Annotated in this window: 48 protein-coding genes (2 of these 48 cut by a window edge); 25 read left to right on the top strand and 23 right to left on the bottom strand. The window is 68.4% G+C overall.

The features are described from left to right. Positions 1–209: the 5' end (the start) of a glutamate--cysteine ligase gene (locus tag KY661_RS15985; RefSeq protein ID WP_225411013.1), read on the bottom strand. 1,132 nt of this gene lie to the left of the window's left edge; only the first 209 of its 1,341 coding nucleotides appear in the window; its start codon is at positions 207–209; its stop codon lies beyond the left edge, outside the window. 59 nt (positions 210–268) lie between these two features. Here KY661_RS15985 and KY661_RS15990 point away from each other — a divergent pair, with 59 nt between their 5' ends. The 3 genes from KY661_RS15990 (at position 269) to KY661_RS16000 (ending at position 5,613) form a co-directional block, all read left to right on the top strand. Then, a complete protein-coding gene (locus tag KY661_RS15990) occupies positions 269–1,072 on the top strand; it encodes an EI24 domain-containing protein (RefSeq protein ID WP_225411014.1) in 804 nt (267 codons plus the stop codon). Between the two features lie 242 nt (positions 1,073–1,314). Next, on the top strand, positions 1,315–4,524 hold the full coding sequence (locus tag KY661_RS15995; protein ID WP_225411015.1) for an MXAN_5808 family serine peptidase: 3,210 nt from the start codon (positions 1,315–1,317) through the stop codon (positions 4,522–4,524). Positions 4,525–4,683: 159 nt separating this feature from the next. Next, complete coding sequence (locus tag KY661_RS16000; protein ID WP_225411016.1) at positions 4,684–5,613, top strand: hypothetical protein; 930 nt, start codon at positions 4,684–4,686, stop codon at positions 5,611–5,613. On the opposite strand, the gene KY661_RS16005 is transcribed toward KY661_RS16000, so the two are convergent. Continuing rightward, positions 5,610–6,335, bottom strand: coding sequence for a glycerophosphodiester phosphodiesterase (locus tag KY661_RS16005; RefSeq protein WP_225411017.1), 726 nt, complete (start codon positions 6,333–6,335; stop codon positions 5,610–5,612). The genes KY661_RS16000 and KY661_RS16005 overlap by 4 nt on opposite strands. A 112-nt stretch (positions 6,336–6,447) precedes the next feature. Here KY661_RS16005 and KY661_RS16010 point away from each other — a divergent pair, with 112 nt between their 5' ends. Then, complete coding sequence (locus tag KY661_RS16010) at positions 6,448–6,663, top strand: twin-arginine translocase TatA/TatE family subunit (protein ID WP_225411018.1); 216 nt, start codon at positions 6,448–6,450, stop codon at positions 6,661–6,663. On the opposite strand, the gene KY661_RS16015 is transcribed toward KY661_RS16010, so the two are convergent. Beyond that, complete coding sequence (locus tag KY661_RS16015; protein WP_225411019.1) at positions 6,660–7,430, bottom strand: hypothetical protein; 771 nt, start codon at positions 7,428–7,430, stop codon at positions 6,660–6,662. The two genes, KY661_RS16010 and KY661_RS16015, sit on opposite strands and share 4 nt — an antisense overlap. Before the next feature lie 13 nt (positions 7,431–7,443). After that, the gene (locus KY661_RS16020; protein WP_225411020.1) at positions 7,444–10,035 is read right to left on the bottom strand and encodes a zinc-ribbon domain-containing protein; all 2,592 of its coding nucleotides are present in this window, start codon (positions 10,033–10,035) and stop codon (positions 7,444–7,446) included. Between the two features lie 151 nt (positions 10,036–10,186). Here KY661_RS16020 and KY661_RS16025 point away from each other — a divergent pair, with 151 nt between their 5' ends. Further along, positions 10,187–10,879 (top strand): polyhydroxyalkanoate synthesis regulator DNA-binding domain-containing protein, encoded by a 693-nt coding sequence (locus tag KY661_RS16025; RefSeq protein WP_225411021.1) that lies wholly within the window; start codon positions 10,187–10,189, stop codon positions 10,877–10,879. A gap of 6 nt (positions 10,880–10,885) precedes the next feature. Here the strand turns inward: KY661_RS16025 and KY661_RS16030 are convergent, their stop codons facing one another. Beyond that, the gene (locus tag KY661_RS16030) at positions 10,886–11,692 is read right to left on the bottom strand and encodes a ParA family protein (protein WP_225411022.1); all 807 of its coding nucleotides are present in this window, start codon (positions 11,690–11,692) and stop codon (positions 10,886–10,888) included. A 46-nt stretch (positions 11,693–11,738) separates the two neighbouring features. Beyond that, positions 11,739–12,038, bottom strand: coding sequence for a hypothetical protein (locus KY661_RS16035; protein ID WP_225411023.1), 300 nt, complete (start codon positions 12,036–12,038; stop codon positions 11,739–11,741). 162 nt (positions 12,039–12,200) lie between these two features. On the opposite strand from KY661_RS16035, the gene KY661_RS16040 reads away from it, so the two are divergent. From KY661_RS16040 to KY661_RS16055, 4 genes are all read left to right on the top strand, one after another. After that, the gene (locus KY661_RS16040; protein WP_225411024.1) at positions 12,201–13,115 is read left to right on the top strand and encodes an ArsA family ATPase; all 915 of its coding nucleotides are present in this window, start codon (positions 12,201–12,203) and stop codon (positions 13,113–13,115) included. Further along, positions 13,112–14,230, top strand: coding sequence for an ArsA family ATPase (locus tag KY661_RS16045; protein ID WP_225411025.1), 1,119 nt, complete (start codon positions 13,112–13,114; stop codon positions 14,228–14,230). The genes KY661_RS16040 and KY661_RS16045 overlap by 4 nt, the downstream gene beginning before the upstream one ends. A 180-nt stretch (positions 14,231–14,410) precedes the next feature. Then, complete coding sequence (locus tag KY661_RS16050; RefSeq protein ID WP_225411026.1) at positions 14,411–15,562, top strand: tetratricopeptide repeat protein; 1,152 nt, start codon at positions 14,411–14,413, stop codon at positions 15,560–15,562. 58 nt (positions 15,563–15,620) lie between these two features. Continuing rightward, positions 15,621–16,814: a M48 family metalloprotease gene (locus tag KY661_RS16055; protein WP_225411027.1), complete on the top strand. Its 1,194-nt coding sequence runs from the start codon at positions 15,621–15,623 to the stop codon at positions 16,812–16,814. Positions 16,815–16,872: 58 nt separating this feature from the next. On the opposite strand, the gene KY661_RS16060 is transcribed toward KY661_RS16055, so the two are convergent. Further along, on the bottom strand, positions 16,873–17,394 hold the full coding sequence (locus KY661_RS16060; protein WP_225411028.1) for a tetratricopeptide repeat protein: 522 nt from the start codon (positions 17,392–17,394) through the stop codon (positions 16,873–16,875). 6 nt (positions 17,395–17,400) lie between these two features. Then, positions 17,401–18,486, bottom strand: coding sequence for a hypothetical protein (locus KY661_RS16065; RefSeq protein ID WP_225411029.1), 1,086 nt, complete (start codon positions 18,484–18,486; stop codon positions 17,401–17,403). 205 nt (positions 18,487–18,691) lie between these two features. Here KY661_RS16065 and ruvX point away from each other — a divergent pair, with 205 nt between their 5' ends. Both ruvX and KY661_RS16075 read left to right on the top strand, forming a co-directional pair. After that, positions 18,692–19,144, top strand: a complete 453-nt coding sequence (gene ruvX, locus KY661_RS16070) for a Holliday junction resolvase RuvX (RefSeq protein ID WP_075007654.1) — start codon at positions 18,692–18,694, stop codon at positions 19,142–19,144. Beyond that, entirely contained in the window at positions 19,145–20,095 is a 951-nt protein-coding gene (locus KY661_RS16075) for a WD40 repeat domain-containing protein (RefSeq protein ID WP_225411030.1), read from the top strand. It abuts the gene before it with no gap. 4 nt (positions 20,096–20,099) lie between these two features. Here KY661_RS16075 and KY661_RS16080 read toward each other — a convergent pair whose 3' ends face one another. Further along, positions 20,100–21,677 carry an ArnT family glycosyltransferase gene (locus KY661_RS16080; RefSeq protein WP_225411031.1) on the bottom strand — a complete coding sequence of 526 codons (1,578 nt, stop codon included), beginning with the start codon at positions 21,675–21,677 and terminating at the stop codon, positions 20,100–20,102. 476 nt (positions 21,678–22,153) lie between these two features. Between KY661_RS16080 and KY661_RS16085 the strand changes: the two genes are divergently transcribed. The 5 genes from KY661_RS16085 to KY661_RS16105 all read left to right on the top strand — a co-directional run bounded on the left by KY661_RS16085 (position 22,154) and on the right by KY661_RS16105 (position 28,760). Continuing rightward, positions 22,154–24,217 carry a PrkA family serine protein kinase gene (locus tag KY661_RS16085; RefSeq protein ID WP_075007651.1) on the top strand — a complete coding sequence of 688 codons (2,064 nt, stop codon included), beginning with the start codon at positions 22,154–22,156 and terminating at the stop codon, positions 24,215–24,217. A 2-nt stretch (positions 24,218–24,219) separates the two neighbouring features. Then, entirely contained in the window at positions 24,220–25,329 is a 1,110-nt protein-coding gene (locus tag KY661_RS16090) for a DUF444 family protein (RefSeq protein ID WP_225411032.1), read from the top strand. 39 nt (positions 25,330–25,368) lie between these two features. After that, entirely contained in the window at positions 25,369–26,862 is a 1,494-nt protein-coding gene (locus KY661_RS16095; protein ID WP_075007649.1) for a SpoVR family protein, read from the top strand. A gap of 40 nt (positions 26,863–26,902) precedes the next feature. Then, on the top strand, positions 26,903–27,475 hold the full coding sequence (locus KY661_RS16100; RefSeq protein ID WP_225411033.1) for a hypothetical protein: 573 nt from the start codon (positions 26,903–26,905) through the stop codon (positions 27,473–27,475). A gap of 94 nt (positions 27,476–27,569) precedes the next feature. Continuing rightward, positions 27,570–28,760 (top strand): peptidoglycan DD-metalloendopeptidase family protein, encoded by a 1,191-nt coding sequence (locus KY661_RS16105; protein WP_225411034.1) that lies wholly within the window; start codon positions 27,570–27,572, stop codon positions 28,758–28,760. 7 nt (positions 28,761–28,767) lie between these two features. Here KY661_RS16105 and KY661_RS16110 read toward each other — a convergent pair whose 3' ends face one another. Beyond that, entirely contained in the window at positions 28,768–29,355 is a 588-nt protein-coding gene (locus KY661_RS16110; RefSeq protein WP_225411035.1) for a DUF2378 family protein, read from the bottom strand. 174 nt (positions 29,356–29,529) lie between these two features. Between KY661_RS16110 and KY661_RS16115 the strand changes: the two genes are divergently transcribed. Next, the gene (locus tag KY661_RS16115) at positions 29,530–32,031 is read left to right on the top strand and encodes a glycogen/starch/alpha-glucan phosphorylase (RefSeq protein WP_225411036.1); all 2,502 of its coding nucleotides are present in this window, start codon (positions 29,530–29,532) and stop codon (positions 32,029–32,031) included. A 55-nt stretch (positions 32,032–32,086) separates the two neighbouring features. On the opposite strand, the gene KY661_RS16120 is transcribed toward KY661_RS16115, so the two are convergent. After that, the gene (locus KY661_RS16120) at positions 32,087–34,030 is read right to left on the bottom strand and encodes a M3 family metallopeptidase (protein ID WP_225411037.1); all 1,944 of its coding nucleotides are present in this window, start codon (positions 34,028–34,030) and stop codon (positions 32,087–32,089) included. Between the two features lie 190 nt (positions 34,031–34,220). On the opposite strand from KY661_RS16120, the gene KY661_RS16125 reads away from it, so the two are divergent. Then, a complete protein-coding gene (locus KY661_RS16125) occupies positions 34,221–34,706 on the top strand; it encodes a VOC family protein (RefSeq protein ID WP_225411038.1) in 486 nt (161 codons plus the stop codon). A 1-nt stretch (position 34,707) separates the two neighbouring features. On the opposite strand, the gene KY661_RS16130 is transcribed toward KY661_RS16125, so the two are convergent. Together KY661_RS16130 and KY661_RS16135 are read right to left on the bottom strand one after the other, a co-directional pair. Further along, on the bottom strand, positions 34,708–35,232 hold the full coding sequence (locus KY661_RS16130; protein WP_225411039.1) for an RICIN domain-containing protein: 525 nt from the start codon (positions 35,230–35,232) through the stop codon (positions 34,708–34,710). Positions 35,233–35,303: 71 nt separating this feature from the next. Continuing rightward, complete coding sequence (locus tag KY661_RS16135; RefSeq protein WP_225411040.1) at positions 35,304–35,462, bottom strand: hypothetical protein; 159 nt, start codon at positions 35,460–35,462, stop codon at positions 35,304–35,306. Positions 35,463–35,682: 220 nt separating this feature from the next. On the opposite strand from KY661_RS16135, the gene KY661_RS16140 reads away from it, so the two are divergent. Next, entirely contained in the window at positions 35,683–37,713 is a 2,031-nt protein-coding gene (locus tag KY661_RS16140; protein ID WP_225411041.1) for a carotenoid oxygenase family protein, read from the top strand. Positions 37,714–37,738: 25 nt separating this feature from the next. On the opposite strand, the gene KY661_RS16145 is transcribed toward KY661_RS16140, so the two are convergent. The 3 genes from KY661_RS16145 to KY661_RS16155 form a co-directional block, all read right to left on the bottom strand. Beyond that, positions 37,739–38,803: a type III polyketide synthase gene (locus KY661_RS16145; protein WP_225411042.1), complete on the bottom strand. Its 1,065-nt coding sequence runs from the start codon at positions 38,801–38,803 to the stop codon at positions 37,739–37,741. 160 nt (positions 38,804–38,963) lie between these two features. After that, positions 38,964–40,607 (bottom strand): vanadium-dependent haloperoxidase, encoded by a 1,644-nt coding sequence (locus KY661_RS16150; protein ID WP_225411043.1) that lies wholly within the window; start codon positions 40,605–40,607, stop codon positions 38,964–38,966. Positions 40,608–40,855: 248 nt separating this feature from the next. Beyond that, positions 40,856–41,056 (bottom strand): hypothetical protein, encoded by a 201-nt coding sequence (locus tag KY661_RS16155; RefSeq protein WP_225411044.1) that lies wholly within the window; start codon positions 41,054–41,056, stop codon positions 40,856–40,858. A gap of 129 nt (positions 41,057–41,185) precedes the next feature. Here KY661_RS16155 and KY661_RS16160 point away from each other — a divergent pair, with 129 nt between their 5' ends. Then, complete coding sequence (locus KY661_RS16160; RefSeq protein WP_225411045.1) at positions 41,186–41,944, top strand: SDR family NAD(P)-dependent oxidoreductase; 759 nt, start codon at positions 41,186–41,188, stop codon at positions 41,942–41,944. Between the two features lie 23 nt (positions 41,945–41,967). Here KY661_RS16160 and KY661_RS16165 read toward each other — a convergent pair whose 3' ends face one another. The 4 genes from KY661_RS16165 to KY661_RS16180 are packed head-to-tail and all read right to left on the bottom strand — an operon-like array spanning position 41,968 to position 44,970. Beyond that, positions 41,968–42,723 carry an amino acid ABC transporter ATP-binding protein gene (locus tag KY661_RS16165; RefSeq protein WP_225411046.1) on the bottom strand — a complete coding sequence of 252 codons (756 nt, stop codon included), beginning with the start codon at positions 42,721–42,723 and terminating at the stop codon, positions 41,968–41,970. Further along, a complete protein-coding gene (locus KY661_RS16170) occupies positions 42,720–43,418 on the bottom strand; it encodes an amino acid ABC transporter permease (protein WP_225411047.1) in 699 nt (232 codons plus the stop codon). The genes KY661_RS16165 and KY661_RS16170 overlap by 4 nt, the downstream gene beginning before the upstream one ends. A 1-nt stretch (position 43,419) precedes the next feature. Beyond that, positions 43,420–44,115: an amino acid ABC transporter permease gene (locus KY661_RS16175; RefSeq protein WP_075007636.1), complete on the bottom strand. Its 696-nt coding sequence runs from the start codon at positions 44,113–44,115 to the stop codon at positions 43,420–43,422. A gap of 21 nt (positions 44,116–44,136) precedes the next feature. After that, positions 44,137–44,970 (bottom strand): ABC transporter substrate-binding protein, encoded by an 834-nt coding sequence (locus tag KY661_RS16180; RefSeq protein WP_225411048.1) that lies wholly within the window; start codon positions 44,968–44,970, stop codon positions 44,137–44,139. Positions 44,971–45,200: 230 nt separating this feature from the next. Here KY661_RS16180 and KY661_RS16185 point away from each other — a divergent pair, with 230 nt between their 5' ends. Further along, positions 45,201–45,629: a tellurite resistance TerB family protein gene (locus KY661_RS16185; RefSeq protein ID WP_225411049.1), complete on the top strand. Its 429-nt coding sequence runs from the start codon at positions 45,201–45,203 to the stop codon at positions 45,627–45,629. A 12-nt stretch (positions 45,630–45,641) separates the two neighbouring features. Here the strand turns inward: KY661_RS16185 and KY661_RS16190 are convergent, their stop codons facing one another. Continuing rightward, a complete protein-coding gene (locus tag KY661_RS16190) occupies positions 45,642–47,246 on the bottom strand; it encodes a hypothetical protein (RefSeq protein WP_225411050.1) in 1,605 nt (534 codons plus the stop codon). Positions 47,247–47,326: 80 nt separating this feature from the next. Then, positions 47,327–50,884 (bottom strand): DNA polymerase III subunit alpha, encoded by a 3,558-nt coding sequence (dnaE, locus tag KY661_RS16195; protein WP_225411051.1) that lies wholly within the window; start codon positions 50,882–50,884, stop codon positions 47,327–47,329. Between the two features lie 273 nt (positions 50,885–51,157). Here dnaE and KY661_RS16200 point away from each other — a divergent pair, with 273 nt between their 5' ends. The 3 genes from KY661_RS16200 (at position 51,158) to KY661_RS16210 (ending at position 54,679) form a co-directional block, all read left to right on the top strand. Next, positions 51,158–53,224 (top strand): sulfatase family protein, encoded by a 2,067-nt coding sequence (locus KY661_RS16200; protein WP_225411052.1) that lies wholly within the window; start codon positions 51,158–51,160, stop codon positions 53,222–53,224. Between the two features lie 101 nt (positions 53,225–53,325). Further along, positions 53,326–53,766, top strand: coding sequence for a Spy/CpxP family protein refolding chaperone (locus KY661_RS16205; protein ID WP_225411053.1), 441 nt, complete (start codon positions 53,326–53,328; stop codon positions 53,764–53,766). A 112-nt stretch (positions 53,767–53,878) separates the two neighbouring features. Next, entirely contained in the window at positions 53,879–54,679 is an 801-nt protein-coding gene (locus KY661_RS16210; protein ID WP_225411054.1) for a M14 family metallopeptidase, read from the top strand. A 6-nt stretch (positions 54,680–54,685) separates the two neighbouring features. Here KY661_RS16210 and KY661_RS16215 read toward each other — a convergent pair whose 3' ends face one another. Continuing rightward, positions 54,686–55,882 carry a substrate-binding domain-containing protein gene (locus KY661_RS16215; protein ID WP_225411055.1) on the bottom strand — a complete coding sequence of 399 codons (1,197 nt, stop codon included), beginning with the start codon at positions 55,880–55,882 and terminating at the stop codon, positions 54,686–54,688. Positions 55,883–56,012: 130 nt separating this feature from the next. Between KY661_RS16215 and KY661_RS16220 the strand changes: the two genes are divergently transcribed. Beyond that, a protein-coding gene (locus KY661_RS16220) for a hypothetical protein (RefSeq protein ID WP_225411056.1) crosses the window boundary here: on the top strand, positions 56,013–56,636 show its 5' portion. Its footprint extends 168 nt past the window's final position; the window shows 624 of its 792 coding nt (coding positions 1–624); its start codon is at positions 56,013–56,015; its stop codon lies off the right edge, out of view.

The following is a 56,636-nucleotide window of genomic DNA, read 5'->3' on the forward strand; positions in this document are numbered from 1 at the left end:
GCCGGGCCAATCTTCTCCAGCAAGGCGCCAATTCCGGACGGTCCCTCGTAGGGCACGGGGCGCGCGGCCCCCACCGGATGGACGAGCTTCTCGTGCTCGAGCCCCAACAAGTGCCCCTCGCGTGGCTTCTCCGCGGCCCGGAAGCCCTCCAGGAGCATGTCGATGGAAGCAATGGGTTCAACGGCGGCGCGTTTGAGGTCCAGGGACATGGCGGCGCCTATATAACGATGATTGACCCCGCCGCTCTCAATTGCGCATGGTACCGCGGATGATTCGCTCCTCCCCCGTGCCCGCCCTCCCGCCCCGGTCCAGCCTCTCGGACTTTGTTCAGGGGGTGTCCTTGCTGGGCCGCGCCCTGGGGCTCATCTTCCGCGCCCCCAAGCTCCTGGCGCTCTCGGCGCTGTGCGCGCTCGTCACCCTGGTGAGCCTGGTGGTGCTGGTGTGGCTCATCGGGCACTACACCCCGCAGCTCGTCGGGGCCCTGTTCCCTCGCCCGGAGGCCTGGTATGGCCAAGCCCTCTGGTACCTCGTCCTGGCGCTCACCTTCGTGGTGCTCCTCGTGGTGGGGGCCAACACCCTGCCCCCCCTCTTGCTCGCCCCCCTCATGGACCCCCTCTCGGAGACCACCGAGGAGCTGTGCGGCGGCTACACCTCCCCCCCCTTCACCCTGGGGGCTTTCTTCAAGGGCCTGGCGACGGGGGTGGGCCACACCCTGGCCCGCGTCTTCTTCCTCGTGCTGGGGCTCACCGTGCTCCTGCCCCTGCACCTCATCCCCGGGCTGGGCAGCGTGCTGTGGACGGTGCTGGGCAGCCTGTGGGCGATGATCTGGATGGCCGGCGAGCACCTGGCCGCCCCCATGACGCGCCACCTGTACCCCTTCTCGGAGGTCCGCCGCATGCTCCGCGAGCGGCGGGCGCTCTGCCTGGGCATGGGCGCGGGCATCTACCTGATGCTGTGGGTTCCGGTGCTGAACACTTTCTTCCTCCCCGTGGCGGTAGTGGCTGGGACCCTGCTCTACCGGGGGCTGATCGCCGCCGGGAACCTGCCCCCCCCTCCGGCCCCAGCGCCTTGAAATAAACCCCCGCCCTGGGTGTCTTCCCCCTCACAGGCCCTGAGGCCGGGCGGACGGGAACGCATTGCTTTCCAGGAACGTTCCTCAACGACGCAGAAGAGAGGACGCCTTGAAGCACCTGAAGACCGTGATTAGGCTTGCCCGGCTGCTCACTGCCCGCTGCGTCCTCAACAACCACCCGAATTCAAAGAGCTTTTCACGCAGCACCCCGGGGTGCCCGTCACCCCAGCTTGGATGAACCCATGCCGCGAATGCTTCGCCGGATCATCGCAGTCGCAGTCCTGCTCGGCGCCTGGGCCCTCGTGGGCGGTGACCGCGCCCCGATGCCCCTCACGATGGGGGCTGCTCAAGCCGCCAACCAGGGCTGGGACGGCACCGCCGCCCAGAAGGGGGACAAGGGCTCGCACGAGCTGTCCTCCCGTATCTTCACGAAGGTCATCCTCTACGTGAAGGACAACTACGTCGACCCCAAGCGCGTCCGTCCCAAGGAGATGATGATCGCCTCCCTGGAGTACGTGGAGAAGAGCGTTCCGGACGTGCTCGTCGAGGGCAACGCGGAGACGGGGAAGATCAACCTCAACGTGAACGGCAAGCAGCAGGAGTTCGACATCAGCCACGTCGACTCGCTGTGGAAGATGTCCTTCACCCTGAAGGACATCTTCGACTTCATCTCCAAGAACATGCGCCGCATCGAGGACACGCGCGACATCGAGTACGCGGCGGTCAACGGCGCGCTCTCGACGTTGGATCCGCACTCGGTGCTGCTGCGCCCGGAGCTGTACCGGGAGATGAAGCTGTCCACCAAGGGTGAGTTCGGCGGCCTGGGCTTCGTCATCCAGATGCGCGAGGGCAACCTCACCGTGGTGCGGGTGCTGCCCAAGACGCCGGCGCACCGCGCGGGCATCCAGAAGGACGACCAGATCAAGAAGATCGGCGAGGAGTCCACCGTCAGCATGGACCTCAACGAGGCGGTCTCCAAGCTGCGCGGCGCGGTGGACAGCAAGATCGTCATCACCGTGGAGCGCAAGGGCTGGGAGAAGCCCCGGGTGATGACGCTGGCGCGCGCGATGATCTCCATCGAGAGCGTGCAGCACAAGCTGCTGGCCCAGAACGTGGGCTACGTGCGGCTGAAGAACTTCCAGGGCAACACCACGAGAGACTTGGAGTCGGCACTGGCGGACCTGCGCAAGCAGTCCGAGCAGAAGGGCGGCCCGATGAAGGGGCTGGTGCTCGACATGCGCGGCAACCCCGGCGGCCTCCTGGAGCAGGCCATCCAGGTGTCCGACACGTTCCTGTCCAGCGGCGTCATCGTCGCGACGGTGGGCCTGTCCGACAAGCTGCGCGAGGAGAAGCGCGCCCGGCCCACCGAGGGCGAGGACGCCTACCCCATCGCGGTGCTGGTGAACGCCGGCAGCGCCAGCGCCTCCGAAATCGTCGCGGGCGCGCTCAAGAACCTCAACCGCGCCACCATCATCGGCCGGCAGACCTTCGGCAAGGGCAGCGTGCAGGTGCTGTACGACTTCCCGGATGACAGCGCACTGAAGCTGACCATCGCCAAGTACCTCACCCCCGGCGACGTCTCCATCCAGGAGGTGGGCATTGTTCCGGACATCCAGCTGGTGCCCACGCGCGTCACCGACGAGCGCATCGACGTGTTCGCCCCGCGCCGCTCCATCGGCGAGGCGGACCTGGACCAGCACTTCGGCAACCCGGACTCCTCCACGGTGGCCAAGAAGCGCGAGGATGTGCTCAACCGCGAGAAGCCCTGGGAGAGCCTCAAGTACCTGAAGGTGGACCCGAAGCAGCAAGCCCAGGCCGCCGCCAAGGAGAAGGAAGCGGACAAGGCCGCGCCCAAGGTCGCCCAGAAGGACGCGAAGCACGGCGAGAAGGACCCGCTCATCGACGTGGACGTGGCCGGCCAGAGCGAGGACCTGGACGACCAGCTCGACGCGGAGAGCCAAGACGAAATCAAGGAGGACTTCGAGGTCACCTTCGCGCGGGAGTTCGTGCTGCGCGCCCCGGCGACCACCCGCAAGGAGCAGCTCCAGCAGGGCAAGGCCTTCGTGGACCAGAAGCGGGCCGAGGAGGAGCAGCGCATCAACGCGGCCCTCGCGGCGCTGGGCACCGACTGGAGCCCGGGCGCCACGCCGAAGAACGTGCAGCTCGAGGCCACCTTCTCGCCCTCCGCGGACCAGGCGGTCCACGCGGGCGAGGAGCTGGAGATGGTGCTGACGGCCGAGAACAAGGGCACCGAGCCGCTCAAGCGCGTCCGGGCCTGGAGCGAGAGCGACAACGCGTTCCTGGACCGCCGGGAGTTCATCCTGGGCGCCATCAACCCCGGGGAGAAGAAGACCTGGAAGGTGAAGGTGCGCCTGCCCAAGGACCTCACCTCCCGCCGCGACGACGTGACGGTGAAGTTCTTCGATGACCAGGGCGCGCTGCCCAAGACGCTGGTGAGCGAGCTGAGCTTCGTGGAGCTGCCGCGGCCCTCCTTCTCCTTCAACTGGCAGGTGCTGGACGCCTGCCAGACGTGCAACGGGGACGGCATGGCGCAGCGTGGGGAGAGCGTCACCCTGGCGCTGGACGTGACGAACACGGGCACCGGCCCGGCGCTCGACTCGTTCGCGCAGATCAAGAACGCGGGCGACGCGAACGTCTTCATCGAGAAGGGCCGCTTCAAGCTGGGCGCGCTGGCGCCGGGCGAGACGAAGTCCGCGCGCTTCCAGTTCGAGGTGAAGAAGGGCTACAAGGGCGACACCTTCCCGCTGAAGCTGGCCATCATCGACGAGCCGCTGGAGGAGTTCGTCACCGAGAAGCTGGAGCTGCCGGTGCGCGAGTCGGCCGTGGCGGCGCTGGAGCCGAAGAAGGGCCTGGTGCGCGTCTCGGAGAAGGCGGAGCTGTTCGGCGTGCCCCTGGCCAACGCCCGGCCGGTGGCCCGCGTGGGCACCGCCTCGGTGCTGACGGCGGAGGCCTCCACCAAGGGCTTCTACAAGGTGTCCGTGGGGGAGGACCGGTTCGCCTTCGTCAAGGCGGCGGATGCCCGCGAGGTGAAGGCCGGCAAGGCGGTGCTGCCCAAGAAGCTCGACTGGCTCACCTCGCTGAAGCCGCCGGAGATTCACCTGGAGGCCGACACCGCCAGCGGAGGACTCATGGCCACCGGGGAGCGCTTCACGCTGACCGGCTACGTGACGGACCCCAATGGCCTGTTGGACGTGTACGTGCTCGTCAACGACCAGAAGGTCTACTTCAAGGCGGTGGACCCGAAGAGCGCCGAGCCGAAGAAGCTGACGTTCAGCACGGACTTCGCGCTGAAGGAGGGCAACAACAACGTCCTGGTGGTGGCGCGCGAGACGCAGGACTTCGCCAGCCGCAGGACGCTGGTCATCCGGCGCCGGCCGGCCGAGGTGGCGCAGAAGCTGACCACCCCGGGCCAGCCCCAGAAGCCGCAGTAGGCGGCGGCTTTCCCCTCTGAAGTGACCGGGCGGCTCCCCGGGAGGCTCACCCCTCCCACTTGGGGGCCGCCCGTTTTATTGACGCTCTCGGTGGACGCACGTTAGCGTCCTGCCGGATCGGCGCCCGTTGCCGGCGCGCGCCTGGGAGGCGGTTTGAGGATGCACGCGTTCAGCCGATGGTGGGCCCTTGCCCTGCTCGTGTCAGGGGCCCCCGCGTACGCGGATGACAACGACTTGCGGCTTGAGAAGCTCGGTATTCCGGCCCCACCAGAGGGAGAACCGGCTCCAGTCCTGCCCACCGGGAACTCGAACTTCCAAGCCTTCGCCCGCACCTTCGGCGCGGCGCTCACGTCCACGAACCTGATGCCCCCGGAGACGCTGGGGCACTCGGGCTTCAACATCAACCTGGAGCTGTCCGTCATCAACCTGCCCGATGACGTGACCATCCCTACCGAGGGAGAAGAGCCGGGCTCGGTACTCTTGCCCGCGCTCCATGTCCGCAAGGGCCTGCCCTTCTCGCTGGAGCTGGGCGCGCGCGTGGGCTGGGTGGAGAAGAGCAGCCTGTTCGCCGCCACCGGCGAGCTGAAGTGGGCCATCAACGAGGGCTTCACGTACCTGCCGGACATCGGCGTGCGCGGCCACATCACCCGGCTCATGGGGGCGAGGGATTTGGGGCTCACCACGGCCGGGCTGGACTTCGGCGTGGGCAAGCAGTTCCCCGTCGGCGGCATGGTGACGTTCACCCCGTACGGAGGCCTGGACCTGCTCTTCACCGGCGCGGACTCGCGCAACCTTTACTTCGAACCAGCACCATCGGAGCCCCCGGTAGACCCCCCGGTGGCGCCCCCGACGGAGCCGCAGGAGCTCCTCACCAACACCGCCGTCTACGAGCCCGTGGACATCGGCGACAGCCTCAACCCGCGCATCTACGGCGGCGTGCGGTTCATCGGCGGCGTGCTGCAGCTCGGCGTGGAGTTCTCCTACACGCGCCTGGGCAGCGTGAAGCTGGACCCGTCCCAAGAAGACGGCGATAGCAAGGGCGTGCCCGGCGTCGTCACCTTCAACACCTCGTTCGGCCTGGACTTCTAGGCCGCGCGCTTCAGGCCCTCGCGCACGCCGCGGGGGCGGTTGGTGATGAGATAGGACACCCCCATCGCCTCCAGGGCCCGGGCCCGCCCCGGGTCATCCACCGTCCACACCGCCACGCGCAGGCCCGCGGCCTTCCAGGCCGCCACCCGCTCCGGGGTGCAGGCCTCGTGGAAGGGGTGCACCGAGTGCGAGGACACCAGCGGGTTCATCAGGTACGCCTGGGGGCTCCAGGGCTTGTCCGGATCAATGAGGAAGCCCCGGCGCAGCGAGGGCGCCGCGGCGGCGAACCGGAACAGGCACCAGGGGTTGAAGCTGGACACCACCACCCGTCCGGCCAGCCCGTCCCGGGTGATGAACTCCGCCACCTTGTCCGCAAGCCCCCCGTCGTTGAAGCGGTCGCACTTGAGCTCGATGTTGATGAGGAAGTGCGAGGGCAGCGCCGCCACCACCTCCTCCAGGAGGGGAATCCGCGCGGGGGCGAAGCCCAGGGGGCTGCCCACATCCGCCCGCCGGAGCTTCCAGTAGGGCGTGGTGCGCACCTCCCAGGGCAGCCGGGCCAGCCGGTCCAGCCGCTCATCGTGGCAGACCACCACCTCGCCGGAGCCGCACACCATGGCATCCAGCTCCACCCCGTCCGCGCCCTGTCTCACCGCCTCGGCGAAGGCTTCCAGGGTGTTTTCGGGAGCGTCGGCGCTGGCGCCTCGGTGGGCAAGCAGGAGCATGCCCGGCAGTCTGCGTCAGAACCGCGCCGGGCGGCGAGGGAACTCCGTCCCCCCCTGTCCCCCATGGACAGTTGGCTTGCCTCGCCCCGGGGTTTGCTGCACTGTGAGGTGCATGGGGCTGGGCCTTGGAGAATTCATCGTCCTTGGGTTTGTGCTGATGGTGGTGTTCTCCGCCTCGCGCATGGGCCAGCTGGGCAACGCCATGGGCAAGTTCGTCTACTCGTTCCGCAAGGCCTCCAAGGGCGAGGACTTCGTGGACGTGAAGCCCCTGCCCCCCTCGCGCCGCGGCACCATCGACGCGGACTACACCGACCCCAAGAAGAACTAGGCCCCCAGGCCGCCCTGCCCTTTGCCCACGCCCTCCTCGAGGAGGCGCGCGGCCTGCTCGCGCAGGGACGGGTGCACCGAGGTGTCGTGCGCCAGCTCGGCCAGGTCCGTCGCGTTGAGCAGGGGGACGATTTTGGCCCCCACCTCGGGCGGCAAGTACGGGTTGAAGACGAGCGCGCGGCGCACCAGGTGGCGGGCGGACCAGCGCGGGGACTTCCAGATTTCCACCAGGGGCTCGGGCCGGGCCGGGCGGCGCGCCGCCATGCGCACCACGAGCGGCTCGGTGAGGCGGGGGTTGAGCAGGGCGTTGCTCACCACGGAGGCGTTGCTCGCCGTCACCAGCCGGGCGAGCAGGTCGGGGTCTCTCGTGAGGCGGGCCTGCTGCTTGAGGTGTCCCAGCGACTGGGTGAACACCTTCGCGTCCGACTTGGCCGCCGCGCGCGCATCGAACTGCTTGCGCGCGGGGCCCTCGGCGAAGAGGTCCGCCACCGTCTCCAGGGACTGCACCTCGGCGAGCCGCCGCAGCGAGTCCGCGTAGGGAATCTGCGCCGCCTCCATGCCCAGGGCCGCGGTGACGGCCGCGAGCAGGTGGGTGGCGGGCTCCCAGCCCGAGCGGGCCAGGGCGATGAGGTGGCCGACGAACTCGTTGGCATCGAGCGGATCGTGCCGGGCGAGCTCGCGCGCCACCGCCTTGCGGAGAATCTCCGCGCTGCCGCTCAGGCCGTGCAGCCGCAGAGCGAGGTTCTTGGCCTGTTCCCGGGTGGGCATGGCGTGCGTCTCGCTAGGGCTTGCCGCTCTCCTCGGGCACCGCCTCCATCTTCACTTCGAGCCGGAGCTGGCCGAGTTCTTGCGGAAAGTCGTGGAAGAGCACCGCGAACGGAGCGCGCGCGCCCGGGGCAATCGTGGTGGCCCCACCGTCGAGCTGCGTGCGCAGCTGCGCCGAGGTCTCCTCGTTGGTGACGGCGTAGAGCTCCTCGGGGTTGGGGACCTTGCCCGCGAGCCCCTCGGTGGCCTTCACCCGCTGGCCCCCGTCGTACAGCGCGGCGCGGACCCGGATGCGCACGGGCTTGGAGGAGCGGTTCTCCACGTCCCCGCGGACATAGAAGACCGCCCCGCCCCCGCGCGTGTCGTAGAGGCCGTTCGAGACGTTGTGCGCCACGAAGTCGCTGGGCGTCACCAGCGCCAGCAGGGTCGAGGGAGACAGGGCCGAGGCATCCACCCGGCCCTCCTTGAGGTACACGCTGCCCACCGCGGTGAGGGCCAGCAGCAACCCCGCGGCGATGGTGAGGTAGGCCACCTGCCCGGTCACCTGCTGCGCGGCGCTCGGCTTGCGCCGCTCGGGGATGCCCATGTCCGCAGGCCGGCCCGCGGGGCGGGCAATGGCGGGGGCCGCCAGGTTCGGCGCGGGAGAGGCCGCCGGGGCCGCCGGCATGTCCTGATGGGACGGAACATCCAGCAGCGGACTGGGGGTCTGGGCGCTTCCGCTCTCCAGGCCTGGAACCTCTTCGCCGTGCGGCGGCAGGTCGAGCCGCGAGCGCCCCGTGTCCGTGGGACTGATGAAGGGGTTCTTGTTGGTCTCGGTGAGATAGCCCTGCGACGGGTCCGCCGAGCCCAGCATCTGCCGGCCCGTCTCCGTCGGAGCGAACCGGGCCTCCGCCGCCTGGGCGAACGGATCCTGGAACGGCGCAGCGGGGGCCGCGGCCGCCGCCTGGGCGAACGGATCCTGGAACGGCGCAGCGGGGGCCTCCGCCGCCTGGGCGAACGGATCCTGGAACGGGAGGGAGGGCGCCTCGGACTGCGCCGGGTCACCGCCCAGCTCATCTCCCCCCATCATCCCGAACTCCATGGGACCCGGAGCCGCGAACGCGGGAGCAGGCGCCGCGGGGCTCTCCGCGGCCCCGAACGGGCTGGCGAACTCGTCGAAGTCCGCGGGCGCGGACGACTGGGGCGCGAGCGCCGGGGCAGGCCGGGCCACGGCGGGCGGGGCCTGGGGCGCGGCGCTGTGGCCCGAGCGGCCCAGCAAGGCGGCGGGCACGGGCGCGGAGAGCTCATCCTGCGAAGGCGCGCTCAGGTCTCCGCCCACCGAGCCGAACGGGTCATCCTCCGCGAAGGCGAAGGAGGTGGGCGCGGGCGCCGCCTCGGGGGCCGGGACAGGCTCTGGTGCCGCGGAGAGCCCCAGGCCGGACGACGGCCCGCCCAGGTCCACGTCGGACGAACCGAAGGGGTCCTCGTCCATGAACGGCATCGAGGACACGGGTGCCACCGGGGCGGGCGCCGCCACCGGAGGGGCCACGGGGGCCGGCCGGGCCACGGGGGCGGCCGCGGAGCTGGTGGGCACCTGGAACGGCGTGGGCCGCGCGGCCGCCGCGGGGGCGGAGGGCACCGGCGCGGGGCGCCCCGCTGGGATGGCAGCCATCCCGGCCGTCGAGGGACGGCGGGCCGCCACGGGGGGGGACGCGGGCTTGGGAGGAGGCGCCGCCACCGGGAGGGGCGCCGGGGCCGAGAAGGGCCCGGCATCGAACTCCGGCGGAGGCCCCAGGTCCGGAGCCGGCTCGCTCAGGTCCGTATCGATGGAGCCAAAGGAGCCCTTGTCCCCGAAGCCGAACGAGGCATTCATCCCGCCCGGCCCCCCGGCCCGGGCCTGGGGCGCGGGAATGGGGGGCCGCGCGGCGGGCGCATCCGGGGGAAGCTCGGGAAGGGGCGCGGCAGGGCCCGCCCCCGGGTTCGCGAAGAACTCGGCGAACAGGTCCGCCGCGGGGGGCACCGCGGGCGAGGGCACGGCGGGCTTGGGCGCCGGCTTGGCCACCGCGGGCAGACCCACCGAGGAGCTCCGGGCCCCCGCGGGGGCCTTCGGGATGGGAGGGCTCGTCGGGGCGCGTGCAGTCACGGCCGACCCGGCCGGGGCCACGGGCCGCCCCGGCGCAGGCGCGGACGCCACGGGAAGCGGCGGGAGGGCCGGAACCGGCGGCCGGGCCTCGGGCGGGACCTGGATGGGCAGGACGCGGGTCGTCTCGTGGTGGATTTCCTCCTCCGAGCCCGAGTCCATGGCGTTCCACGGGCTCGGCGGCAGCCTCGCCGCGGGGGCCGCGGGCGCCTGGCGGCTGGCCTCCACCCCCTCGGCGAAGAAGCCGGGCCGGGTACTGTGGCCGGGTTTGGGGTCGGGGGCGGTCCCGAAGCGCTCGAAGGGGTCGAATCCCCCGTCCGCGGGCCCGGGGACGGGAGGAGCGGACGCACCGGGGGTAGCTCCCGCCGGAGCGCGGGAGACTCGGAACGTATGCTGGCACTTCGTGCAGCGGACCTTGACCCCCTTCTCCGTCACCTTCTCGTCGGGGATCTTGAATCGCGTCTGGCACTGCTCGCACTGGACGATCATCGGTCAGGTTCGGCAGTATAGGCTGCCAGCCCCGTCACTGCGAGCAAGCAACCGCGCCCGCTTGCTCTCCCCATCCCTCTCCACTACACGAGGGGCTGCTTTTTCCGACGCTTCACGCGCAACGCTTTCGGACGTGGGCGGAGAACCGAACATGAGCGAAGCAGAGCAGCAAGCCAGCACTCCGAGCAAGGAGCCGAAGGTCATCAAGCGGTACACGAACCGGAAGCTCTACGACACTGTCGAGAGCCGGTACGTGACGCTCGATGAGATCGCCGCGATGATCAAGGACGGCGTCGAGGTGCGGATTGTCGATAACCGCACAAAGGAGGACCTCACCTCCGTGACGCTCGCCCAGATCATCTTCGAGGAGGAGAAGAAGAAGAACCAGATGCCCCTCGCGGTGCTCCGGGAAATCATCCGCCACCCCGGCGAGTCCATCTCGGGCTTCATCCAGAAGGAGGTGTCCCCCCGCGTGGCCTCCATCCGCGAGGAGGCCGAGTCCCGCGTGGCCTCCATCCGCGAGGGCGCCGAGTCCCGCCTGGACAAGCTGCTGGGCCGCGACGACAAGCGCGACGAGGCGGCCCCGGGCGAAGCCACCGAGGTGCCCGCCGAGCCGGAGGGCGCCGGGGGCCCCACGTCGGCCATCAGCCCCGCGGAGCTGCTCAAGGCCAGCCAGCGCGCCGTCGAGGACTGGCAGCGGAAGATCGACGAGCGCGTCAAGCAGGCCGTCGAGAACCTCGCCGGCAACCTGCCGGCGCTCGGCCGCGACATGCAGGCGCTGCTCCAGCGGCTCGAGGACCTCGAGAAGAAGCTCGACGACATCGAGAAGCGCCCGAAGTCCTGAGCTCCCTCAGGCCACGCGCGGCGGCCGTCCCTTGTCCTTCCCGGGGGCGGCCGCATCGTGAATCTCCTGCGCGATGGCGGCGAGCATCTCCGCGCCCTTGCTCCGGGGGGAGTACTCCCAGATGGTCTGCCCGTGGCTCTGGGCCTCATCAATCTTCACGTTGATGCCCAGGGGCGTGGCGGCCAGCGCGTCCGGAAAATAGGTTTTCAGCCGCTCCAGGATGGCGTCCGCCAGCGCCGTCTTGCGGTAGAGCGTGGGCACCACCTTGGTGACGCGCAGCTCCGGGCAGGACTCCTCCTGCCCCACCTTGCGGACCGTCTCCACCAGCTCCGCGCACCCATCCAGCGACAGGTACGTGAGCGCCACGGGGATGACCACCTCCGTGGAGGCCACCAGGATGTTGCGCGTGGTGAGCCCCATGGACGGCGGCGCATCGAAGACGATGGCCTCGTAGCCCGCGGCCTCCGCCAGGGCGAGCCGGTCGGCGAGCCGGCGCGAGCGGCGCGCATCCGAGGCCACCGCGACGGGAAAGTCCGCCATCTCCTTGTAGGCGGGCAGCACGCTCAGCCGCTCGACGGCGGTGGGCTGCACCACGTCCTCCAGGCGCACGGCGCTGTCGGTGAGCAGGTGGAAGACGTTGCGCGGCAGCGTGCGCACGTCCACGCCCAGTGACTTGCCCGCGTGCCCCTGGGTGTCCATGTCCACCAGGAGCACCCGCAGCCCCGCCTCCTGGGCCAGCCACGCGGCGGTGTTCACCGCGAGCGTCGTCTTGCCGGTGCCGCCCTTCTCATTGATGAACGCGATACGCCGCATGGCTTGCCGCTCCTGGGGGCTGCGCGGGGGGGCTGCTGCTGCGAGGCTACTTCTTGCGATCGCTCACCAGCGTGTCGAGCTTGCTCTCCACCGAGGTGAGCAGCTTCTCCAGGTCCTCCACCCGGGTGCGCAGCTGCTCCAGGTCCTCCGTGGACGGCAGGTTCATCGCGGAGAGGGCCGTGCGCAGCGCCGTGTCCAGGGTGCCCTTGGCCGCCAGCGAGCGCGACACGAGCGTCTGCACCGTGGCGACGAACTTCTCGTTGGACAGGAGCTGCTGGGCAATCTTGCCGATGCGCTCCTCGCCCGTCTCCACCAGCTTCTTCATCACCGGGTTGTTCTTGAGCATGGCCGTAGGGATTCCTCGCGTCCGGGGCCAGGAGGGCACCAGAGGCCGAAGAGAAATCACGCACTGTGAGGGGGGGCAACGCGGCGTGTCAAGCAAGCTCCACACCGGGTGACGGCCGCGTTGACAGGCCGCATCACCGTCCTTACGGTGGAAAGCTCGTTTATGGCCGGCCTGCTCGACAAACGCCTGTGGATCGTCTCCGGCAAGGGGGGAGTGGGCAAGAGCACCGTCGCCGCCGCGCTCGCCTTGCGCTCTGCCCGTGCCGGGCGCCGCACCCTCGTGTGTGAGGTGAACACCCAGGAGCGCGTGAGCCGCTTCCTGGAGGTGCCCCCCGCGGGCCCGGACATCCGCCTCCTGGAGGAGAACCTCTGGGCCGTGGACGTGCGGCCCCAGGAGGCCATGCGCGAGTACGCGCTGATGACGCTGCGCTTCGAGACGCTCTACAAGACCGTCTTCGAGAACCGCCTGGTGCGCTACTTCCTGCGCTTCATCCCCTCGCTGCAGGAGCTGGTGCTGCTCGGCAAGATTCTCTACCACCTGCAGGAGAAGCGCCCGGACGGCACCGACCGCTTCGAGACCATCGTCCTGGACGCGCCCGCCACCGGCCACGCCATCACCTTCCTCAACGTGCCCCAGGTGCTGCTGCGCACGGTGCCCCCCGGCCCCATGGCCCGCGAGGCCCTGAAGATGCGCGACCTGCTGGTGGACCCGGCCATCACCGCCGCGGTGCTGGTGGCGCTGCCCGAGGAGCTGCCGGTGAACGAGGCACTGGAGCTGCACGCGGCCCTGCGGGACAAGGTGCACATCCGCACCCACGCGGCCGTGCTCAACTCCGTCTTCTCCGAGCGCTTCACCGACGGCGACTTGCAGGCGCTGGCCGGCTACCCGGAGCTGTACACCCTGGCCAAGACGCAGCATGACCGCGCCGCCCTGGCGGTGCTGGCGGGCACCAAGCTGGAGCGCAACCTCCACGTGCCCGTCTACCCCGTGCCCCGGCTCTTCGTGCCCTCGTTCGGCCGGTCCGCCATCGAGGAAATCATGAAGCACCTGGAGCCCCTGGTGGTGGGAACCCCATGAGCCCCTCTGCGCTGGGCCCCGCGCTTGCCCAGAAGCGCGTCCTCATCTGCGTCGGCTCCGGAGGCGTGGGCAAGACGACGGTCGCCGCCACCCTGGCCCTGCGCGCCGCGGTGGACGGCCGCTCCAGCCTGGTGTGCACCATCGACCCGGCCAAGCGCCTGGCCAACGCCCTGGGCCTCAACATGCTGGGCAACACGGAGACGCAGGTGCCCGCCATCGTCCTGGAGGGGCTGGGGGTGAAGCCCCGGGCCCACCTGTACGCGATGATGCTGGACATGAAGCAGACCTGGGATGAGCTCATCGCCCGGTTTGCCCCGCCCGAGCAGCGCGAGCGCATCCTCTCCAACCGCTACTACCAGTCGCTGTCCACGGCGCTCGCGGGCAGCCAGGAGTACATCTCCCTGGAGAAGCTGTGGGAGCTGCGCCGCCGCAGCGAGTACGAGCTCATCGTCCTGGACACCCCGCCCACCGCGCACGCCCTGGACTTCCTCGATGCGCCCAACCGCATCCTGGACTTCATGGACAACGAGGCCGCCAAGTGGCTGCTCACCCCCGCGCTCAAGGCGGGCAAGGTCGGCCTGTCCCTCTTCAACCTGGGCAGCAGCTACGTCACCAAGGCGCTCTCCAAGTTCACCGGCGTGGAGACGCTCCAGGAGCTCTCCAGCTTCATGCTGGCGCTCTCCTCCATGAACGAGGGCTTCCGCGAGCGCGCCCGGGGCGTGCGCGAGCTGCTGAAGGACCAGCAGACCGGCTACGTGCTCGTCACCGGCCCCCAGGTGGAGCGGCTGGACGAGGTGCTGCACTTCCAGCGCCTGCTCCAGCAGAACCAGATGGAGGTGCTGGCCGTGGTGGTGAACCGCATCCACCCCATGCCTCCCCAGAAGCTCTGGGAGGACGCCGCCCGGCTGGCCCCTGCCCGGCGGGCCAAGGTGGAGCAGACCCTCGCCGAGCTGAAGAGCCTGGCCGAGCAGGATGCCCAGGGCATCGCCCACATCCAGAGCGCCTGCCCGGACACGCCCATCATCCAGGTGCCCCGCTTCGACCTGGACGTGCATGACCTGACCGCCCTGTGGCGGGCAGGCCAGTATCTGCTGGGCGACGAACGGCTCGCCTGAGCCGGTTCTCCGGCGGCCGGCGCCCCTCCTCCGGGAAGCCGCGCGGCCCCGGAGGCATTAAGCTGCGGCCCACGGACGGAACCCGCGCATGCGCCCCACTGTCAGTCTCCTCAGCGACGGCGTCAGGAACCCCAGGGGTGGGCGAGGGCCGAACCGGTGAACGCGACTCAGAGGACGCACATGGCAGGCACGTGGCGACGGTGGGTGTGGGTGGGTGTAGCAGCGCTGATGGGCTTGACGGGCTGCCGCACGGCGGGCGGCGCGGCCCGGCCGGACGGCGCGGCCTCCCCCCGGCACGAGGTGGAGTTCGAGCCGGTGACGGTGACGGGCGACCTCGAGCTGGAGCGCCTCAACGACGAGGAGCTGTTCGCGGGGGGCACCTCCGCGTTCGCGGCCGAGGACTACAAGCAGGCGGCGCGCTACTTCGGGCGCCTGGCGGACTTCCACCCGAAGAGCAGCCACCGGCGCGAGGCGCTCTACAACGCGGGGCTCGCGCACCAGCGCCTCAAGGAGTGGGAGGAGGCTTACCAGCGCTTCTCCGAGCTGGCGGACGCGGCCACGGGCCAGGGCGATGCGCTCGCCGCCGCGTTCCGCGTGGCGGAGACGCAGTACCAGATGGAGCGCTTCGAGGACGCGGTGGCGCTGCTCCAGGTGCTCGCCGGGCGCAAGGACTTGCCGCCCGCCCGCCGCCTGGAGGCGCAGGTGCAGCTGGGCATCTGCGAGCTGGAGTCCGGGCGCCGGGAGCAGGCCGAGGCCTCGCTGCGCAAGGCGCTCAGTGACTACGAGGCGCTCGACGACAAGGACCTGGTGGACGACTACTACCCGGCCCAGGCCCACTTCTTCGTCGGGGAAATCTACCGGCTGCACTACGAGGAAGTGGTGCTCAATCCGCTCAAGGGCAGCGACGCGCTCGCCACGGACCTCAACTACAAGGCCGAGCTGCTGCTGTCCGCCCAGGGCCACTACCTGCGCGCCATCCGCGTGGGCAACGGCTACTGGGCCACGGCGTCCGGCACGCAGATCGGCACCATGTACGAGACCATGTACAACCAGATGGTGAACTCGCCCGCCCCGCCGGAGCTCACGGGCGACGAGGTGGGCATCTACCGCCAGGAGCTGCGCAAGAAGATCCGCGTGCTGCTCACCAAGTCCATCAACGTCTATGAGCGGACGCTGGAGGCCGCCGAGCGCATCGGCTCGCAGAACGCCTTCGTGGACCGGACGCGCGAGAGCCTGCGCAAGGTGAAGGAGCTGCTCCTGGCGGACGCGGACGCGGAGACGGACGCCGAGGCCGAGCCTCCCCCGCCGCCCGTGTCCAAGCCGCACTCCTGAGGTCCTCCGGGGCGGCTGGGCAGTACGAGACGCGCTGGCATAGCCTGGGGCTCCGCCCATGGAGCCCATCTTCACGCCCGAGCAGCTCGCCGAGATCAAGGCGTACTACCTGCCGCACTACATCCGCAGTGCCGTGAACCCCTTCGTCTCCCTGGGTGTGCTGGCACTGCTGCTGTGGGTCTTGAACCGGCCCTTCTACCAGGCGGCCCAGGCCCTGGCGTCCCGGCTCGGCCAGCGGTTCGCCTTCCTGCGCACCGCCCCCGTCAGCCGCGTGCTCCTCCGGGCCCTGGACCGGCTCTGGGGTGAGCCCGGCTGGGGAGCGGCCCTGCTCTTCGCCCTCTTCCTGGACGTGTTCTCCAAGGTCCTCTACGCCCCGTCGGACGTCTACTTCGACTACGTCCTCGAACACCGCCACGGCATGTCGGCGTACACCCCGCTCACCTACGCGTGGGACACCCTCAAGTCCTGGGGCATCTCGGCCGTGGCCGCCGTCACGCTGGTGCTCGGGCTCTACGGCCTGGCGCGCCGGCTGCCGCGCTGGTGGCTGGTGCTGGGCGTGCCCGTGGCCGGGCTCATGCTGGTGTCCTCGGCGCTGGACCCCTACCGGAGCCAGGTCTACTTCGAGCAGACCCCGCTGGAGGCAGGCCCCCTGCGCACCCGCATCGGCGAGCTGATGGCCCGCGCGGACATCGCCTTCGCCGATGTGCTCGTGGAGAAGACCTCCGTCGCCTCCAAGCGGGTGCAGGCGTACTTCGCCGGCCAGGGCCCCACCCGCACCATCGTCCTCAATGACGTGCTGCTGAAGGAGTTCACCGAGGAGGAGGTGCTCGCCGCGGTGGCCCATGAGGCCGGCCACGTGAACGAGCCGAAGTGGGCGGGCCGCATCGCCGCGGCCCTCTGTCTGGTGGCCCTGCTCTTCCTCATCGACCGGCTGCTCCGGCGCGCGGCAACGCGGGGCTGGTTCGGCCCCCCCCGGTTCGCGGACATCCGCACCCTGCCCCTGCTGTCGGTGCTCTTCTTCTTCCTCATGTTGACCGCGAAGCCCGTGTCGGCGGCGTTCTCCCGGGAACGGGAGCGGGAGGCGGACCGCTATGCCCTGCGCCTCACGGGCGACCCGGCCACGTTCCGGCGGATGCTGGTGAAGGCCGCCCGCGTGAACAAGATGGACCCCGAGCCCCCCCGGTGGGTCATCCTCAAGGGCATGAGCCACCCGCCCGTCAGCGAGCGCATCGCCGCCGTCTCCGGACCGTGAGCCCCGCCGTGGGAGGAGGGCCTCCCCCAAAGCCCTCCTCCCGCGGCGTGCCCCCCCGCTACGCCCGGGGCGCTCCCTTCATCGTCTCCACCGCCACGAGCGTGATGGCCTTCACCAGCGCGCGGGCCCTCCGGCCGGCCACCGTCTTGCCCTGGGGGTCCGCCTCCACGGCGTGGGAGATGTCGGTGAAGCCCTGCCGGTTGCCCTGGCGCAGGTACAGCTCGCCCCGGTGGGTCAGCGCCACCGGGTTGCGGGGATCACACTCCAGGGCCGCGCTGTACTCGGTGAGGGCCTCCTCCTGGCGCCCCAGCTTCTGGTACACGGTGCCGAGCGCGGCACGGCTGGCGCCATCCTTCGGGTTCCCCTCGACGAGCCCCTCGAAGAGGATGCGCGCCTCCTCGTAGCGCCCCGCGGCGGCCAGCTCACAGCCCACCTGGGCAATGGCCTTCGCCTCCGCGAACGTCATCCCTTCCACCTCCGCCCAGGTCATCTCCCCCCGGGCAAAGGCCTTCAGCTTCTCCGCGGTCTGCGTCGAGAGAGCCATCGCCGTGTCCTCTTGGTGCTTGATGATGCGTCCCATGGTGGTTCAGGCCCGGCCCAGGTTCTGGATGGCCGTCTTGGCCATCTCGTTGAAGTTGGAGGAGATGTTGCTCATCAGGTCGAACATCTGTTTGCGCTTCTCCATCAGCTTCTGAAGGCGCAGGTTGAGCTGCTCCATCGACGTGTCCAGCTTCGCCGCGCGCCCCGCATCTCCCGAGCCCAGCGTGGCGCGCTCCTCCCGGAGGCTCGCCATCTCCGACATCACCCCGAGCAGCTCATCATCCGTGTCGCGGGTGATCATCATCAGGATGGCCTGGAGCTTCTCCTCCATGCTCATGTTCGGGTTGTTGAGGATGTCCCGCAGGTTCCCGGAGGACCCGCCGCAGCCCGGGGACGGCTGGGGCGTGGGCAGGGGCACGGGCGGTGGAGCGCAATTCCCAGGGCCTCCCGGCTGGCCCGCGGGCGGAGGACTCGACACCGGAGGAGGGCAGCCCGGGGACGGCGCCGGGGGGGCAATCACGCCATAGGCCGCGATGTCGGCGTTCACCTTCTTCAGGGCCTTCTGCACGTCCTGCTGGCTGAAGGTGCCGTCCGGGTTGCCGCCCTTGTTCGCCGTGTCCAGCACGTGCCGGTACTCGGGGTGCTGGAGAAAGAAGCGCGCGGCATCCCGCAGCTCGGGGGACAGCGACGGGTGGGTGGCGGCCTCCTGAAGCGTCTGCAGGTTGAACTTGCCGTCACCCTTCTTGCCCTGGAGCGTGTCGAAGACGCTGAAGTTGGCCGCCAGGGTCTTCAGCGCATCCCGGTACGTGACGGACATCGGGTCCATCGTCCCGCCCCGCGACGCGGCGGAAGCGGAGGCGGTGGAGGGGGGGCTCGCGTAGCCCGCGCTCGCCCGGCCCACCTCCGGGCTCGGGCAGTACTCGGTCTGCGCCGAGGGGTTGGCCGTCAGCTCGGAGGCCACCCCCGCCATGCCGCTGGCCGCCAGCATCACGTTGCCGGTCATCACCCCGGTGGCCGCCTTGATGGAGTTGGTCAGCACGGGGGGCAAGCCCAGGGCATCTCCCGCCAGGTCGACCACCGTCGCCATGGGACCGGCGAAGGCGTTCAACGCGTTCTTGATGAAGTCGAACATGTCCTCTCCCACGCGGCCGAAAGGGGCAGGGATTTGCCAGGTGCCGCGCTGGGTGAGCCCCACCGATTGCAGCGGCGATGCCGGGGCCTCGCCTTCGGGAACCGCCAGGGAATCCAGCCGGTTAGCCCCCTCCCCGGCCTGCCTCCGTCCCGAAGCGCGGACGGTGGAGTCCACGGCCCGGGATTGGGATTAGAGTCCCGCGCGTATGCGCACCCTGGGCTTGGACGTAGGCACCAAAACCATCGGGGTCGCCGTCTCGGACGGGCTGGGGCTCACGGCCCAGGCCCTCACCACCGTGCGGCGCACCAACCTCAAGGCGGACCTCGCGGCGCTCGTGCGGCTGGCGCGCGAGCACGAGGTGTCCCGCATCGTGGCCGGGCTGCCCCTCAACATGAACGGCACGGAGGGCCCGCGCGCCGAAGCCTCCCGGAAGTTCGCGGAGGCGGCCGGCCAGGCCCTCGAAGTGCCCGTGGAGTACTGGGACGAGCGGCTGTCCACCGTGGCCGCCGAGCGCACGCTCCTGGAGGCGGACCTCACCCGCGAGAAGCGCAAGCAGGTCATCGACCAGATGGCCGCCCAGTTCATCCTCCAGGGCTGGCTCGACGCGCACCGGCCCGTGGAGGACTTCCACGCCGATGACTACGACCCGGAGCCTTGAGTGAAGCCGCTCCTGCGCATCTCCCGGGTGCTCCCGGCCCTCCTCCTCCTGCTCACGGGGGGAAGCGCGGGTGCGGAGCCTCGCCCCCGCGTCATCCCCATCGAGTACGACTTCACCGGGGCGAGCTTCAGCCCCGATGAGCGGCAGCTCGCCATCGTGTCGGAGTCGAGCGTCACCCTCTACGACGTGGCCACGGGCAAGAAGGGCCGGACGCTCGAGATGAAGGTGGACTCCATCTCCTCCCCGGGCACCTTCAGCGCCGATGGAAAGCTGCTCGCGGCGTCCTGCTCCGTGATGCGCACCACCCTGTTCGAGCAGGTCTGCGTCTGGCGGACCGCCACCGGCAAGCTGCTGCCCGGCTGGGGCGGCCTCCCCGAGATGTTGAAGGCCGACGACGTGGCCTTCGCCCCGGGGGGCAAGGAGCTGGTGACCTCGGGAGAAGGAGACATCACCGTCTCCCACCTGAGCCTGGAGAAGGAGCGCACCTTTTCCGGCGAGGCCTTCGGGCTGCCGCTCAAGGGGGGTTGGATCGCCGTCGCCCACAAGGACGGGGCCATCTCGGTGAACCAGCTCGCGACGGGCAAGCCGCTGCGAACGCTCGAAGGCACGAACCCCGCCACGGAGTTCGCCGTGGATCCGCAGGGCAAGTGGATCGCCGGATGGGTGGGCGGCTCCTCCATCACCCTCTACACCGCGGCGACGGGCGCCCGGGCCGGCGAGGTGTCCCCGGGCCCCATGGCCCTCTCCTCCATCGTCTTTCTGGCCCACGGACGCCAGCTCGCCACGGTGGACGCGGGCCAGGTGCGCCTCTGGGCCGTGCCCTCCGGGAGCCTCACCGCCACCCTTCCCTATGACGGGGAGCTGCTCGCGCTCTCCCCCCAGGGCCGGTGGCTGGTGACCCGCAAGCCCCAGCAGCCGGAGCTGCACCTCGTCCCGGCCTCCGCCCCCTGACGCGTCAGCGGCGGCGGTACAGGTGGACCGGCGGGGAGAAGCCCTCCAGCTCCTCGTACACCACGCCGTCCAGCGTCAGCGTGCGGCCCTCCAGCGTCACCCCCGGATCCTTCACCAGCGCGCCGCCGTCGAAGCGCACGAGGTAGTGGGGCTGGGCGTCCGCGAGGCGCTGGCGGAAGGTGTCCCAGCGCAGGCGCGCCATGCGCAGCTCGGGCAGCCCGGAGAAGAAGGCGATCTGGAGGTCCAGGTAGCCCTCGTCCGTATCGAGCGCCAGGGCGCCCCCCTTCGCGGCCACCTCCTCCTTGATGAAGCGCGCGGCCTGCCGCACGGCCTCGGGGTTGGTGGACGTCGGGCTCACCGGCCGCAAGCCGTCCCGGGGCCCGCCCTCCGCGCGGAAGGTGTAGAGCCCGAGCGCCACGGGCATCCCCACCGCGAGCGCCATCGCGCCCCCCGCCACGGCCCGGCGCGCCCCCTGCCCCCACGCCCCCACGCACGCCTGGAAGCCGGACAGCACGAAGGGCAGCAGCAACACCACCTGGAGCGCCGTGAAGCGCCCCAGCGGCACGAAGTTGAGCAGCACCGCGCTCCGGAACGTGTAGTACGCGGTGGGCACCAGCGCCGCGAGCACCACCCACCGCAGCTCCGGCCGCTCCTTCCACGCCTTCACCATGCCCACCGCGCCGAACAGCGCCACCCCGGGGGTGAGCGTGAAGAGGGCCACCGCGGGCCAGAAGACGAGCCCCTGCGCCCGGAACCCCCAATGCTTCGCCCCACCCGCCGAGCTGGCGCTCCAGGCGCGGTGGAACTCGTCGATATAATGGATGGGGAAGAGCGGATGGCCGTGGGCCAGCTCATTGCCCTGCATCCACGCCAGGGGAAACGGCAGGCACAGCAGGCCGAACGTCACCGCCATCGTCACGCCGGACACCCGGTCCTCGCGCCACAAGAGCGGCATCGCCGCCAGGAGCGGGATGTACATCCACGCGTCGTAGCGCATGGCACACGCGAGGTTGAGCACCAGGGCCGCCCCGAACAGCGGCCCGAACCGCCCCTCCTGCAGCGCCTGGGCGAAGAGCGCGAACACCCAGAGCATGAAGAAGAGCGACACCGCCTCGCTCCCCGCCGTCGTGGAGAATTGCAGGTGCATTCCCCACAGGGAGAAGGCCAGACAGGCCCACACGCCGGCCTTCCAGCCAAAGAAGCGGCGCGTGAGGCCAAACAGCGGCAGCACGGACAGCACGCCGAAGAGCAGGCTGATCGCCCGGCCCGCATCCTCCCGGTCCAGCACCAGCAGCGCCGCGCCCACGAGGTAGAAGTGCAAGGGGCCGAACTGCATCGCCCCGTCCTTGAAGGACTCGATGAGGTGAGGGGCACGCAGCCAGCGCTCCGCCAGCTCCGTGCGCACCACCGCGTCCCCGTAATAGTTCTCGTTGACGGGGAACACCACCAGCCGGGGCACCAGGGCCGCCACGAGCAGCAGCCCCAGGAGCCACCCCCGTTTCGGCTCGCCTTCGGAGACCGGCCCCCGGGCGGGGCTCACCGGCAGGGACGGCACGGACAGAGGGGACAGAGCGGACGCCATGCGGCGCGGGAGAATACGCAGGCAAGCCCCAAAACCAAGCGCTCTGCCCGTGCGCTCCACCTGCGCCTCTTCCCCACACCCGGCATTGCGCGCTACCCACGCGCGCCGTTATGGACCAGGGGATGACGGGGGCTTTGGCTCACAACTGAACGTCTCCCAGCCCGGATTCACCGGTCCCGGACGTTCACGAAGAGGGCTTCCGGTGTCAGGACCCTACCCGCCGGGGCCAGGGCCCCTATAATCATCGTGCCTTTTCACCCCGTGAAGGATGTGCCTCCCCAAGGGACACCCCGACACGTGCTGACCACGCGGTCCCACTCCGCGGCGGGGTCCCGAAGGGGCACCAAGACCGACGTTGACGGGACCCGGTGGCGGGGTGAATCAGATCGGAATGGCAGGGCAGCCCCCCAGGTTCAAATTCTGGCTCTCCGTGCGCGCGTACCCCCGCGCCCCCGGCGGGCCCGCGAGGGAGAGACATGAAGGACGCTGAGAAAGTTTCGTGGGTCTCGAAGATCGCCGCGTTCCAGGACACGAAGACCTACGCGGAGCTCAACTGGGAGGGCTCCTTCGAGGACTACCTGGAGCTGGTCCGGAAGAACCCCAAAATCACCCGCACCGCCTACCAGAGGATCCACGACATGATCCTCAGCCACGGCAAGTCGGAGTACATCGACAACAAGAAGAAGCTCACGCGCTACCACTTCTTCAGCGATGAGAAGTTCGGCGGCAGGGACGCCATCTTCGGCCTCGACGTGCCGCTGATGAAGCTGGTGAACGTCTTCAAGTCCGCCGCCCAGGGCTACGGCACCGAGAAGCGCGTCATCCTCCTGCACGGCCCGGTGGGCTCCTCCAAGTCCACCATCGCCCGCCTCCTCAAGAAGGGCATGGAGGAGTACTCCAAGGCGCCCGAGGGCGCCGCCTACACCTTCTCCTGGACCACCGACAAGAAGCTGCCGGATGGCACCACCGTCAAGGAGAAGATGAAGTGCCCGATGAACGAGGAGCCGCTCAACCTGATTCCCCGCGAGTGGCGCTCGAAGATTTACGCCGAGCTGTCCCCGCCCGAGTCCGGCTACACCATCCCCTCCGGGTGCGAGCTGTGCCCCGCCTGCCGCTTCGTCTTCAAGGACCTGATGACGCAGTACGGGGGCGACTTCGCCAAGGTGATCAGCCACATCAAGGTCAACCGGCTCATCTTCAGCGAGAAGGACCGCGTGGGCATCGGCACCTTCCAGCCCAAGGACGAGAAGAACCAGGACTCCACCGAGCTCACCGGTGACATCAACTACCGGAAGATCGCCGAGTACGGCTCCGACTCGGACCCGCGCGCCTTCAACTTCGACGGCGAGTTCAACATCGCCAACCGCGGCGTCATCGAGTTCGTGGAAGTGCTCAAGCTGGATGTCGCCTTCCTCTACGATCTGCTCGGCGCCTCGCAAGAGCACAAGATCAAGCCGAAGAAGTTCCCCCAGACGGACATCGACGAGGTCATCATCGGGCACACCAACGAGCCCGAGTACAAGAAGCTCGAGAACAACGAGTTCATGGAGGCCTTGCGCGACCGTACGGTGAAGATTGACATCCCGTACATCACCAAGCTGGGCGAGGAGGTGAAGATCTACGAGAAGGACTTCAACTCCCGCGCCATCAAGGGCAAGCACATCGCCCCGCACACGCTCGAGATGGCGGCCATGTGGGCGGTGATGACGCGCCTGGAGGAGCCCAAGAAGCACAACCTGTCGCTCCTGCAGAAGCTCAAGCTCTACAACGGCAAGACGCTTCCGAACTTCACCGAGGACAACATCAAGGAGCTGCGCAAGGAGTCCATCCGGGAAGGCCTGGAGGGCATCTCCCCGCGCTACATCCAGGACAAGATCTCCAACGCCCTGGTGAGCGACAAGGGCGAGGGCTGCATCAACCCCTTCATGGTCCTCAACGAGCTGGACGCGGGCCTGAAAACCCACTCGCTCATCAACAGCGAGGATGCGCGCAAGCGCTTCAAGGAGCTGCTCACCACGGTGAAGCAGGAGTACGAGGACACCGTCAAGAACGAGGTCCAGCGCGCCATCAGCGCCGATGACGACGCCATCTCCAAGCTGTGCGGCAACTTCATCGACAACATCAAGGCCTACACCCAGAAGGAGAAGGTCAAGAACAAGTACACCGGGCTCTACGAGGAGCCGGATGAGCGGCTGATGCGCTCCATCGAGGAGAAGATCGACATCCCCGAGAGCCGCAAGGACGACTTCCGCCGGGAGATCATGAACTACATCGGCGCGCTGGCCGTCGAGGGAAAAACCTTCAACTACCGGACGAACGAGCGGCTGCACAAGGCGCTGGAGCTGAAGCTGTTCGAGGACCAGAAGGACAGCATCAAGCTCAAGAACCTCGTCTCGAGCGTGGTGGACAAGGAGACCCAGGAGAAGATTGATCTCGTGAAGGACCGGATGATGAAGAACTACGGTTACTGCGAGATCTGCTCCACGGACGTGCTCAACTTCGTGGCGAGCATCTTCGCCCGCGGAGACGCGAAGGAGTAAACGTGTCGCTGAAGATCCACCAGGACCACTCCCGCTTCAAGGCCATCGTCCGGGGCAAAATCAAAGCCAACCTGCGCAAGTACGTGCAGAAGGGCGAGATGCTCGGCAAGAAGGGCAAGGATGCCATCTCCATCCCCATCCCCTTCATCGACATCCCGCGCTTCAAGTACGGCCACAAGGAGCAGGGCGGCGTGGGGCAGGGAGAGGGTGAGGTGGGTCAGTCGCTCGGCCCCGGGCAGCAGCAGCCCGGGGACGGGCACCAGGCCGGCCAGGGTGAGGGCGAGCACGCCCTGGAAGTCGACGTCACCCTGGACGAGCTGGCCCAGATTCTGGGTGAGGAGCTGCAGCTGCCGCACATCGAGCGGCGGCACAACGAGAAGCTCGTCACCCAGCGCATCCGCTACACCGGCATCAACACCACGGGCCCCGAGTCGCTGCGCCACTTCAAGCGCACCTTCAAGCAGGCCCTGAAGCGGCAGATCGCCACCGGCACCTACGATGCGCGCAACCCCGTCATCATCCCCACCCGGGAGGACAGGCGCTACCGCAGCTACAAGCTGCAGGACCTGCCGGAGACCAACGCGGTCATCATCTACATGATGGACGTGTCGGGCTCGATGGGCGACGAGCAGAAGGAAATTGTCCGCGTGGAGAGCTTCTGGCTCGATACGTGGCTGCGCCACCAGTACAAGGGGCTGGAGGCGCGCTACATCATCCATGACGCCGTGGCGCGCGAGGTGGACCGGGAGACGTTCTTCCACACCCGCGAGTCCGGCGGCACGATGATCTCCAGCGCCTACAAGCTCTGCCGGGACATCATCCTGGCCGACTACCCCAAGAGCGCCTGGAACATCTACCCGTTCCACTTCTCGGACGGGGACAACTGGAGCGCGGACGACACGCGCCAGTGCATCGACATGCTGCGCAACGACATCCTGCCCACGGTGAACCAGTTCGCCTACGGCCAGGTGGAGAGCCCCTACGGCAGCGGGCAGTTCATCAAGGATCTGCGCGAGGCGGTGGGCGCCCAGCAGAACGTGGCCCTGAGCGAGATCACCGACAAGGACGCCATCTACAACTCCATCAAGGACTTCCTCGGCAAGGGCCGCTGAGGCTTTGCCCCCTCCCCTGCCTCACGGAGCACTTCCCCCATGCCCAAGAGCCTCACCCCCCGGTTGGCCGCGCTGAACGAGGAGATCCTGGGCCACGCTCGCGAGTTCGGCCTCGACTTCTTCGAGACCATCTTCGAGGTGGTCACCTACGACGAGATGAACATGGTGGCCTCCTACGGAGGCTTCCCCAACCGCTACCCGCACTGGCGCTGGGGCATGGAGTACGAGCAGCTCTCCAAGGGCTACGAGTACGGGCTGTCGAAAATCTACGAGCTCGTCATCAACAACGACCCCTGCTACGCGTACCTCCTGGAGAGCAACGCGGACGTGGACCAGAAGCTGGTGATGGCCCACGTGTACGGGCACTGCGACTTCTTCAAGAACAACTTCTCGTTCCGCCACACCAACCGGCGGATGATCGACGAGATGGCCAACCACGCCACGCGCGTGCGGCGGTGGATCGACAAGATCGGCGTCGAGAAGGTCGAGGACTTCATCGACAAGGCGCTCAGCCTCGAGAACCTCATCGACCAGCACGCCCCGCACATCCGCCGCAACCCGGACCCCAAGCGGGCCGAGGACGAGGCCAAGAGCAACGAGCGCGTGGAGGGCTTCAAGGTCAACCGCGAGTACATGCGCGGCTTCATCAACCCCTCCGAGTTCCTCGACTCCCAGCGCAAGAAGGTCGAAGAGGAGAAGCAGAAGGCCAAGAAGTTCCCCGAGCGCCCCCAGCGCGACGTGCTCTTCTTCCTCCTGGAGCACGCCCCCCTGGAGCAGTGGGAGGCGGACATCCTCGGAATCCTGCGCGACGAGGCCTACTACTTCGCCCCCCAGGGCCAGACGAAGATCATGAACGAGGGCTGGGCCAGCTACTGGCACTCCACCATCATGACGCGCCGGGCCCTCAAGGATGACGAGATCATCGACTACGCGGACCGGCACTCGGGCACCATGAGCACCCGCCCCGGCTCCCTCAACCCGTACAAGCTCGGCATCGAGCTGTGGCGGGACATCGAGGACCGGTGGAACAAGGGCCGCTTCGGCAAGGAGTGGGACGAGTGCGATGATCTCCGGGCCCGCAGCACCTGGGACAAGAAGCTGGGCGCCGGGCGCGAGAAGATTTTCGAGGTCCGCAAGCACTACAACGACATCACCTTCATCGACACCTTCCTCACCGCCGAGTTCGCCCTGGAGCAGAAGCTGTTCGTCTACGGCTTCAACGACAAGCGGAATTCTTGGGAAATCCTGGACCGGGAGTTCCGGAAGGTGAAGTCCAAGCTGCTGCAGGGGCTGACGAACTTCGGCCAGCCCATCATCGAGGTGGTGGACGGCAACTTCGAGAACCGCAGCGAGCTGCTCATGGCGCACAAGCACGACGGGCAGGACCTGAAGGGGGACTACGCCCGGGAGACGCTGCGCAACCTGCAAGCCCTGTGGCGCCGGCCCGTCAACATCGTTACCCGGTACGACGGCAAGGGTGTCATGCTACGCTACGACGGTCAGAACCACTCGGAGAAGAAGGTCGACCTGTAGCGTCCCCAGGGGGGGCCCGGCGACCGGAGCGACGAAAAGGATGGGCACACGCATCGAGGCAGTGGAGGTGCTGTCCTTCCGGCTGGAGCTTCCCAAGCTCGTGCTGGAACGCATGCCGGGCGAGCAGCGCAACGCCCTTCCCTTGCGGCTGGACCGCGAAGAGGACGGCACGGTGACGCTGGAGCACGAGGGGCAGGAGAGCTTCCTGCGCTTCCGCCTGGACGGCGAGGGCGCGGAGCTCATCGAGATCTGCATCCTCCATGACGCCAGGGGCGTCTTCTTCCAGCAGGTGCTGGGCTCGCTCATGGTGCGCTTCCTGGGCGACCTGCGCGCGCGGCTGGTGTTTGATCCGCTGGAGAACGCCTCGGACGAGCCCTGGGCCGAGGTGAGCATCGAGCGCGGCCGGACAAGCTGGCCGGGCCTGGCGACGCAGTCGGCCGCCATGCGCCTGGCGCACGCGGCGGCCGAGGGCGGCTCCGTGGGCACCTCGGAAGGCGGCGAGTCCGTCCCCGACGAGCCCCTCTCCGCCGAGGAGGAGGAGCTCACGCGCATCCTCGCCCGGGCCGAGACGGCGTGGCAGGAGTACCAGCGCCTCAAGCGCCAGCGGGAGTAGGCCCCGGCCCGGAGCAGGCGGCCAGGCGGGCACGTGAAATTCCCCGGCCAGGATTTGGGAATGGGCGCGCGCCTCTTCTACACTCCTGTAGCCCATGCGATTCGCCCCCCTGCTCTGCCTGGCGGCCCTCTTCGCCGCGCCGCTTGCCTCCGCCTCGTCCCGTTATGAAGTGAGGAACCGCCGCATCGAGCCGCGGCAGACGCTCGCGCAGGCCCTGCACAACGCGGCGCTGCCGGACGCGCAGGTGGAGGCGGTCATCTCCGCGCTGGAGGGCGTGTTCGACTTCCGCAAGTCCCGGGTAGGCGACCAGTTCCGGCTGGTGATGCGCAACGGGGAGCTGGACTTCTTCGACTACCGGCAGAGCACCGTGGATGAGTGGCAGGTGCGCCGCGATGGCGAGAAGTACGTGGGCAGCAAGCGCACCATCGAAGTGGAGAAGCAGGTGGCGCTGGTGACGCTGGAGATCAGCACCTCGCTCTACGAGGCGGCGCTGGCGGCCGGCGAGGACCCGGGCATCGGCATGGTGCTGGCGGACGTGTTCGCCTGGGACATCGACTTCTACCGGGACACGCGCAAGGGAGACCGGGCGCGCGCGCTGGTGGAGAAGTTCGTCTCCAAGGGCCGCGTGCTGCGCTACGGCGAGGTGCTGGCGGCCGCCTATGATGGCGGGCTGGTGGGCACCAAGCGGGTGTTCCGCTACGCGCTGCCGGACGGCCAGGCCACCTACTTCCAGGAGGATGGCTCGAGCGCGCGCAAGACATTCCTCAAGAGCCCGCTGAAGTACGCCCACGTCACCAGCGGCTTCGGCTCGCGCTTCCACCCGGTGCTCAAGTACCTGAAGAACCACAACGGCGTGGACTACGGCGCGCCCATTGGCACCCCGGTGTGGGCCGTGGCCGACGGCACGGTGACGACGGCGGCCCACACGGGCGCGGGCGGCAACACCGTCTGCGTGCGGCACACCAACGGCTTCGAGACGTGCTACCTGCACCTGTCCAAGTTCGGCGCCGGCGTGCGCGCGGGCGCCCGGGTGAGCCAGAAGCAGGTGATTGCCTACTCGGGCAACACCGGGCGCAGCACCGGCCCCCACCTGCACTTCGCCCTCAAGCGCGGCGGGCAGTTCGTCAACCCGCTCAACCAGAAGTTCCCCCGCGCCGACCCTCTGGCCAAGACCCTGCTGCCCGACTACCTGTCCAAGGTCCAGGTGCTGGCCTCGCAGCTCGACTCGGTGTCCGTGGCCGCCTCGGCCGCCTCCGCCGGGCCGGGCCCGCGCGCGGCCCCCTGAGGCCCGCTCAGGCCCACTCCAGCAGGAACTCCGTGTGCTCCAGCGCGTGGGGGGTGCACTTCACCGTGCCCTCCACGCCCACCACCTGGAGCGCGGCGCGCAGCGTGCCCTCGTGGAACGCGGCCGGCTGCATGTCGCCCTTGAACACGAGCCGCAGCCGGTGCGCGCCCATGTCCCGGCAGTCGTGGGAGCCGTAGTTCACCAGGGTGGAGTACGCGATGGGCGTGTAGGAGAAAGCGCGCCGGGGATCATTCCGGCCGATGAGCTTCGCCAGCGCCCGGCCCACGGTGGACATGTAGAAGAAGTGCTCCAGGCACGCCGCGCCGCACGCCTGCCAGACCGCCTCGGTCGAGCCCAGCTCCGGCTCCAGCAGGTCCGCGGTGGCGAACAGCAGCCTCAGGAAGTCGCCCGCCGGGTAGGAAAAGAAATCAACGCAGCGCGGCAAACCCACGCGCTGGACGAGCGCCGCGGCGGCCTCGTCCCCCTGGCGGGCAGCCACCACCGCCAGCACGGCGTTGAAGGCCAACCCCCTCACCATGTGTGTTGGCTGCACCAAGGCCAGGCGCTGCTGGAGCTCATGGCTGTCGCTGGGCATGCAATCCGGGCCTCGGTCAGTCAACTCAGGTGGGCCCCCCGGTGTCCTGACGTGCTTTCTAGCAGAGGTTCACGGAAGGGTGGAGCCGCAGACACCAGTCGGGTAAACCGGCTTTACCGGCCGCCTTGGCTTCCATGACCCCCAGGGTGGTTCCACTGAGAGGACGCTTTTCCGATGGCTGAACCGCTGAGGTCCACCCCCCCCAGCTCCCCGCAGACCCCCGACGAGGATGCCTCTCGCACCGGCCGGGAGCCCGAGAACGTACGCCGTGGCTTTCTGGAGCACGTGCGCTTCTCGCGCGGGAAGAACCCTGAGACTGCCACCGCGCATGACCGGTTCATGGCGCTGTCCCTCGCCGTGCGGGACCGGCTGGCCCACCGCTGGGTGAAGACGGCGCGCACCTACTACGAGCAGGACGTGAAGCGCGCCTATTACCTGTCCGCGGAGTACCTGCTGGGCCGGGCGCTGGGCAACAACCTCATCAACACCGGCATGTACGAGGCCGCCGAGCAGGCCATGCGCGAGGTGGGGGTGGACCTCACCACCCTCATCGAGATGGAGCCGGACGCGGGCCTGGGCAACGGCGGCCTGGGACGGCTGGCCGCGTGCTTCCTGGACTCGCTGGCCACCCTCGCCTACCCGGGCATGGGCTACGGCATCCGCTACGAGTTCGGCATCTTCTCGCAGGACTTCGTCAACGGCCACCAGGTGGAGCGCGCCGACGAGTGGCTGAAGTTCGGCAACCCCTGGGAAATTGTCCGGCCGGAGAAGGCCGTGCCCGTGCGCTTCTTCGGGCGCGTGGAGCACTACCGCGGCGCGGATGGCCAGTCCGCGGCGCGCTGGGTGGGCGGCAAGACGGTCATCGGCGTGCCCTTCGACACCCCGATCGCCGGCTTTGGCAACAACACCGTCAACACCCTGCGGCTGTGGCAGGCGCGCGCCAGCGAGGAGTTCGACCTGCTGCTGTTCAACGCGGGCGACTACGAGCGCTCGGTGGTGGAGAAGAACGACTCGGAGGTGATTTCCAAGGTCCTCTACCCCAACGACGCGTTCCAGGCGGGCAAGGAGCTGCGGCTCAAGCAGGAGTACTTCTTCGTCGCGTGCTCCATCGCGGACATCGTCCGGCGCTACCTGAAGACGCACACGGACTTCCGGCAGTTCCCCGCCAAGGCGGCCATCCAGCTCAACGACACGCACCCGGCCATCGCGGTGGCCGAGCTGATGCGCGTGCTGGTGGATGACAAGCGCTTGGGCTGGGAGGAGGCGTTCCACATCACCCAGCAGACCTTCGGCTACACCAACCACACGCTCCTGGCGGAGGCCATGGAGAAGTGGCCGGTGACGCTCTTCGAGCGCCTGCTGCCCCGGCACCTGGAGATCATCTACGAAATCAACCAGCGCTTCCTGCGCCAGGTGCAGATCCGCTACCCGTTCGACCAGGAGCGGATGCAGCGGATGAGCCTGGTGGAAGAGGGCCACGAGAAGATGATCCGCATGGCGCACCTGGCGGTGGTGGGCAGCCACAGCGTCAACGGCGTGGCGGCGCTGCACACGGACCTGCTGCGGCGCGACGTGCTCACGGACTTCGCGGCGATGTACCCGGAGCGCTTCAACAACAAGACGAACGGCGTCACCCCCCGGCGCTGGCTGACGTGGTGCAACCCGCGCCTGTCCAAGCTCATCACCTCGCGGATCGGCCACGGCTGGGAGACGGACCTCGACAAGCTGCGCAAGCTGGAGGAGCACGCCCAGGACGCGGCCTTCCGCAAGGCGTTCCGCGAGGTGAAGCAGCAGAACAAGCAGGACCTGGCCCAGTACGTGAGCGAGCTGTGCAAGGTGGACCTCAACCCGGAGGCCATCTTCGACGTGCAGATCAAACGTCTGCACGAGTACAAGCGCCAGCTGCTCAACGCGCTGCACACCGTGGTGCTGTGGATGCGGGCCCGGAGAGACCCCTCCACCATCATCCACCCGCGGACCTTCCTCTTCGGGGCGAAGGCGGCGCCGGGCTACCAGTCCGCCAAGCTCATCATCCGGCTCATCAACGGCATCTCCGAGGTGGTCAACAGCGACGCGGGCACCACGGGGCTGCAGGTGCTGTTCCTGCCCAACTACCGGGTGAGCCTCGCCGAGCGCATCATCCCGGCGGCGGACGTGTCCGAGCAGATCTCCACCGCGGGCATGGAGGCCTCCGGCACGGGCAACATGAAGCTGATGCTCAACGGCGCGCTGACGCTGGGCACGCTGGATGGCGCCAACGTGGAGATCCGCGACGAGGTGGGCGACGAGAACTTCTTCCTCTTCGGGCTCACCGCGGACGAGGTCATCGAGCGCAAGCGCCACGGGTACCGGCCGCGCGAGGTGTACCACCAGCACCAGGAGCTCCGGGAGGCGATCGATCTCATCTCCTCGGGCTTCTTCTCGCCGGAGGACAAGCACCTCTTCAAGCCGCTGGTGGACAGCCTGCTGGAGGAGGACCGCTACCTCGTCCTGGCGGACTTCGAGTCCTACCGCGCGAAGCAGGAGGACGTGGCGCGGGCCTACCTGGACCCGGACACCTGGACGCGCAAGTGCATCCTCAACGTGGCCCGGGCCGGCATCTTCTCCTCGGATCGCACCATCCGGCAGTACGCGGAGGAGATCTGGCGGGTGAAGCAGACCCCCGTGGAGTCCTGAGCCTGCGCGGGCCCTCCCCTGCGAGGGCCCGCGACGCCTCACCCCGGGACGTGGCTCACCCCGCGTTGAGCCACGTCTCGTAGGCGCGGAAGTCGTAGTCGCGGCCGAGGAAGTCCTTCACCAGGAGCGCGGCGTCCTTGGAGCCTCCGGGCTCCAGCACCGCGCGCCGGTAGGCCTGCGCGGGCGCGGGGTTGAGCATCCCCTGGTCCTGGAACACGGTGAAGAGGTCCTTCGCGATGACCAGGGACCACATGTACGTGTAGTAGATGGCCGAGTACCCATCCAGGTGCCCGAAGGAGAGGTGGAAGTAGGTGCCCTCCACGTACGGGAACGGCGTGTACTTGCCCTGCAGCTCTCGCACGAGCGCGGTGGTGTCCAGCCCCTTGGGCTCGCGGCGGTAGAGCTCCAGGCTGAGCGCCGCGTAGAACATCTGCTGGCGCACGTGCAGCCCCTTGCCGAAGTCATCCGCGCGCTTCATGCGCTCGATGGTCTCCGCGGGCAGCGGCTCGCCCGTCTCGTGGTGCTTGGCGAAGGTCTGCAGCGCGGCCACGTCCCGCGCCCACTCCTCCAGCATCTGCGAGGGCGCCTCCACGAAGTCCCACTCGGTGCGCACCCCGGACAGGCCCGCCCAGGGGGTGTGTCCGCCGAAGAGGTGGTGCAGCAGGTGGCCGAACTCGTGGAAGAACGTCTCCACGTCCCGGTGGAGCATCAGCGCGGGCTCGGCGCCGGGCTTGGGGAAGTTGCACATGAGCACCGCCTCGGGCAGGCGGCGGTCCCTCTTGCCGGTGGCCAGGGTGAACTGGGCGGCGTGCTTGTACTTGTCGGCCCGGGGGTGCATGTCCAGGTAGAAGCGCCCCACCTGCGTGTCGCCCTGGAAGATGTCGTACGCCTCCACGTCCGGGTGCCACACGGGCGCATCCGGGAGCCGCCGGTAGTTCACGCCGAACAGGCGCGCGGTGAGCCCCAGCACGCCCTCCTTCACGCGCGTGTACTCGAAGTAGGGCCGGATGGCCTGCGAGTCGAAGCTGTACTGCTCCGCCTTCACCCGGTCATCCAGGTAGCCCTGGTCCCACGGGTCCACCTGGCGGGCGCCCGGGCCGTCCTTGCGCTTGCGCTCCAGCAGCGTCTGGTAGTCGCGGCGGCAGCGCTCGCCGGAGGCGGCGGCGATCTTCTCGATGAAGTCCCCGGCGTTCCGCTCGCTGCGGATCATCTTGTCCTCGGTGGCGTAGGCCGCCCAGCTCGCGTAGCCGAGCAGCGAGGCCAGCTCGTGGCGCCGCTCCAGCAGGCTCTGGAGAACCGGGACGTTGCGCGGGTAGGCGCGGGAGCGGTTGGCGCGCCAGAGCTTCTCGCGCGCCGTGCCGTCCTTCGCGTACGTCATGAAGGGCACGAGGTCCGGGTAGTCGGTGGTGATGCGCACCTTGCCGTCCGCGCCCGGGGGGTGGGAGCGCACATAGTCCGCGGGCAGCCCTTCCAGGGCGGAGGGCGGCAGCTCCACGGTGCGCACATCGCCCCGGATGTTGCGGTCGAACTCCTGGCCGATGCGGACCAGCTCCTCCTGGAGCGCCTTCACCCGGTCCCGGGTGGCCTGGTCGCGGTCCACGCCCGAGCGCCGGAAGTCCCGCAGGAGCTTCTCCACCCACTTCTTCGTGGGCGCGTCCTCCTGGGAGACATCGAGCGAGGCGATGACGTCATACACGCCCCGGTCGAGGGAGATTTCGGTGGCGAGGTTCTCCAGTTCCTGCTCGGAGGCCTCGGCGGACTGGCGCATGGCCGAGTCCGGGTGGCTGTGGCGCACCACGCTGGCGCGGGCGCTGGCGTCCGAGAGGGCGGCGGTGGCCTCGTCGTAGATTTCGAGGGCCTCGCGCGTGTTGCGCGGCGCGGGCAGGGACTTGAAGCGCTCGATGCCGGAGCGGGCTTGGGCCAGGGCCTCTTCGCTGGCACGGCGGAAGACGTCCGGCGGGCAGGTCACGAAAAGGGCCGCATCGGGAGTGGCAGGCACGGGGTGCTCCTGAAAGTGGGTCGTCCCCGAGGCTAATGCGGCACGCCAGGGGGAGCAGCAGCTTTGACGGCCACCTGGCCAGCACTGAACGCCTCCGGGACGTTCAGCTTCCTACAGCCCGGGGGCCCAGGAGGCCGTCCCGAGGCGCTGGCTTGCCGGCGCGGTGGCTCTTTGAGAGCGTGCGCGGGACATGCACACACGGCCATTCCGCATCCTGGGCATTCAGCAGATCGCCATCGGTGGACTCGACAAGGGGGCCCTGCGCGGGCTCTGGGTGGACCTGCTGGGGCTCGAGCCCCACGGCAACTACCGCAGCGAGCGCGAGAACGTGGACGAGGACATCGTCACGGCGGGCGCGGGCCCCTTCAAGGTCGAGGTGGACCTGATGCAGCCCATCAACCCCGAGGGCAAGCCCCGCGTCCAGGACCCGGCGCTCAACCACCTGGGGCTGTGGGTGGATGACCTGCGCGCGGCGGTGGCCTGGCTGGAGGACCAGGGCGTGCGCTTCACGCCAGGAGGCATCCGCAAGGGCGCCGCGGGCTTCGACGTGTGCTTCATCCACCCCAAGGGCAACGAGCAGTTCCCCCGGGGCGGCGAGGGCGTATTGATCGAGCTGGTGCAGGCGCCCGCCGAGGTCGTCTCCGCCTTCACGCGCTTCGTGGCGGGCAGCCCCTGACTCAAAGGCGGACGGGGGTTTTCCCGTCCCCAAAAAAGAAGACCTCGTTCCACATGTCTCCCGAGGTGTAGCACCAGGGCGAAGCCACCAGGATCCCTGGCACACCCGCGACGGTCTCTAGTCTCAAGCACTCGTTGCCCGACTTGATCACGTAGGGATAAATCCGCATCTCGGGAGGCATGTTGGCGCTCCAGGGCTCCGGGATCAGCTTGAACAACTGCGGATTGAAGTTCGTGCAGGGCTGAAGCACGAACTGGTTGTTCGTCTTACGGCTGAGACAGTTGCCGTCCTTCTGGGACTGGATCAGGTGGAAGCCGGCAAAAGCAGACGGAATGACGTTGAACAACTGAGCGTCATCGCCCGGCCGGTAAGAACTGGTCTGCACCCAGGTGCCACTGCCATCCAACACCTGGGAGTCCCAATTCCACCGGTACCGCATGGTTTGTTGAGCCTCGGCAACCGAGGGCAGCACCGCGAAAAACAATATGGCAGCGGCCGTGACAGCGCGTGAAAGCATGGTGGACATCCCTCCCAATGGTTATTCCTGAATTAGACCATATCAAGGGATTTCAGACCTAGTCTACGGACACAGGCTGCTCACGCTCCCTTTCGCACCGCATAGCGCACGAAGGTGACGCCGTTCTCGAATGCGCGCGCGTCGAGCCGCTCCAGCCTGACCATCGCGCCGATGTCCTTCTGGCCCCAGTCGAACTTGCCGTTGGCGTCGTTGATGTAGCCGTCGAGCGAGGTCATCATTCCAAACGTGAGCTTGCCCAGGGTGACTCTCCTTGTCTTAGCCGCTTGAACAGGCCGGGGCGACGGGTCCCAATACAAGACGATTAAGCACAGAGTCCCGGCGATTCTCCAGCAGACCGGCCGTGAGGCAGGTCTTCCCCCGTCCCCGTCCTGCGCATGACGCTGGCGGTGGCGGCTGGGGGCGCGTCGCTCGGGCCTGTGTTACGCAGGTGACGCGCCCATGCCGCCCCTCCCAATCCCCGAGCCCGCCTACCGCGCCGCCATGGCCGCAGGCCTGAAGCATGTCTACCACGGCGAACTCGCGGACCGCGCCGCGCGGTACGTGCCGACGTCGCCGCTGCCCGCCGGGCTCTCGGGGCGCGTGCTCCTCACCGTGTTTCCCCGCGAAGCCATCTTCGATGTCAACACCGCGCGCTTCGCCAACCCGCACCTGCTGACGGCCCCGGGGCGCCTGTTGTCAATCGATCTCGATGCCAGTCCGGGCGGCGAGCACGTGCTCGCGACGCGCTTTCTCGACGTGCAGTCCCAGCACCTGCGCGCGATCGCACCCGCGGCGTCGGTGCGCACCGACTTCGCCGAGGTGAGCTGGTTGGGGATCGCGAACCTCGCGAACACGGCGCCAATCCCAGCCTTTGCGATTGGCGCGGGCGGCCGCCGCCTGGTGCTCTCGTACGACGCGGGGCGTCCCACCGAGATCAACCCCCGCGAGCTCTCGCATGTGAGCCCGGTCGGCGGCACGGGTGACTACGAGTCCTCTGTCGGCAGCTCGTTCAGCCCGATGATCCTGACCACGGGGCACCCGGTCTACGACCCTGACTTCGACTCGGGACGGCCTGCGCTCCTCTTCACCAACGTCGTGCCGCGCGTGCTCGACTTCTTGACCCCGAGCCCCCAGCGCGCCGTGCGGGGCGATCTCTACGTGACCTCGTGGGACGGCACCTCGCGCGCGCCCGCCCGCCCCTTGCGCGTCCATGCCGATGGCAAGCCGGTCACGATGGAGCAAGCGTCGGCGCACCAGCTCAGCCTCACGCGTGACCACCTGCTCGTCTTCAACTCGAACCTCGTGCTCAATACCTGGGCGCTCGTCGAGCCGATTCTCGGGCTGCTCACGGACGAACTGCGGCGGAAGCTGCCCTCTTTCGCACGCCCCTCGCTCGACGCGCTCTGGAAGCCGCTCGAGCAGTTCATGCGCCCGCCAGTCCCGAGCACGCACTGCGATCTCTACGTGATCCGCAAGGACGCGCTGCGCGGCGCCATCGAGCAAGGGGCACGCCACGTCGACGCACTCCGCGTCCGGCTCCCGGGTGAACTCAGCCACGCCCTGGTGGACTGGGACGACACCGCGGGACAGCTCACGATCTACGCCCAGCACAACCTCGGCGCCGATCCCGCGGATCAGCTCCACGAGGGGGATGTGCTCGCGACCGGCGACCGGGTCCACGACGACTACCTTGGGCTCTTCACGGGCTCCACGGATCTGAATCAGGTGCGCAAGCACGTCGTGCACGTGAGCGAAACCTCGGCGGTGCTGGGTTCCACCCACGCGTTCCCCGATCCCACGAGCGCGAGCGACTTCCGCTTCGGCGTGAACCTGCTGCCGCCGTGTCAGCCGCTTGCCTACGAGCGCGCCGGCGGCGCGAGCGCGGCGAGCAGCCTCGCGGCACAGACCCAGGTGCAGACCCACACCTACTGGGTCGCGGGCGGGTACCTGCCAGAGACCCTGGCAGTCCGCTCCTTCGAAGACTTCCGCCGTCACCGGGCCCCGGGTGAGCGCCTCGTCCCCGAAGCCGAGTACCTTGAGCGGCTCGTCGCTCCCACGAACACGACGCAGCTCTTCCGGCTCGACGCGAACCTCGCGCTCGAGAGCGCGTATGTATTCCCGCCCGGCTGGCTCATGGGAGCGCCCGTCTGGGTGCCACGCGAGGGCGGAACGACGATGAAGGACGGCTGGCTCGTCGGCTGCGTGTGGGGGCCAGCCGACACGCATGTCGAGATCTGGATCTTCGATGGGCAGCAATCGCTCTCGGCAGGCCCCCTCTCGAAGCTCGTGCCAGCGCCCGGGGAGCAGGGGCTCCGCCCCGGATTCCCGCTACACGGCGCCTGGGTCGACCGCACCGGCATCGACGCATGGGTGCGCCCCGAGCTACACACGGCCCTCATCGACCTGCCGCTCTATGTGAAGGTCGCGGAGACCGGGGTGATGGCGGGCAGCTTTCTGCGCCGTGCCATCCAACAGCTGTTGGAGCGCTGAGGAGCCCCCCTCCCTGCCGCGGGGCTTAGAACCTCACCAGGGCGCCTTCCATCGTCAGCCCGGGGCCGAAGCCGAGCATCACGCCGTACTCGCCCTGCTGGGGCTTGTCCTTCGCGAGCATCTCCTCCAGGACGAAGAGGACCGTCGGGGAAGAGCAATTGCCGTACTCCTCAAGGACGTGCCAGGTCGATCGCAACTGCGAGTCGCTGAGCCCGAACTTCTCGCCGATGACCTCCACGATCTTCGGCCCCCCCGGGTGGATGGCCCAGTGCTTGATGTCGCCCACGCGAAGCCCCGCCGGGGTGACGAGCGCTTCCATGAACGGCTCGATTTGGTCGCGGATGAGGTACGGCACGGTGGACGAGAGCGTCATCCGGAACCCGTTGTCCAGCAGCTTCCACGTCATCAGGTCGTGCGCCTCGCGGAACTGCATGGAGTGGGTGCCCAGGAACTGCGGCCCGGCGCCCTCCTCCGCCTGGCCCAGGACGGCCGAAGCGCTGCCATCGCCGAAGAGCGCATGGACGACCAACTGCTCGCGGCTGGCCTCGTCACGGACGTGAAGCGAGCTGAACTCCGTGCAGTTGATGAGCACGTTCTCGTCCGGACGCGCCATGAGGCTGTCCAGGGCGACGTTGAGCACGTTGAGCGAGGCGTTGCAGGCCATGTTGCCCACGAACGTGTGACGCATCGTTGGGCTCAGGTGGAACTGCCGTGCCAACAGCACGTCCGGTGTCGGCGCGACGTAGCCCGTGCTGCTGGCCATGATGAAGCTGCCGATGCGCTCCCGGTCCTGCGTGCGCAGGGCCCCTTCCACCGAGCGCCCGCCCACTTCCATGACCGCGCGCTCATAGAGGGCCATCCGCTCGCCCACGCCCAGCACGTTGTCCCGAGCCAGGGCCTCGCGAGGATCCAATGCCAGGTAGCGGTTCTTCACACGGACCCGCCGGATGATGCGCTCGAGCTGGGGAATGTCGCGGTACAAGTCCTTCGCCAGGGTCTCGTAGAGCTCCTGCTGCGAGTAGGCATTGCGAGGAAAGGCCGAGCTCAGACTCAGGAGGGTGGGAAGGGTCTTTCGGGTCTGATTGCGCATGTGCACTCTTTCTGGGTGGCGATTCGCGCAGCGCCTGAACACAGTGGCTGCGCTCAACGTGAGACATCCAGATGGAGCGCCCTGGCAGTGGCTGTGATGTACTGCGCTTCCAGCGCGGACTGGGGACGAGGGTCGATGGCTCCTCGCCCCCAGTGCCGGATCAGGCGGGCGCGGAGAGGGGCTGCGACTCGCTCATCATCTCGTTGATGCAGCCATCCTCGATGCGCCAGGAGCGGCCATCGAAGTCCGTCACCGTGAAGTGGTGCGCCTCATTGAAGAGGGTGCTGTACTCCTGCAGCAGCTTGAGTGCCACGCGCTCTCCCAACCGGATGGCCTCGGTGTAGTCGGTGCGCCAGTGGACCCCGGCCGCCGAGCGGCCCAGGGAGATGTTCGCCACGAGCTTGTCCAGCTCTCCACCAATGGTGAGGCGGCCAGCGTCCTCCTCGACGTAGTCCACGAGAGCCGTCCCTTCATCGTTGGGTACCACCACGCGGCCCAGCCAGCGCTGGCGCTCCTGGATGAACGCCTTGAGGATGGTGGCGCACGCCCCCGCGCTGGTGGCGTGGCCCGCGCCGTAGGCCGGGTGAAGGGGGCAGCCCTCCGGGAAGGCCTGCGGCAGCAACGAGGAGCCAAACCGGCTCAGGATGCGCTCGTGGGCCTGGCTCGACAGGAGCTCCGCGCTTACCGGGTAGCTGGCCACTTCGCGCCGGTGGACGTCAATGCGGCCCCCGTACTCCTCGGGGCGCAGCCGCCGGTGAACGAACCACTTCTGGAACCACATGGCCTTGGCCGACCGGGTGGTCACCTCCGCCAGCAGCGCCAGCAGGGCCGGCGGTCCGAACGAAGCGAAGCCCTCCTGGTTGGAGGGAGGCTGCCCATCCCTGCGCAGGATGGGATAGGCCAGGCCGTCATCCAGGAGCAAGTGCAGGTTCGCCGGATCGGCTCCCATGCCGAAGAGGACGAAGGCCGCCATGAGGTAGGGGAAATACGGCGGGTCCGCGTGGACGTAGCGCGCCAGGTCCCGCAGGTTGCGGATGTAACGGGGCGTGGGATCCAGCACGTCGCCATGCCTGGGCGGAGCACCGTTCTGGCTGGCGAGCCAGGACTCGAAATCCGTGAGGTAATCGCGGCGCGGGACGAAGTTGGTCAAGCGCTGGCTGACTTGCAGCGGGCCCAACGGCACATCCCGCATCAGGAACTGCGAGATGTAGGGCCCCGTGAGGGCTCCCTGCGTCTGCCCCCGGAAGAGGGTGGGGGGGGTGAGGGTCTCGATCAACGGGACATCGAGGCAGTCCCGGTATCCCTCGAGCTCCCGCGCGGCGGCGGCGACGTCCTCTCGCTCCCCATAGGAGATGAAAGGCGCATCCCGCAGGAGGGCCATCCAGTACAGCTCCACCATCTCCCCGTCGTTCTTGCGCTCGTCGATGCGCGGAGCGGGGGGAAGGGTAACGGCCTGGGCGTCGGGGCCCTCCAAGTCGAAGGCAAGGCCTCCCTGGGGGTTGAGGAACCTGCGGCCCAAGGGCACCCCCTGGGGGATGCTCGCGAAGTCCTCTTCCCTGCCGCTGCGCAGCGCCTTGAGGAGCAGGCCATAGGGCTCTGGCTCAACCTCCCCGTTCCCGTTGTGCCGCAGCCCTTTCGAGTAGCTGGCCACCGGGAAGCCGTACTGCTCGGTGTACTCATCCTCCTCTCCGTTGTTCGTGTGTTCAGGCAGCGGGTCACCATTCGAAATCCTGAAGGCGCGTTCACGTTTGCAGTCAGCCTCCTTGCGCCGTTCCTCGGGGGTCATTGGCATTAGCACAGGCATGTCGTTCTCCTCTGGGGGAGGACACGCGCCCAGTGAGGAGGGGGCCCGTGCCCTGGCATCAACCTCTAAAGTGAATACGGCATCCGCATGCCGCATTCGGCCTCCACTGGCTGCTCGCCCCATGCTGCGACGAGAGCCGCACCGTTGCCGGGCACAAGCAAGGAGACATCCCCGCGCCCGCTCTTGGGCCGTGGCGCATCCCCCGCACTCGCGGGAGGATGGCCAGGCGAGTGCTCGCTGGGCAGCGTTCAGGGACCGGGAGGAGGCTGCTGTTCCGGGGGTTCGAGCTTGGTGTGGCCCCGCGGGTTCTGGTCCTGGACCAGGTGGATGACCAGCTCGAGCAACTCGTTGACCGCCTGGAGGATCTGCTTCGAGCTGTAGCCGGACGTACGCATCTGCAGAAAGAACAAGTTCGCCACGGTCTTGAAGCCCTGGGGATGGGGGTTCATGAGAATCTCCTACTTAAGGAGATGCGACAGGCCGTCTTCGTGACGGGTTGGCCTCACGCACGCCCTCCAGGCCCGTCACATCCGCCGCCCCCGGGCTCTGCCGCTCAGAAGTAAGCCAGGAGACTCCCCATGGCAGAGATGGACTACCGGACGGCGCTGGTCGCAGGCGCTTCGAGCAAGATGGGCCATGCGTTGGCGCTGTGGTTCGCCCGAAGAGGAATCCGCGTCTACCTGGCGGCGCGGAACCCCTCCACGCTGGCCCCGCTCATCGCCGAAGCGGAGGCCTCCGGCGCTGACCTCATCCCCATGACATTGGACATCACGGATGCGGACGCCACGCGCGAGCGCATCCGTGAGCTGGACGTGGCCTGCGGCGGGTTGGACCTGGTGATGGCCACGGGCCTGTACGAGGAGACGTGCGCCACGGACTTCAAGTGGGACCGCGCCCGCCGCATCATCGACACCAACGTCACCGGCGCGGCGGCCCTCTTCTCGGCGGTGCTGCCGCAGATGGTGGAACGCAACCGCGGACACCTGGTAGGCATCGCGGGCCTCGCCGCGTACCGGGGCCTGGCGGGGCGCGCGGCCTACTCGGGCTCCAAGGCATTCCTGTCCAATTTCCTGGAGAGCCTGCGCGTGGACTTGCAGGGCACCGGCCTGCGAGTCACTTGCGTCTACCCCGGCTATGTGAGGGGCGAGCTCAAGGACCCGATTCACCCCGCCAAGCCCTTCGTCCTGGAGACGGAGGACGCGGCGGACCGCATCGGACAGGCCATCCTCCGTGGAAAGGCGAGGTACACCCTTCCCTGGCAGGCAGCCACCCTCATGCGCCTGATGCAAATGATGCCCGGCCCCCTCTTCGACGCCTCCGCCCGCTGGTTGCGATGAGGCCATGCCTCACAGCGTGTCCCTCAGGTGCCCGCGCCGGGCGTGCCCTGCCAGGGAGACAGCACGTCGGCCAGGAACTTCTGCGCACGCGGGTGTTCCGGCTGGCTGAAGAACCGCTCCGGCGTGGTGCGCTCCAGGATGCGGCCCTGGTCCATGAACAGCACGCGGTTGCACACGTCCCGGGCAAAGCCCATCTCGTGCGTCACAACCACCATGGTCATGCCATCGCGCGCCAACCCCTTCATCGCCTGCAACACCTCGCCGACCATCTCGGGATCCAGCGAGCTGGTGGGCTCGTCGAACAGCATCACCGGCGGCTTCATCGCGAGCGCCCGGGCGATCGCCACCCGCTGTTGCTGTCCCCCGGAGAGCTGCGCGGGGTAGGCGGACGCCTTGTGCGCGAGCCCCACGCGGTCCAACAGCGACATCGCCAGCGCGTTCGCCTCTTGCTGCGGGAGCTTGCGGATGTGGACCGGCGCCAGCGTGCAGTTCTCCAGCGCGGTGAGGTGGGGAAACAGGTTGAACTGCTGGAAGACGAAACCGATGCGGCTCCGCAGCGCGTTGACGTCGACGCCCTGTCCGTAGATGTCCTGGCCATCCACCAGGATGCGGCCCTTCTGGATCGGCTCCAGCCGGTTGATCGTGCGGATCAGCGTGGACTTGCCGGAGCCACTCGGGCCGCACACGACCACCACCTCGCCCTGGGTGACCTCCTCGGTGATGTCGGCCAGGGCGTGGTAGTCGCCGTACCACTTGTTGACGTTCTCGAGCTTGATCATCGCGTTCCCGGGTGCGAGCCGCGCACGGCCAGCCTCCGCTCCAGCCAGAAGGCGAAGCGCGACAGGCTGAAACACAGCACGAAATAGGTGAGCCCCAGCAACAGATAGACCTCGGCGGGCCGGGTGAGCAGCTGGGTGTTGATCTGGGTCGCGACGAAGGACACCTCGCCAAGGCTGATGATGTAGCCGAGCGAGGTCTCCTTGATGGTCGACACGAACTGGTTGACCAGCGAGGGCAGCATGTTGCGGAGCGCCTGAGGGAGGATCACCCGCCGCATGGCCTGCAGGTGGTTGAACCCAAGGGAGCGGGCGCTCTCCATCTGGCCCTTGGGGATGCCCTGGATACCGGCCCGGATGATCTCCGCGAGGTAGGCGCCATCGAAGATCACCAGCGCCGCCAGCATGGTGTTGAACTGGCTGGTCGTCTGCCCGGTGAGCGATGGCAGCAGGAAGTAGGCCCAGAACACCACCATCAGCAGCGGTGTGCCGCGCACCACGTACACCACGGCGGTCACCGGCCAGCGCACGAGGCGGTAGGGCGAGAGACGGCACAGCGCGAGCACGATGCCGGCCGGGAAGGCCAGCACCAGGGCAAGCGCGGCCAGCACCAGCGTCAGCGCGAGGCCCCCGAGCGGACCTTCCGGATACTGGCCAACCAAGTAGTACAGCCAGTAAGTCTGGAGGATCTCCCACATCTCAGGCGCTCCGCACTGGATGGTGATGGTGGTACCAGGCGGCGGCCCCGGTGATGGCGAGGGAGATCGTCAGGTAGGCGCCGGTGGCGAAGGCAAAGGACTCGAAGCCGCGGAAGCTGGCGCTCTCCACCTGCTGGGCCTGGTACATCAGCTCGGCGACGCCGATCACCATCGCGATGCTGGTGTTCTTCCACAGGCTGAGCGTCTGGCTGATCAACGGCGGCACGGTCAGGCGCAGCGCCTGGGGGAGGATCACCCGCCTCATGGAGGCGAGGAAGCTGAAGCCAAGCGCGCGGCTCGCCTCCATCTGCTCCTTGGGAATCGAGCGGATGCCGCTCCGGATGTCCTCCGACATATAGGCGGCGGTGTACAGCACCAGCGCGATCACCGCGCTGGCGGCCTCGACATTGCGCTCGTACAGCCAGGCCTTGATCGATTCTGGCAGCACCTCCGGCGCGCCGAAGTACCAGAACAGCATGTGCGCCAGGAGCGGCACGTTGCGGATCGCCTCGACGAACACCAGGCCCACCCCACGCAGCACCGCGAGCGGCGCGAGCCTCAGCACCGCCACGAGCAGCGCGAGGGGCAGTGCAATCACCAGCGTGGTCAACGCGAGCTTGATGGAGAGGACGAAGCCGCTCACGAGCCAGTCATGGTACTGGCCGGACAGCAGCATCGAGACATCGAAGGAGTTCATGGACCGCTCAGGACGACGGCCTCAGTCGATCGTGTCGGTCTCGATCTTGAACGGGCGGCTCGGGAACTTCATCTTGGTGGCCGGGCCGAACCACTGGGTAAACAGCTTCTCGGCCTCTCCAGAGGCTTCCAGGCCGCGCAGCACCTTGTTCACCTGCTCCCGGAACGCGGTCTCGCCCTTCTTCAGCCCCAGCGCGAGACGCTCGGTGGACAGGTTGTGGGGAAGGATTTCGTAGTCCTTGGCCACGGGGCCCAGCTTGGAGAAGTCGTCGATCAACGAGGTCTCGTCGTTGACGTAGGCCACCCCCTTGCCCTGCTGCAGCGCGAGGAAGGCCTGCGGGCTGTTGTCGAAGGAGACAATCATGGCCGTGGGCACCGCCTTCTTGATGCTCTGCTCCATGGTGGAGCCCTTGACCGTCACCACCTTCTTGCCGGCGAGCTGGTCCAGTTGGGTAATGCCGCTCTGCTTCTTCACCATGACCTTCTGCCCTGTGATGAAGGTGGACAGGGAGAAGTCGATCAGCGCCTCACGCTCCTTGTTGTGGGTGAGCGAGGCGGCCAGCAGATCGACGCGGCCCTGCTGCAACTCGGGGATGCGCGCGGACACCGCCAGTTGCTTGAGGGTGGTCTTCACGCCCAGGCTCTTGGCCACCGCGTTGCACAGGTCCACGTCGTAGCCGACGATCGTGCGGCTGGCGGGGTTCTGGATGAAGCTGAACGGCTCATCGGTCCCGAGCACGCCACAGACCAGCTCGCCCTTCTTCTTGATGTCCTGCAACTGGTCGGCCTGCGCCGGCGACAACGGAACCAGCACGAGGGCTCCTGCCACCAGCACCATCAGACGCTTCAACATCATGGACATCTCCTTCGTACGGGCGCCAAGGCGCCCCACCAGGGGGAGGGAGACACGAGTGGGGGGCGCAGCCTAGTCTGGGGCAGAAAAAAGCCCAACACGCAACAGCCGATGTGCGTGCGGGGGAGCCGTTCCTGCACCGTATCCACCTTGACCTCAAGCCCGGACGAAAGCCGTTCTCGGTCCGCGCGGGCGCCCACTATCCTGCGTCACCGACTTGCCCAGGAGACGATATGACGCACGAGTACCCCCAAGAGCAGCTACTGGCGTTCGTCCAGGCCATGGCCAACGTGGCAGCAAGCGATGGCCGCGTCACCGAAGACGAGCGTCAGCAGCTCGATAACGTGGTGGCGGGCATGGGCCTGTCGCCCCGCGACGCGCAAGTCACCGCGCTCATCGAGGGCGAGTTCCAGAAGCCCAGCCGCCTCACCGACATCGTCAGCAAGATCAAAATCCGCGAGCTGCGCGTCTCCCTGCTGCGCATGCTCGTGGAGGTGGCGTGCGCCGACGGCGAGATCTCGAACGAGGAACGTGCATCGGTGAAGGAGGCTGCCAGCGCCTTCGGTCTCGACGCGTCGGTCACCAGCGAGCTCATCGATTGGGCGCTCGCCTCGATCAAATTGGAGGAGCGCGAGCGCGAGATCATGGCAAAGCTGCTCTAACCCGCATGGGGTTCAATCCCAGCGATCCAGGGTGTAGGCCGCCACGGCCCCCTGGCTCGCGACGCGCAGCTCCACCTCCCATGGGGCATTCCCCGAGGGTGTGAACATCAGCCCGCTGGCGAGCGGCTGCCCCTCGGAGATCTCCAGCTTGCGGCTCTGGGAGAACGCCTCGAGGGTCGCGCGCACCCCGTGCAGCTCGCTGCGCAGAAACTCGGGGAACAACGACAGGCCGCTGTTGCGGCTGTCCCGCGCGCCCTCGAGGATGAAGAACACCCCCTGGCCTATGTGCGCGAAGCGATCGCTGAACCAGGTGTTGGGTTTCATCGTCACGCCGAGCACCTCCACGTCACCGGGCCTCAGGCCCCAGCTGCTGGCGGTGCTCCCGTGGGGATAGAAGTACCAGGAGACCGGATTGCGCCGCTCCAGGCTGTCCCATTGGAGCAGGGGCGGCGCGCCGGGATGGACGGCCGTCACCATCGCCGAGAATGCCGTGCTCCTGGAGGGAACCCGCAGCTGCATTCGCTCGGCCGTGGGCAAAACCGTGTCGCGGAACTTCACCCACGTCAGGGTCTTGCCGGGCAGGTGCAGCTCCCGGCGCTGCTCCTCCTTGGTCCGAAGATGGCCAAAGATGCCCCGGGCTGGCTCGGGCTTGTTTTCCGCCGGCTTCCAGGTGAGGTGAACATCCGCGAGCGTGGCGAACCGGCGCTCCAACGAGGGCGCGAGCCCCAGCTTCGCGATTGCCGCTTCGGCCTGCTGGATGTTTCCGGCGGACGGCGCCGCCTGCGGGCGCTGGTATTGGAGCGGGTGCATCTTGGCGTCGAACCTTGACTGGACCGTCTCGAACGGAAGGCCCGCCGCGAGATCCTCCAGCAGCGTGCCAACCATGGAAGCGCGCGGCGTGCAGAAGCCCGCCGGGGCCGAGGCCACCGCCTTCCAGAGCAGGTTGTGGCCATGGGGCTGCTTGCGCTCGTCTTGCCGGGCGAGGAGCCACTCCACCACGCCGATGAACTTCTCGGAGCGCGAGAGGGCATCCGCCCGAAGGACGGTCTGGGCCTGCTTCAGCAAATCAGTGTGGAACTCGCCAAGCGCCACATTCAGGCAGCGGTAGTGCTCCCGCAGCTCGGCCATCCGCTGGTGGGCATCCATCAGGCTGGGCCGGAAGACGTGGGCCTGGGGCACCCGCACGGCCAGATGCTTCCAAGCGCCCGTTACCGGAGTACCCCAGACAGGCTGAGATGACAGGAACACGCCGGTGACGCGCGCCTTCTCGGCCAAGGTCCGCAGCCGCTCCACGGGGGCGGACACCATGGGAGTGGCCAGGTGCTCGTCCCAGAAGGGACTGCGCTGGATGCCCTGGTCATCGAGGGTCACCAGAGCGCCGAAGCGCTCGACGAACCGGCGGCAGGCACTGCAAGTGTGGTGCTGGCGTGCCTCCTCGGGGAAGGCGGCGAGATAGGCCTCCCAAAGTCCGGTGGCATCCGTGGTGAACAGCCGATGGTGGGCGAGGTGCCCCTCGAAGGCCGTCTGGAGACGTTCCAGGAAAGCTGGATAGCCGCTCTCGTCCCGGGAGCCCGCCGGGTGAGACGACGGACGGGCCTTGAGGTCATCGCTGCTCATGGGTGCCTTGCTCCTGGGCCATCAGATGCTACGACGACGAGGCCCCGGCGCGCGCCCTGACAGCGAATCCGCCCGGGGGCTCAGCCCAGCTCCACCACCTTCATCCCGAAGAGCTTGTCCACGGCGAGCAGCAGCTCGTCGCTCACCTGGACCTTGAGCGCCGTGCCCCCAATGAGCGCCTCGGCCTCACCGGGGAAGAGCACGCTCACCGCCACGGGCGTGGCGCCCGCGTACTGCTTGCCAAGCTGGGTCAGCTTGGACAGCCGCTCCTCGGTGAGCAGGTCCGCGGGCACGCGCAGCTCCAGCCGCTTCGTGCGCTTCTCGCGCACCACCTTCAGGCTCTGGATGTCCTCGACGATGAGCTCCGCGGTGGGCGACTCCTCGTCACGCTGGCTGATCTGCACCGAGCCCGAGACCAGGATGGGGTCATCCCCCTTGAGCAGCGTCTCCCAGTTCTCGTAGCCCGGCTTCGGCCCACCCTTGGTCCACTTGCCGTCCTTGCCCATCATCGAGCGGCCGCCTTCCTTACCCGGGAAGCACACCAGCTCGATGGAGCCCGACAGGTCCTCCAGCGTCACCCATGCCATGCGCTTGCCCGTCTTCGTCGGCCGCTCGCGCATCGCCGCGACGATGCCGCCCACGGTGATCTTCTCGTCGCGCCGGGCGCGCTGCACCGCCGTCACGGGCCGGGCGTAGCGCTTCAGCTCCTTCTCGTACTGGTGCAGCGGGTGGCCCGACACGTAGAAGCCGATGGCGTCCTTCTCGAACGACAGGCGCTCCTTCTCGGGCCACTCGTCGGTCTGCACGAACTCGTCCTTCATCCCGCCGCCGTTGCCTGCGGCAGGCCCCGCCAGCATCCCGAACAGGGAGCTCTGCCCCGCGGCCTTGTCCTTCTGGCTGGCGGCGCCCCGGTTCATCGCCCGCTCGATGGTCTCGAAGAGCTGGCGGCGGGGACGCTTCTCGAAGTCGAAGGCCCCGGCCTTGACCAGCGCCTCCAGCACCTTGCGGTTGACGCGGCGGCTGTCCACGCGCTCGCAGAAGTCGAACAGGCCCTTGAAGGGGCCGTCCTTGCGCGCCTCCACGATGGACTCGATGGCGCCCTCGCCCACGCCGTTGATGGCGCCCAGGCCGAAGCGGATCTTCCCGTCCACCGCGCCGAAGGCCATGTCCGACTGGTTCACGTCGGGCGGCAGCACCTGGTGCCCCGCCTCGCGCGCCTCGCCGATGTGCCGCACCACCTTGTCGGTGTTGTCCTTCTCACTGGTGAGAAGGGCGGCCATGAACTCCACCGGGTAGTGCGCCTTCAGCCACGCGGTGTGGATGGTGATGAGGCCGTAGGCGGCCGAGTGGCTCTTGTTGAAGCCGTACTCGGCGAACTTCTCCATCAGGTCGAAGATTTCCCCGGCGACCTTCAGGTCGACGTTGTTCTTCTTGCAGCCCTCGAGGAAGCCGGCGCGCTCGGCCTGCATCACCTCGGCCTTCTTCTTGCCCATCGCGCGGCGCAGCAGGTCCGCGCGGCCCAGGGTGTAGCCTCCCAGCACCTGGGAGATCTGCATCACCTGTTCCTGGTAGACGATGACGCCGTAGGTGTCCTTGAGCACCGGCTCCAGCGCGGGGTGTGGGTACGTCACCGGCTCGCGGCCGTGCTTGCGGTTGATGAAGACGTCCACCATGCCGGAGTCCAGAGGACCCGGCCGGTAGAGCGCGCCCGCGGCGATGACGTCTTCGAAGCAGGAGGGCCGCAGCTTCATCACCATTTCGGTGAAGCCGCTGGACTCCATCTGGAACACGCCGGCCGTGTCGCCCGCGGCCATCAGCTTCCACATCTTCTCGTCGTGCAGGGGGATGTCCTGCCGCTCGAGCACCTTCCCGTTGGGCGGGTTGCGGTTGATGAGGTCCAGCGCGTTCTGGATGACGGTGAGCGTCTTGAGGCCCAGGAAGTCGAACTTCACCAGGCCCGCCGCCTCCACCTCGTCCTTGGCGAACTGGGTGATGAGCGTCTTTTCACCCGGGGGCTGGTAGACGGGGACGAACTCCCACAGCGGCTTGTCGGCGATGACGACACCGGCCGCGTGCATGCCGGGCTGGCGGTGCAGCCCCTCCAGCGCCAGGGCGATCTCCAGCACGTCCTTGGTGGTGACGGGCTTGCCGTCCACCTCGCCGACGTTGGAGGGCTTCTCCATCATCTCCTTGAGGCGCGGCTCCTGCTCGATGGCGTCCTTCAGGGTGATGCCGAGCACTTCGGGCACGAGCTTGGCGATGCGGTCGCCTTCGCTGAAGGGCAGGCCGAACACGCGGCACACGTCGCGCAGCACGCTCTTGGCCTTCAAGCTGCCGAAGGTGATGATCTGCCCGACGTTCATCTCCCCGTACTTGTGCGAGACGTACTTGATGACCTCGTCGCGCCGGTCCTGGCAGAAGTCGATATCGAAGTCCGGCATCGACACGCGCTCGGGGTTGAGGAAGCGCTCGAAGAGGAGGTTGTAGGGCAGCGGATCCAGGTCGGTGATGCGCAGCGCGTACGCGACCAGGGAGCCTGCGCCGGAGCCACGGCCCGGCCCCACGGGGATGTTGGCCTTCTTGGCCCAGTTGATGAAGTCCTGGACGATGAGGAAGTAGCCGCTGAAGCCCATCTTCTGGATGACGCCCAGCTCCAGGTTGAGGCGCGCGCGGTACATCTCCGGGTCGAACTTGGCCCCGGCGTGGTGCAGCTCCTTGAAGCGCTCGTGGAGCCCCTCGAAGGCCAGCTCCGCCATGTAGCTGTCCGGCGTGTGGCTGTCGGGCACCTTGAAGGTGGGCAGCATGGGCTTGCCCAGCTTGAGCTCCAGGTTGCACTGGTCGGCGATGACCTGGGTGTTGTGGACGGCCTCGGGGATGTCCTTGAAGAACTCCAGCATCTCCTGGGGGCTCGTCACGTAGAGCTTGTCCGTGGAGTGCCGCAGGCGCTTGCCGTCCGCCAGCGTCTTGCCGCTGGCGATGCACATGAGCAGCTCGTGCGCGCGCGCGTCCTCGCGCTTGATGTAGTGCGCGTCCGCGGTGGCGCACAGCGGGATGTCCAAGTCCCGGCTGAGCTGCTTGAGGTTCTCGTTGGCCTTGTCCTGCTCGGGGATGCCGTTGGACTGCACCTCGAGGAAGAAGTGACCCGGCTCGAAGATGTCCTTGTACTCGGTGGCCGCGCGCCGGGCGTGGTCCATGTCCCCGCGGAAGCACGCGCTGGTCACCTCACCGCCCAGGCACGCGGTGAGCGCGAAGAGCCCCTTGCTGTGCTGGGCCAGCACCTTCTTGTCGATGCGCGGGTGGTAGTAGAAGCCGTCCATGTACGCCGTGGACGACAGGTAGCGCAGGTTCGCGTAGCCCTCGGCGTTCTGGGCCACCAGGATGAGGTGGTGGGCGACCTTCTCCGAGCGGTCCTCCCGGCCCTTGGTGCCGGCGACGTACGCCTCCATGCCGATGATGGGCTTGATGCCGGCATCCTTCGCCTTCTTGTAGAAGTCGATGGTGGCGAACATGTTGCCGTGGTCCGTCACGGCCACGCTCGACATCCCCTTCTCCTTCACCGTCTTGATGAGGTCCTTCATCCGGATGGCGCCATCCAGGAGGGAGTACAGGGTGTGCAGGTGGAGATGGGTAAAGGACATGGCAGTTCAGAAGCAGCGGTCAGTCAAAGAGAGCCCAGGCACCATAGGGCCCTGGACGGCAGGCCGCCAGTCGAGCGCCAGCCGTTCGCTCCAGGGCCGGAAAATCGGCCTCGGCCATTTTTGTGCCACAGCCGGGACCTGGGGTGAAGAGGTAACACCGGGCCCCGGAAGGCGCTTGGCCGAGTGCCCCGGCCAGGGGAGTTCACTCGCTGTCAATCCTCCGCGAAGTCCGGCCACCCTCGCCGTGAGATTGGGCAGGCTGGAGCCCCTCTGATGACGTCCCGGATTCGTCCCTCCTTCGCTCGCTCCCTCCTGCTCGGCTGCCGGGCCGGCCTGTTGGTCTTCATCGCCCTTTACACGCTGTGTGCCCTGCTCAACATGAAGCTGGGATACCAGGGAAACGAGAGCGCGGCCCTGCAGGACCGCGTCTGGAACGAGTTCCGGGGGGTGGTGCTGGGCCAGGTGGGCCGGCTGATCCTCGCGTACACGGTGCTGGGAATGGCCCTGGGGGCGTGGATGGGCGCGGGGCTGTGGGCGCTCCGGGTGAGCCGCCGCGCCGTGTTCTGGGGCAGCGCGCTCGCGTGCCTCGCCACCGAGATTCCCTGGGTGCTGGCGGACATGGCGCACCACCCTCACCTCTACGCCGCCACCTTGTACGGGCGCGCGGCGTGGACCAAGGCCCTGCTGCTCGCGATGAGCGGCACCTCCCCCACCCCGTGGCGGGTGGCGGCGCTCCTGACGGTCGCCTGGGTGCCCCTGGCCATGCTCGTCAGCGGGGGCGTGCGGCCGCGCCGGTGGGGCTGGGCGCCCGCGGCCCTGGTGGCGCTGCTGATGCTGGGCTACGCGGGGTGGCGCTTCCAGGAGCCCCCTTCTCCCCGGACGAGCCCCCGTCCCAACCTGCTCATCCTGGCCTCCGACGGCCTGCGGCCCGGCCACTTCAGCGGCAACGGGTACGCCCGCCCCACGACGCCTCACATCGATGCGCTGATGCGCGAGGGCTCGCAGTTCCGGGAGACGGTGGTCCAGATTCCCCGGACGGGCCCCTCGTGGGCCACCCTCCTCACCTCCCAGTGGGCGGGCGAGCACCCCATCCGCCATACGCTCGTGGGCCGCGAGGCGCGCGAGGCCCGGCTCACCACGCTCGCGACGGTGCTGGGAGACGCAGGCTGGCAGACGGCGGTGGTCTCCGACTACGCAGGGGACATCTTCTCCCGCTTTCCGTTCGGCTTTCAGCGCGTGGAGGCCCCCGGCTTCAACTTCCCGGACCTCATCCGTCAGCGGATGCTCATCACCCACGTGGCGCTGCTTCCCTGGACGGCGCTCGTCCCCCGCCTCTTTCCCGAGCGCGGGCAGTTCCCCGAGCTGACGGATCCCTCGCCCTTGCTCCAGGCCGCGCGGCGGACCCTCGCGGGCTTCACCCCGGAGGCGCCCTTCGCCTTCCTCGTCTTCGGCTCCGCCACGCACTTCCCCTATGCCGCGCCCTTCCCTCACGAGGGCCGGTTCGTCGCGCAGGGGTATGAGGGCCCGTGGCGGTTCGGGGCCTCGCCGCAGATGGAAGTTCCCCCGGACGCCCCGCCTCCCACGCCCGAGGACGTCGCCGCCCTCGTCGCCAATTACGACGCGGGGCTGGTGACCTTCGATGCGTTCGTGGGGCAGATGCTCGCGGAGCTGGAGCGGCGCGGGCTCCGGGACTCCACGCTGGTGGTGCTGCTCTCGGACCATGGCGAGTACCTGTCCGAGCCTGGGCGAGGCCTTGGCCATGGCGACCACCTGTGGGGCCACGAGGCGCTCCGGGTTCCATTCGTGCTGCGCTTTCCGGGCCACGTGGCCGAGGGGCGCACCGTGACGTCCCGGGTCCGCTCCCTCGACGTGGCCCCCACGCTGCTGGACCTGCTGGGGGTGCCCGCGCCGGAGACGTTCCGGGGCCAGTCGCTCGCACCGCTCATCGCCCCGGGGGCCCCGGCGGCGGAAGCGCCCGAGCTGCCCGCCCTCATCGAGACAGACCTCTGGTTCACGAACCAGGATGGCCAGCCCTACCAGCAGGTGCGCCTGCCCTACCCCGGCGTCTATGAGATCGCCACCGTGGAGCCCCCTCGCGGGGACATCGTCCTGAAGCCAGAGTGGGAAGCCACCGTGGAGGCCGCCAAGCACCGAGGCCTCTACCTCGGACGCTGGAAGCTGCTGGAGCTGCCCACCCCCCAGGGCGTGAAGGTGGAGCTCTACGACGTGGTGGCCGACCCCACCGAGCGGCAGGACGTCGCCGCCCAGCACCCCGAGGTGGTGGCCTCGCTGCGGGAACGGCTCACGCGGGAGCGCACCTGGAAGCTGGAGACGCGCTGAGCGCCTTCACACTTCTTCACGAAGGGCTCAAGCGCGCTCAAGACCCTTCTCGCATCTTCTCCCCATCGCCCAGAGGCGACCCACCCCAAGGAGAAGATGCCATGAAGAAGCTCACCCTCGCGGCCTCCGCGCTGCTCGCCGTTGCCCTGCTCACCGGCTTCCGCGGCGGAGGCTGCAACCGGGATCCCGGGCGCATCCAGCAGATCATCACCTGGAAGCTCGACGACAAGCTCGATGACCTCGACGCCTCGGACGCCCAGAAGCAGTCCATTCATGCCCTGAAGGACCGCCTGTTCGCGGATGGCCAGCACATGGTGGGCGAGCAGCAGGCGGCCCGCCTGGAGGTGCTCACCCAGCTCGAGTCGGACCGGCCGGATGCCCAGAAGCTCCACTCCCTGGTGGACGCCCGCATCGACGCCATGCGCGCCTTTGCCCACCAGGTGACAGACGCCGCCCTGGAGGCGCACCGCCTGCTCACGCCGAAGCAGCGCCAGGAGCTGGCCACCGAGTACCGCGAGCATGCGGACCTCCCGAAGCCCTGAGCTTCCGTGGGGCGCCTGGCTGGGTGGCCCCCAGGGCGGGCCACCGTGCCGCATTGAACGTCGGCTGTAAGTACAGGTAGGCACCCAACGGGGAGGCCATTATGTTCGGCGGGTGAACTACACCGACTATGCCCACCGCATCCGTACGTATGCCTCCCTGGCGGAAGTGGCCGAGTATGGCCGCGTGACCGAGACCGGAAAGGAGTATCCCCTCTTCCGGCTCACCGTTCCGGGCAAGCACTGGCTCGTCATCACCGCGGGCTTCCATGGCGAGGAGCCGGCCGGGCCGCTCACGCTGGCGGAGAGCTTCGCGGAGGTGGTGGCCTACGCGAAGGCGCGCGACGTGGGGCTGCGGGTCTACCCGTGTGTGAACCCCTCGGGGTTCGAGGATGGCACCCGCTACAACCGCAGTGGGGAAAAGCCGAACAACGACTTCCTCCGCTACGAGGTGAAGCCGGGCGAATGGAAGGGCGAGCTGACCCAGCAGGAGTCCTTCCTGCGCTGGGCGCTCTATGACGGCGGCCCCAAGGAGACGCGGGCCGTGCGGGAGGACATCGTCCGCTTCCCGCCGCCGGCCGCCGCGCTCGACATCCACCAGGACAACTACCTGAACCAGCAGGCCACCTACGCCTATACCTTCGGGGACAAGGCAGCCTACCTGCCGCTCATGGAGGCCGCCTCGGCCCACGCCACCGTCATCCGCAACAGCAAGGTGGACGAGAACAGCTGCACGGACGCGAATGGCTTCATCGAGTTCTACGACGGCAGCGTGACCGACTACTTCCAGCGGCAGAACGTGCCCTACACGGCCACGCTGGAGACGACCACCCGGACGCCCATGGTGGCCTGCCACGCCATCAACCTCATCTGGATCCGGGGCTTCATCGACCTGGCCGCCCGCGCGGGAAAGTAGCGCGGGTCACCGGGGGCCGACGACCCGGGTCCACATCGTCAGCAAGTTGCGAACCACGGGCCCTTCGGGCACCTCCGCCGCGGGCGGCACCTCGGCCTGGATGCCGTGGTCCGCGAAGCGCGAGAACGGATTGGCCGCATCGGCGGTCTGGATGGGCACCTCCGGATCCGCGGGACGGAACCCGAACGCCAGCGCCCGCCGCTGCACGGGGTGGCTTCGCAGGTACGCCAGCCACTCCCGCGCCGCCTCCTTCTGCCGGGGCGTCACCCACTCCGCCTGCAACACCACCGCTGGGTGGTCGCTCCACAGCGTCAACGGCGGGTAATACACCTTCAGCTTTCCCCACCGCTCCGTCGCATTCGAGATCTGCCAGATGGCCAGGTTCTCGTACACCACGGCGATGTCGTAGCGGGAGGGCCCGAAGCGGACCATGTCCGTCATGACCAGGCGCGTGGAGGTCTCGAAGCGCGCCACGCCCCGCTCCATCTGTTTGATCCACTCCTGGTACTTCGCGTCCAGCACGTCGCCCACCGTCAGGCCCATGCGCTTGTGGTGGTACTCGAACGTGGCCAGGAGCATCGCCTGGAGGCCCGAGTTCGAGCGCGTGGGGTCCGTCTGTCCCAGCTTCACGAAGCCCCACTCCTCCTTGCCGCCGATGGACGGCCAGCCCTGATCACTCGACACGGCCTTCTGGATCGTCCTCCACGAGATCTGCTTGCCCCCACTGGAGGCCAGGAGCACGTTCGCGCGGTCCTCCCACACCACGAACACCAGGGGGGTAATCACCAGCGACTGCGGCGCCTCCTCGCCCTGCCGCGCGAACAGCGGCCCCCGCTCTGGAGCCGTGGCCCAGTCCGACTCCAGCATCCGCAGGACCGCCGTGTCCGCCGGGCTCCACACCGTGGGCCTTTCTCGTCCATCGAGAATCGCCTGGGCCGCATCCAGCGAGCCGCGCTCCACCAGGTACAGCCGGATGGCGGGGTGGGTCTTCTGGAAGGCGGCGGCCGCCTCCTCCACCCAGGCCTTCTTCTCCGTGCTGTAGAGGAAGGAGATCTCCGTGCGCTCCTGCACCGGGACGGGCACCGGGGCGAGGCTCCCTGTTTCCCCGGACTCCAGGTTCTCGGGCTTGCCCGCGCGGGACAGGTGGAGCACCCCCCCGACCGCCGCGAGCAAGCCAATGATGATGAGAACCCTGGGCTTCATGTGAAACGCACCTCTTGGAAGGACTTCGCTATAGTGCCCGCCCTCGCGCTGTTCGCGCGCCACCTGTCTAACCTACATCCTGGAACCGTCAGGGGTTTTCGACCTCTACAGAATCCGAGGACCTGGAACAATGAGCGCACCTCGAATCCTTTTCCTGGGGCTGTGTGCCGCGCTGGCCGGATGCGCGGCGAAGAAGCCGCCCCCCGCGAAGCAAGCCACCCTGGGCTCCTCCAAGCTCGAATACCGGGACTACGCGCTCGTGCGCGGCTCCATCTGCGGCGTGGGAGAGCGCCCGCTGGCCGCGGAGCTGACCACCCTCACCCAGGCCCTGGAGCAGTTCGCCGCCAGCACCGATGAGGCGGCCAAGCCCGAGGCCACGCCCACCGAGGAGCAGCTCACCACCCTGCGCGAGGGCACCCAGGCGCTGGGGCCGGTCGCGGACACCCACCGCAAGAACCTCGCGGTGGTGCGCGAGTGCAAGTTCAGCCGCAACGCGCCCTACCCGGAGCTCATCCAGAAGGGGAGCGCCGCGGTGGACCGCGCCAAGGCCCGGATGAAGGAGGCCCCGGCCATCCTGGCCGCCGCCGGCCAGCGCGCCTCCGAGGCCAAGTGGCAGGAGGAGTCCACGGCCCGCGAGGCCACGGCGAAGCAGACGTGGTGCACCGCCAAGACGGCGGTGGGCAGCGGCGACCTGTACTTCGCGCGCCAGGACAAAGAGGGAATGACGCGCTGGCTCTTCTGTGACGGCATCACC

This window comes from Allostigmatella hybrida (assembly GCF_020103775.1).
Taxonomy (GTDB): Bacteria; Myxococcota; Myxococcia; order Myxococcales; family Myxococcaceae; genus Hyalangium; species Hyalangium aurantiaca.

Excerpts from the sequence above, each read along its gene's own strand:
- KY661_RS15990 (WP_225411014.1), top strand. The coding sequence starts at position 269 with ATGATTCGCTCCTCCCCCGTGCCCGCCCTCCCGCCCCGGTCCAGCCTC.
- KY661_RS16150 (WP_225411043.1), bottom strand. The coding sequence starts at position 40,607 with ATGCCTGTGCTAATGCCAATGACCCCCGAGGAACGGCGCAAGGAGGCT.
- KY661_RS16130 (WP_225411039.1), bottom strand. The coding sequence starts at position 35,232 with ATGTCCACCATGCTTTCACGCGCTGTCACGGCCGCTGCCATATTGTTT.
- KY661_RS16100 (WP_225411033.1), top strand. The coding sequence starts at position 26,903 with ATGGGCACACGCATCGAGGCAGTGGAGGTGCTGTCCTTCCGGCTGGAG.
- KY661_RS16135 (WP_225411040.1), bottom strand. The coding sequence starts at position 35,462 with ATGATGACCTCGCTCGACGGCTACATCAACGACGCCAACGGCAAGTTC.
- KY661_RS16145 (WP_225411042.1), bottom strand. The coding sequence starts at position 38,803 with ATGCGCAATCAGACCCGAAAGACCCTTCCCACCCTCCTGAGTCTGAGC.
- KY661_RS16040 (WP_225411024.1), top strand. The coding sequence starts at position 12,201 with ATGGCCGGCCTGCTCGACAAACGCCTGTGGATCGTCTCCGGCAAGGGG.
- KY661_RS16080 (WP_225411031.1), bottom strand. The coding sequence starts at position 21,677 with ATGGCGTCCGCTCTGTCCCCTCTGTCCGTGCCGTCCCTGCCGGTGAGC.
- KY661_RS16045 (WP_225411025.1), top strand. The coding sequence starts at position 13,112 with ATGAGCCCCTCTGCGCTGGGCCCCGCGCTTGCCCAGAAGCGCGTCCTC.
- KY661_RS16105 (WP_225411034.1), top strand. The coding sequence starts at position 27,570 with ATGCGATTCGCCCCCCTGCTCTGCCTGGCGGCCCTCTTCGCCGCGCCG.
- KY661_RS16155 (WP_225411044.1), bottom strand. The coding sequence starts at position 41,056 with ATGAACCCCCATCCCCAGGGCTTCAAGACCGTGGCGAACTTGTTCTTT.
- KY661_RS16065 (WP_225411029.1), bottom strand. The coding sequence starts at position 18,486 with ATGTTCGACTTCATCAAGAACGCGTTGAACGCCTTCGCCGGTCCCATG.
- KY661_RS16125 (WP_225411038.1), top strand. The coding sequence starts at position 34,221 with ATGCACACACGGCCATTCCGCATCCTGGGCATTCAGCAGATCGCCATC.
- KY661_RS16180 (WP_225411048.1), bottom strand. The coding sequence starts at position 44,970 with ATGATGTTGAAGCGTCTGATGGTGCTGGTGGCAGGAGCCCTCGTGCTG.
- dnaE (WP_225411051.1), bottom strand. The coding sequence starts at position 50,884 with ATGTCCTTTACCCATCTCCACCTGCACACCCTGTACTCCCTCCTGGAT.
- KY661_RS16095 (WP_075007649.1), top strand. The coding sequence starts at position 25,369 with ATGCCCAAGAGCCTCACCCCCCGGTTGGCCGCGCTGAACGAGGAGATC.
- KY661_RS16085 (WP_075007651.1), top strand. The coding sequence starts at position 22,154 with ATGAAGGACGCTGAGAAAGTTTCGTGGGTCTCGAAGATCGCCGCGTTC.
- KY661_RS16010 (WP_225411018.1), top strand. The coding sequence starts at position 6,448 with ATGGGGCTGGGCCTTGGAGAATTCATCGTCCTTGGGTTTGTGCTGATG.
- KY661_RS16110 (WP_225411035.1), bottom strand. The coding sequence starts at position 29,355 with ATGCCCAGCGACAGCCATGAGCTCCAGCAGCGCCTGGCCTTGGTGCAG.
- KY661_RS16140 (WP_225411041.1), top strand. The coding sequence starts at position 35,683 with ATGCCGCCCCTCCCAATCCCCGAGCCCGCCTACCGCGCCGCCATGGCC.
- KY661_RS16055 (WP_225411027.1), top strand. The coding sequence starts at position 15,621 with ATGGAGCCCATCTTCACGCCCGAGCAGCTCGCCGAGATCAAGGCGTAC.
- KY661_RS16005 (WP_225411017.1), bottom strand. The coding sequence starts at position 6,335 with ATGCTCCTGCTTGCCCACCGAGGCGCCAGCGCCGACGCTCCCGAAAAC.
- KY661_RS16025 (WP_225411021.1), top strand. The coding sequence starts at position 10,187 with ATGAGCGAAGCAGAGCAGCAAGCCAGCACTCCGAGCAAGGAGCCGAAG.
- KY661_RS16030 (WP_225411022.1), bottom strand. The coding sequence starts at position 11,692 with ATGCGGCGTATCGCGTTCATCAATGAGAAGGGCGGCACCGGCAAGACG.
- KY661_RS16185 (WP_225411049.1), top strand. The coding sequence starts at position 45,201 with ATGACGCACGAGTACCCCCAAGAGCAGCTACTGGCGTTCGTCCAGGCC.
- KY661_RS16050 (WP_225411026.1), top strand. The coding sequence starts at position 14,411 with ATGGCAGGCACGTGGCGACGGTGGGTGTGGGTGGGTGTAGCAGCGCTG.
- KY661_RS16015 (WP_225411019.1), bottom strand. The coding sequence starts at position 7,430 with ATGCCCACCCGGGAACAGGCCAAGAACCTCGCTCTGCGGCTGCACGGC.
- KY661_RS16035 (WP_225411023.1), bottom strand. The coding sequence starts at position 12,038 with ATGCTCAAGAACAACCCGGTGATGAAGAAGCTGGTGGAGACGGGCGAG.
- KY661_RS15995 (WP_225411015.1), top strand. The coding sequence starts at position 1,315 with ATGCCGCGAATGCTTCGCCGGATCATCGCAGTCGCAGTCCTGCTCGGC.
- KY661_RS16000 (WP_225411016.1), top strand. The coding sequence starts at position 4,684 with ATGCACGCGTTCAGCCGATGGTGGGCCCTTGCCCTGCTCGTGTCAGGG.
- ruvX (WP_075007654.1), top strand. The coding sequence starts at position 18,692 with ATGCGCACCCTGGGCTTGGACGTAGGCACCAAAACCATCGGGGTCGCC.
- KY661_RS16205 (WP_225411053.1), top strand. The coding sequence starts at position 53,326 with ATGAAGAAGCTCACCCTCGCGGCCTCCGCGCTGCTCGCCGTTGCCCTG.
- KY661_RS16060 (WP_225411028.1), bottom strand. The coding sequence starts at position 17,394 with ATGGGACGCATCATCAAGCACCAAGAGGACACGGCGATGGCTCTCTCG.
- KY661_RS16215 (WP_225411055.1), bottom strand. The coding sequence starts at position 55,882 with ATGAAGCCCAGGGTTCTCATCATCATTGGCTTGCTCGCGGCGGTCGGG.
- KY661_RS16170 (WP_225411047.1), bottom strand. The coding sequence starts at position 43,418 with ATGTGGGAGATCCTCCAGACTTACTGGCTGTACTACTTGGTTGGCCAG.
- KY661_RS16165 (WP_225411046.1), bottom strand. The coding sequence starts at position 42,723 with ATGATCAAGCTCGAGAACGTCAACAAGTGGTACGGCGACTACCACGCC.
- KY661_RS16115 (WP_225411036.1), top strand. The coding sequence starts at position 29,530 with ATGGCTGAACCGCTGAGGTCCACCCCCCCCAGCTCCCCGCAGACCCCC.
- KY661_RS16200 (WP_225411052.1), top strand. The coding sequence starts at position 51,158 with ATGACGTCCCGGATTCGTCCCTCCTTCGCTCGCTCCCTCCTGCTCGGC.
- KY661_RS16175 (WP_075007636.1), bottom strand. The coding sequence starts at position 44,115 with ATGAACTCCTTCGATGTCTCGATGCTGCTGTCCGGCCAGTACCATGAC.
- KY661_RS16160 (WP_225411045.1), top strand. The coding sequence starts at position 41,186 with ATGGCAGAGATGGACTACCGGACGGCGCTGGTCGCAGGCGCTTCGAGC.
- KY661_RS16020 (WP_225411020.1), bottom strand. The coding sequence starts at position 10,035 with ATGATCGTCCAGTGCGAGCAGTGCCAGACGCGATTCAAGATCCCCGAC.
- KY661_RS16190 (WP_225411050.1), bottom strand. The coding sequence starts at position 47,246 with ATGAGCAGCGATGACCTCAAGGCCCGTCCGTCGTCTCACCCGGCGGGC.